The organism is Pseudomonas sp. BF-R-01 (genome assembly GCF_019946615.1).
GTDB lineage: Bacteria > Pseudomonadota > Gammaproteobacteria > Pseudomonadales > Pseudomonadaceae > Aquipseudomonas > Aquipseudomonas migulae.
Genome location: NZ_JAGYFX010000010.1, coordinates 57,672 through 103,345 on the forward strand (window position 1 = coordinate 57,672; position 45,674 = coordinate 103,345).

General features: G+C 61.1%; 35 protein-coding genes (1 of these 35 only partly in view). 24 read left to right on the forward strand and 11 right to left on the reverse strand.

The window, feature by feature from the left end; genetic code table 11:
* The 6 genes from KGB27_RS06660 to KGB27_RS06685 form a co-directional block, all read left to right on the forward strand.
* Positions 1 to 509: the 3' portion of a vWA domain-containing protein gene (locus KGB27_RS06660; protein WP_223553649.1), read on the forward strand. It extends 484 nt beyond the left edge of the window; 509 of the gene's 993 nt are visible here — the last part of the coding sequence; its start codon lies beyond the left edge, outside the window; its stop codon occupies positions 507 to 509.
* A 1-nt stretch (position 510) separates the two neighbouring features.
* A complete protein-coding gene (locus KGB27_RS06665; RefSeq protein WP_223553651.1) occupies positions 511 to 2,091 on the forward strand; it encodes a VWA domain-containing protein in 1,581 nt (526 codons plus the stop codon).
* A complete protein-coding gene (locus KGB27_RS06670) occupies positions 2,088 to 3,518 on the forward strand; it encodes a hypothetical protein (protein ID WP_223553652.1) in 1,431 nt (476 codons plus the stop codon). The genes KGB27_RS06665 and KGB27_RS06670 overlap by 4 nt, the downstream gene beginning before the upstream one ends.
* Positions 3,515 to 4,540, forward strand: a complete 1,026-nt coding sequence (locus tag KGB27_RS06675) for an HAD family hydrolase (protein ID WP_008030176.1) — start codon at positions 3,515 to 3,517, stop codon at positions 4,538 to 4,540. Before KGB27_RS06670 ends, KGB27_RS06675 begins: the two co-directional genes overlap by 4 nt.
* Before the next feature lie 70 nt (positions 4,541 to 4,610).
* Positions 4,611 to 6,185: an arylsulfatase gene (locus KGB27_RS06680; RefSeq protein WP_008036341.1), complete on the forward strand. Its 1,575-nt coding sequence runs from the start codon at positions 4,611 to 4,613 to the stop codon at positions 6,183 to 6,185.
* Positions 6,186 to 6,382: 197 nt separating this feature from the next.
* Positions 6,383 to 8,896 carry a fused MFS/spermidine synthase gene (locus KGB27_RS06685; RefSeq protein WP_223553654.1) on the forward strand — a complete coding sequence of 838 codons (2,514 nt, stop codon included), beginning with the start codon at positions 6,383 to 6,385 and terminating at the stop codon, positions 8,894 to 8,896.
* A 117-nt stretch (positions 8,897 to 9,013) separates the two neighbouring features.
* Here the strand turns inward: KGB27_RS06685 and KGB27_RS06690 are convergent, their stop codons facing one another.
* Positions 9,014 to 9,685, reverse strand: a complete 672-nt coding sequence (locus KGB27_RS06690; protein ID WP_008036344.1) for a DUF3313 domain-containing protein — start codon at positions 9,683 to 9,685, stop codon at positions 9,014 to 9,016.
* A gap of 213 nt (positions 9,686 to 9,898) precedes the next feature.
* Between KGB27_RS06690 and KGB27_RS06695 the strand changes: the two genes are divergently transcribed.
* Entirely contained in the window at positions 9,899 to 12,250 is a 2,352-nt protein-coding gene (locus KGB27_RS06695; protein WP_223553656.1) for a tetratricopeptide repeat protein, read from the forward strand.
* Between the two features lie 90 nt (positions 12,251 to 12,340).
* On the opposite strand, the gene KGB27_RS06700 is transcribed toward KGB27_RS06695, so the two are convergent.
* The 4 genes from KGB27_RS06700 to KGB27_RS06715 form a co-directional block, all read right to left on the reverse strand.
* Positions 12,341 to 13,309 (reverse strand): hypothetical protein, encoded by a 969-nt coding sequence (locus KGB27_RS06700; protein WP_207284255.1) that lies wholly within the window; start codon positions 13,307 to 13,309, stop codon positions 12,341 to 12,343.
* 89 nt (positions 13,310 to 13,398) lie between these two features.
* A complete protein-coding gene (locus tag KGB27_RS06705) occupies positions 13,399 to 13,878 on the reverse strand; it encodes a DUF934 domain-containing protein (protein WP_223553658.1) in 480 nt (159 codons plus the stop codon).
* Positions 13,875 to 15,548 (reverse strand): nitrite/sulfite reductase, encoded by a 1,674-nt coding sequence (locus tag KGB27_RS06710; protein ID WP_223553661.1) that lies wholly within the window; start codon positions 15,546 to 15,548, stop codon positions 13,875 to 13,877. Before KGB27_RS06710 ends, KGB27_RS06705 begins: the two co-directional genes overlap by 4 nt.
* Positions 15,549 to 15,673: 125 nt before the next feature.
* A complete protein-coding gene (locus KGB27_RS06715) occupies positions 15,674 to 16,681 on the reverse strand; it encodes a glycosyl hydrolase family 18 protein (protein WP_223553663.1) in 1,008 nt (335 codons plus the stop codon).
* 304 nt (positions 16,682 to 16,985) lie between these two features.
* Here KGB27_RS06715 and ccoN point away from each other — a divergent pair, with 304 nt between their 5' ends.
* Both ccoN and KGB27_RS06725 read left to right on the forward strand, forming a co-directional pair.
* On the forward strand, positions 16,986 to 18,413 hold the full coding sequence (gene ccoN / locus KGB27_RS06720; RefSeq protein ID WP_008030155.1) for a cytochrome-c oxidase, cbb3-type subunit I: 1,428 nt from the start codon (positions 16,986 to 16,988) through the stop codon (positions 18,411 to 18,413).
* Positions 18,414 to 18,427: 14 nt separating this feature from the next.
* Positions 18,428 to 18,649 carry a cbb3-type cytochrome c oxidase subunit 3 gene (locus KGB27_RS06725; protein ID WP_192416470.1) on the forward strand — a complete coding sequence of 74 codons (222 nt, stop codon included), beginning with the start codon at positions 18,428 to 18,430 and terminating at the stop codon, positions 18,647 to 18,649.
* 94 nt (positions 18,650 to 18,743) lie between these two features.
* Here the strand turns inward: KGB27_RS06725 and KGB27_RS06730 are convergent, their stop codons facing one another.
* Together KGB27_RS06730 and KGB27_RS06735 are read right to left on the reverse strand one after the other, a co-directional pair.
* Complete coding sequence (locus KGB27_RS06730) at positions 18,744 to 19,238, reverse strand: hypothetical protein (protein ID WP_008042914.1); 495 nt, start codon at positions 19,236 to 19,238, stop codon at positions 18,744 to 18,746.
* Positions 19,239 to 19,307: 69 nt separating this feature from the next.
* Positions 19,308 to 20,075: a helix-turn-helix domain-containing protein gene (locus KGB27_RS06735; RefSeq protein WP_223553665.1), complete on the reverse strand. Its 768-nt coding sequence runs from the start codon at positions 20,073 to 20,075 to the stop codon at positions 19,308 to 19,310.
* A 78-nt stretch (positions 20,076 to 20,153) separates the two neighbouring features.
* On the opposite strand from KGB27_RS06735, the gene KGB27_RS06740 reads away from it, so the two are divergent.
* Complete coding sequence (locus KGB27_RS06740; RefSeq protein WP_008042910.1) at positions 20,154 to 20,846, forward strand: aspartate/glutamate racemase family protein; 693 nt, start codon at positions 20,154 to 20,156, stop codon at positions 20,844 to 20,846.
* A 1-nt stretch (position 20,847) separates the two neighbouring features.
* Here the strand turns inward: KGB27_RS06740 and KGB27_RS06745 are convergent, their stop codons facing one another.
* The 3 genes from KGB27_RS06745 to KGB27_RS06755 all read right to left on the reverse strand — a co-directional run bounded on the left by KGB27_RS06745 (position 20,848) and on the right by KGB27_RS06755 (position 23,039).
* Positions 20,848 to 21,369 (reverse strand): GNAT family N-acetyltransferase, encoded by a 522-nt coding sequence (locus KGB27_RS06745; protein ID WP_223434580.1) that lies wholly within the window; start codon positions 21,367 to 21,369, stop codon positions 20,848 to 20,850.
* A gap of 173 nt (positions 21,370 to 21,542) precedes the next feature.
* Positions 21,543 to 22,523: a LysR family transcriptional regulator gene (locus tag KGB27_RS06750; protein ID WP_223553667.1), complete on the reverse strand. Its 981-nt coding sequence runs from the start codon at positions 22,521 to 22,523 to the stop codon at positions 21,543 to 21,545.
* A gap of 75 nt (positions 22,524 to 22,598) precedes the next feature.
* Positions 22,599 to 23,039 (reverse strand): carboxymuconolactone decarboxylase family protein, encoded by a 441-nt coding sequence (locus KGB27_RS06755; protein WP_008030139.1) that lies wholly within the window; start codon positions 23,037 to 23,039, stop codon positions 22,599 to 22,601.
* Positions 23,040 to 23,240: 201 nt separating this feature from the next.
* Here KGB27_RS06755 and KGB27_RS06760 point away from each other — a divergent pair, with 201 nt between their 5' ends.
* The 4 genes from KGB27_RS06760 (at position 23,241) to KGB27_RS06775 (ending at position 26,797) form a co-directional block, all read left to right on the forward strand.
* Positions 23,241 to 24,674 (forward strand): PLP-dependent aminotransferase family protein, encoded by a 1,434-nt coding sequence (locus tag KGB27_RS06760; RefSeq protein ID WP_223553668.1) that lies wholly within the window; start codon positions 23,241 to 23,243, stop codon positions 24,672 to 24,674.
* Between the two features lie 122 nt (positions 24,675 to 24,796).
* Complete coding sequence (locus tag KGB27_RS06765) at positions 24,797 to 25,090, forward strand: putative quinol monooxygenase (protein ID WP_008042903.1); 294 nt, start codon at positions 24,797 to 24,799, stop codon at positions 25,088 to 25,090.
* A gap of 360 nt (positions 25,091 to 25,450) precedes the next feature.
* Complete coding sequence (locus KGB27_RS06770) at positions 25,451 to 25,861, forward strand: cupin domain-containing protein (RefSeq protein WP_008030133.1); 411 nt, start codon at positions 25,451 to 25,453, stop codon at positions 25,859 to 25,861.
* Positions 25,862 to 26,086: 225 nt separating this feature from the next.
* Positions 26,087 to 26,797, forward strand: a complete 711-nt coding sequence (locus tag KGB27_RS06775; protein WP_223553670.1) for an ATPase — start codon at positions 26,087 to 26,089, stop codon at positions 26,795 to 26,797.
* Between the two features lie 186 nt (positions 26,798 to 26,983).
* On the opposite strand, the gene KGB27_RS06780 is transcribed toward KGB27_RS06775, so the two are convergent.
* Positions 26,984 to 31,888 (reverse strand): NAD-glutamate dehydrogenase, encoded by a 4,905-nt coding sequence (locus tag KGB27_RS06780; RefSeq protein ID WP_207284244.1) that lies wholly within the window; start codon positions 31,886 to 31,888, stop codon positions 26,984 to 26,986.
* Between the two features lie 503 nt (positions 31,889 to 32,391).
* On the opposite strand from KGB27_RS06780, the gene KGB27_RS06785 reads away from it, so the two are divergent.
* The 10 genes from KGB27_RS06785 (at position 32,392) to KGB27_RS06830 (ending at position 45,608) form a co-directional block, all read left to right on the forward strand.
* The gene (locus KGB27_RS06785) at positions 32,392 to 32,745 is read left to right on the forward strand and encodes a hypothetical protein (RefSeq protein ID WP_223451961.1); all 354 of its coding nucleotides are present in this window, start codon (positions 32,392 to 32,394) and stop codon (positions 32,743 to 32,745) included.
* 276 nt (positions 32,746 to 33,021) lie between these two features.
* Complete coding sequence (locus tag KGB27_RS06790) at positions 33,022 to 33,981, forward strand: AAA family ATPase (protein ID WP_008030123.1); 960 nt, start codon at positions 33,022 to 33,024, stop codon at positions 33,979 to 33,981.
* A 5-nt stretch (positions 33,982 to 33,986) separates the two neighbouring features.
* Positions 33,987 to 34,931, forward strand: coding sequence for a DUF58 domain-containing protein (locus tag KGB27_RS06795; RefSeq protein WP_008042897.1), 945 nt, complete (start codon positions 33,987 to 33,989; stop codon positions 34,929 to 34,931).
* Positions 34,928 to 35,422: a DUF4381 domain-containing protein gene (locus KGB27_RS06800; protein ID WP_008030120.1), complete on the forward strand. Its 495-nt coding sequence runs from the start codon at positions 34,928 to 34,930 to the stop codon at positions 35,420 to 35,422. Before KGB27_RS06795 ends, KGB27_RS06800 begins: the two co-directional genes overlap by 4 nt.
* Complete coding sequence (locus tag KGB27_RS06805; RefSeq protein ID WP_008042895.1) at positions 35,415 to 36,494, forward strand: vWA domain-containing protein; 1,080 nt, start codon at positions 35,415 to 35,417, stop codon at positions 36,492 to 36,494. The genes KGB27_RS06800 and KGB27_RS06805 overlap by 8 nt, the downstream gene beginning before the upstream one ends.
* On the forward strand, positions 36,491 to 38,227 hold the full coding sequence (locus KGB27_RS06810; protein WP_223553672.1) for a VWA domain-containing protein: 1,737 nt from the start codon (positions 36,491 to 36,493) through the stop codon (positions 38,225 to 38,227). The genes KGB27_RS06805 and KGB27_RS06810 overlap by 4 nt, the downstream gene beginning before the upstream one ends.
* Entirely contained in the window at positions 38,224 to 39,864 is a 1,641-nt protein-coding gene (locus KGB27_RS06815; protein ID WP_223481580.1) for a BatD family protein, read from the forward strand. Before KGB27_RS06810 ends, KGB27_RS06815 begins: the two co-directional genes overlap by 4 nt.
* A 268-nt stretch (positions 39,865 to 40,132) precedes the next feature.
* Complete coding sequence (locus KGB27_RS06820; protein ID WP_223553675.1) at positions 40,133 to 41,377, forward strand: exonuclease SbcCD subunit D C-terminal domain-containing protein; 1,245 nt, start codon at positions 40,133 to 40,135, stop codon at positions 41,375 to 41,377.
* Complete coding sequence (locus KGB27_RS06825; protein WP_223553677.1) at positions 41,374 to 45,015, forward strand: AAA family ATPase; 3,642 nt, start codon at positions 41,374 to 41,376, stop codon at positions 45,013 to 45,015. Before KGB27_RS06820 ends, KGB27_RS06825 begins: the two co-directional genes overlap by 4 nt.
* The gene (locus tag KGB27_RS06830; RefSeq protein WP_223553679.1) at positions 45,012 to 45,608 is read left to right on the forward strand and encodes a glutathione S-transferase; all 597 of its coding nucleotides are present in this window, start codon (positions 45,012 to 45,014) and stop codon (positions 45,606 to 45,608) included. Before KGB27_RS06825 ends, KGB27_RS06830 begins: the two co-directional genes overlap by 4 nt.
* Positions 45,609 to 45,674: the final 66 nt, after the last annotated feature.

Consider the following 45,674-nt stretch of genomic DNA (forward strand, 5'->3'; position numbering starts at 1 on the left):
CGCTGTTGCTGGACGACACCGGCATCGGCATGGCCGGACCCAACACCGCCATTGGCGATGCGATTGGCCTGAGCCTGAAGTTGCTGGATCAGGCCCATGAACAGGAAAAAGTCCTGATCCTGCTCACCGACGGCAACGACACCAGCAGCGCCATCACCCCGGATCATGCGGCGTCGATGGCCGCCGCCAAAGGTGTGGTGATTCACACCATCGGCATTGGCGACCCGAGCGCCGAAGGCGAAGCCAAGGTCAACCTGCAAGGCTTGCAGCAGATTGCCGACGCCACGGGCGGCAAGTTCTTCCGCGCCGAAGACCGCACGGCGCTGGATCAGGTCTACAGCACCCTCGACACGCTGACCCCGCACCAGGTGAAAACCCTCAGCCACCAACCGAAAAAGGATCTGTTCTGGTGGCCGCTCGGCGCCGCTATCGGTTTGCTCGCGCTCTACCACCTCGGCGCCCTGCTGCGTCCGCACCTGACCCTCGCGCGTCAGCGGCAGGAGGCTTGAGATGGAGATCAACCTCAGCGACTTGCACTTCCTCCGTCCGCTGTGGCTCTTGCTCGTGCCGTTGGGTGCCTTGCTGCCGTGGCTCTGGAGGCGCAGCCGGGATGTGCAGCGGCGTTTGCGCAGCAACATTGCCGAGCACTTGCTGGCGCACTTGCTGATGACCCCGCAGGACCAACAGCGCTTGCGGCCGGTGCATCTGGTGTGTGCGCTGTTGATGTTGGGCGCCCTCGCCGCTGCCGGTCCGACCTGGGAGCAGGACCGGCCGGACTTTCTGGAAAATCGTGCGCCGCTGATCATTGCCATCGACCTCTCGCCCTCGATGGACGCCAGCGACGTGCCGCCCAGTCGCCTGGAAGCGGTCAAACACAAACTGCATGACCTGATCCAGCGCCGCGCCGGTGCCCGCAACGCGCTGATCGCCTACGCCGGCAGCGCGCATCTGGTGCTGCCGCCAACCGACGATCCGGCGTTGCTCGATACGTTTATCCAGGCATTGAGCAGTGACCTGATCGGCAAACCGGGGAAGGATGTCGGCGCGGTTATCGACGAGGCCAAACGCCTGTTGGCGGCGGAGAAAACGCCGGGCACGTTGTTGCTGATCACCGACGGCGCCGACACCTCGCAACTCGCCGGCCTGGGCAAGCAACTGAACGACAGCACGCTGCAAGTGTTGATCCTCGCCGTCGGCAGCGAGGATGGCGGGATCATTCGTGACGCCAATGGCCAGCCGCGCACCGACAGTAATGGCCGCCCGGCCCTTGGCCGTTTCGACCAGGCCGCGCTGAAGCAGTTGGCATCAGCCATGGCGGCGCCGCTGGGCAGCCTGACGCTCAATGACAACGATCTGGACTGGATCGAACTGCACGCCCGTCAACATTTCCAGGTGGCCAGTGACGAGCAGCGTGAGTTGCATTGGAAAGACGCCGGATACTGGCTGTGCTGGCCGCTGCTGCTCATCGCGTTTTTCTGCGTGCGCAAAGGCTGGAGCCTGAACTGGACGGCCGGTTTGCTGCTGGCGCTGGGTATCGGTTTTCAGCCCACCAATGCCCAGGCCAACGCTTTGACCGATGCATTTTTCACCCCCGACCAGCAAGGTCGCTGGGCCTTCGAACATGAGCATTTCCCGAAGGCTGCTGCCCTGTTTGTCGATCCGTACTGGAAGGGCATCGCGGCCTATAACGCGGCGGATTTTGACCTCGCGCTGGCGAGTTTTGCGCGACTGGAAACACCCCAGGCGTATTTCTACCTGGGCAATATTTACGTGCGCCGTTTCAAGTTTGATCAGGCCATCGCGGCCTACACCCAGGCGCTGAAGCTGCAACCACAGTTCCCGGAGGCCACGGCCAATCTGGCGCTGGCCATCGCCCTGGAGAAAGACACCGAGAGCGCCGAACAGAACGCGCCTGAGATCAAACCTGACGAAATCAAGATGGACAAGGCGCCGGGCAAGGGACAAAGCAAAGCCGTGGAGACCGAGCAAGCGACGTCGGACGCGTTGTGGTTGCAGAACCTGACGACATCGCCAGCGAAATTCCTCAAGCAGAAGTTCAGCTTGCAGGATCAGGCGGGGGGCAAGCCATGAATCGAGTGATGGCCATCGCCGGCAAGCCGGCTCCTACAGAGGATTTGTGGCGATCACAAAAATTTGATTTCAATCCAATCAACTGTGGGAGCGAGCCTGCTCGCGATGGCGTCCGCTCACTCACCACAACACTTGCCGCCTTGCTCTGCTGCCTGATCACCACATCCGCCCTCGCCGCCGAACCCGAACTGCGCATCCAGACGCGCCTGCAACCCGCTGACCCGGTCATGGTCGGCGGCCTTCTGGAACTGCAACTCGACGTCCTCACCGACAGTTGGTTCACCGACGCCCCCGCCCTGCCCGACCTGAAACTGCCCGGCGCGCTGGTGCTGCCGCCCGACGGCCACGCCGAGCACATCAACCAGACGCTGGACGGCAAGGCGTTCAACGGCATGCGCTACAGCTACCGGATCAGCCCGAATCAGGCCCGGGGTTTCGATATTCCGGCGCTGACTGTGCAGGCCACGCCGGGCCAGGCCAGAGCCCCGTTGAGTGCGCAAAGCCAGCCGCTGCATTTCACCGCCAAGCAACCACCTGGATTCAAATCCGGCGAACCGGTACTGGTGGCGCAAGGGCTGCGTTTCACGCAAAAAGTCATCGACTCGGCAACGCCTTTGAAGGTCGGCGACAGCCTGACCCGGCAACTGACCTTACAGGCCGACAACGCCATGGCCATGTCGCTGCCTGCGCCGTCATTGGGCGATGTCAGCGGCCTGAGCCGTTACCCGAAAAACCCGCAAATCAGCGGCCTGGACGACGGCCGAGGCAACTTCACCGGCGGCCAACGCATCGACACCGTGACTTACCGTATCGACAGCGAAGGCCATCACAGCCTGCCCGCGATCGAGCTGAAATGGTGGGACGCCAGCAGCCAGCAAACCCGCACCGCGCAAGTGCCGGCAGTGAGCTTCGAGGCCATCGCCAACAGCGCTTACACGCCAGTGTTCTCGATTGCCGAAGACCTGAAACAAATGGGCGAACACAGTCGCGTGCGTTTTTCCAGGCACTGGCTGGTTGTCTTGCTGCTGCCGGCAGTGCTGCTCCTGGGCTGGTTCGCAAGGCCTTTCATGCATCGCGCTTACCTGTCCGTGCGCGACCGACGCCGTGCCCGACACGCCGCGTGGCTGCAATCCGCCGACTACGCCTGGCGGCAGATTCCACGGCAAATCAACGCCACACCGGCGCAACTCAGCGCCCTGTACCTGTGGCTCAAACGCAGTCGCGGGGGCCTGAAATTGAGCGTCCTCGGCCCGCGCCTGCAGGACCTGTTACGCGCCTGTTACAGCCGTCAATCGACCGAAGATCAGGCGCTGCGCCAACTCGGGCAATCCTTGTCTACGCTGCATAGTCAGGCGCGAGGCAGCAACGTCCGGACCGTTTCCGCACTGCGGCCGCTCAACCCCGTCCACGAGAAGGAATTCCCATGACGAACGCGACTTCAAGCCACCATCGTTTCGGGCTGACGCTGCTCTTCACGCTGATCCTGCCGCTGCTGGCGCATGCCAACGAGCCATTGCCGTCGTGGAATGACGGCCCGGCGAAAAAGCACATCATCGAGTTCGTCCAGACGGTCACCGACCAATCCAGCAGGGACTTCGTCAAGCCCGCTGACCGCATCGCCGTGTTCGACAACGACGGCACCTTGTGGAGCGAGCAGCCGATGTACTTCGAGCTGCTGTTTGCCCTGGAAGAGGTCAAGCGCACCGCGCCGCAGCACCCGGAATGGAAAACCACCCAGCCCTTCAAGGCCGTCCTGGAAAACGATCACCAGGCACTCGCCGCCGCCGGCATGGACGGCATCATGAAGATCTTCGGTGCGACCCACACCGGCATGACCACCGAAGCCTTCGACGACTATGCCAAGACCTGGCTGAGCCAGGCCCGGCATCCGAAGACCGGCAAGCCGTACACCGAGATGATCTTCCAGCCGATGCTGGAAATGCTCGACTACCTGCGCGGCCAGGACTTCAAGACCTACATCGTCTCCGGTGGCGACACCGGGTTCATGCGCGCCTTCGCCGAGAAGGTCTACGGCATCCCGCCCGAGCAAGTGATCGGCACCACCTTCGTCACGGCGTTCCAGTTCAAGGACGGCAAGGCTTCGATCGTGCGCACGCCCAAGCTGGCCCATAACGACGACGGTCCGGGCAAACCGGAAAGCATCGACGCGGTGATCGGCAAGCGGCCAATCCTGGCGTTCGGCAATTCCGACGGCGACCTGCAAATGTTGCAGTGGACTGCCGCCGGCCCCGGCAAACGATTCATGGGGTTGGTGCACCACACCGACGCCAAACGCGAATGGGCCTATGACCGAAAGTCCGATATCGGGCGCCTGGACAAAGCCCTGGACGAAGCAAAAACCCGTGGCTGGACTATCGTCGACATGGCGTCCGAATGGCGCCGGATCTATCCGTTCGAGGCAGCCGCCACTCCCGAGCAAGTGCAATAAAAAGCGTGACGCAGGACTGCAATAAACGTTTGTCGCACCACGCGACACTAGCGCAAAAGGAGCAAGTCAGATGACTCGCATACGCAAGTGGCTACCGAAACTCGCCCTGGTGGCAGCCTCGGTGATGGCGATTTCGGCGACTGCCGGGGCCGCCGAAAAACCCAATATCCTGGTGATCTTCGGCGATGACATCGGCCAGACCAACATCAGTGCCTACTCCATGGGCGTGGTCGGGTACAAGACTCCGAACATCGACCGGATTGCCAAGGAAGGCATGCTGTTCACCGACTATTACGCGGAGAACAGCTGCACGGCCGGACGCTCATCGTTCATCACTGGCCAGACGCCGTTGCGTACCGGCCTGTCGAAAGTCGGCGTTCCAGGTGCGCCGGTCGGCATTCAGAAACGCGACATCACCATTGCTCAGGCACTCAAATCGCAAGGCTACGCGACAGGCCAGTTCGGCAAAAATCACTTGGGCGACCGGGATGAATACCTGCCGACAAACCACGGCTTTGACGAATTTTTCGGCAACCTGTACCACCTCAATGCCGAAGAAGAGCCGCAACGACCGTATTGGCCCAAAGATGACCCCGAGTGGGTCAAGGCCAACTCTCCACGCGGCGTGATCCACAGCTTTGCCGATGGCAAGATCGAGGACACCGGCGCCTTGACGACCAAGCGCATGGAAACCATCGACGACGAAACCACCGCCGCTGCGCAAGCGTTCATCGAGAAACAGGCCAAGGCCGATAAGCCGTTCTTCGTCTGGATGAACACCACGCGCATGCACGCCTTCACTCATGTGCGTGAATCGATGGCGGGCCAGAGCGGCATGCCAGGCAACGAGTACGCCGACGGCATGCTCGAGCACGACGGGGATGTCGGCAAACTGCTCAAGACCCTCGATGACCTGAAAATCACCGACAACACCATCGTGGTCTACACCACCGACAACGGCCCGAATCAATGGTCCTGGCCGGACGCGGCGACCACGCCGTTCCGTAACGAGAAGAACTCCAACTGGGAAGGTGCCTACCGCGTTCCGGCCATGGTGCGTTGGCCGGGCAAGATCAAACCGGGCGAGGTTTCCAACGAGCTGTTCTCGGGCCTCGACTGGTTCCCGACCCTGCTGGCGGCTGCTGGCGACGACGGGGTCAAGGACAAGCTGCTCAAGGGCTGGGCGCCGGCTTCAGGCGGCACCAGTTTCAAGGTGCACCTGGACGGGTACAACCAACTACCGTACCTGACCGGCCAATCGCCTAAGAGTGAGCGCACGCAGTTCTTCTACTTCAACGATGATGGCGTGCTCGTGTCCATGCGCTCCGGCAACTGGAAAGCGGTGTTCTGCGAACAACGCAAACCAGGTGGTTTCGAAGTCTGGGCCGAACCGTTCGTCTGCCTGCGCGTACCGAAAATCTTCAACCTGCGCATGGATCCGTATGAACGTGCCGACGTGGTTTCCGACCAGTATTACGACTGGACGGCCAAGAATGCGTACCTCGTATCGCTAGCGTCCACCCAGGCCGCGAGATTCCTGGAAACCTTCGTCGAGTATCCGCCTAGCCAGAAACCGGCGAGCTTCAGCATCGATCAGATCCGCGCGGATGTGGATCGGCGGATTGAAGAAAAAGCCAAGAAATAATGTTTGACCGCCGCTCGCCCTGACCGGGCAAGCGGCCCTATTCCATGGTGCAAACACAAACCCTGTAGGAGCCGGCTTGCCGGCGATGGCGTTTTTTCAGGCGACACTTTTATCGACTGGACGGCCGCTATCGCCGGCAAGCCGGCTCCTACAATGGTTTTGTGTTTAATTCGAAATTTGTACAAGGCAATAGCCCTATGTCCTCACGTGTCGCCAGCAAGTCGTCGGCCATTCCTGTTCCTCATGCCGCCTCCCCCGCGCTGCTGATCCCGGCCCTGTTGCTGTTCGTCTCCGGTGCCGCAGCGCTGGTGTATCAGGTCTTGTGGATCAAGCAACTGTCGCTGGTGGTCGGCGTCGAGGTTTATGCAATCACCACCGGTATCAGCGCTTTTTTTGCCGGGCTGGCCTTGGGTGGATGGCTGTTCGGACGCTGGGCGGATCGATTGCAGCAGCCCGTTCTGCTGTATGCAGGGCTGGAAGTGGTGGTGGCCGTGCTGGGTGTCGGCGCGACCTTTGCCATGAGCCTCGCGGCCAGCCCGTTTGCCTGGCTGGAACAACACATCGGTCTGGCCGCATGGGTATTGCCGTTTGCGTTGGTGGGTATTCCGGCGCTGTTGATGGGCGGCACCTTGCCGGTGCTGGTGCGCTCGCTGGCCACTGACCCGCTAAATCTGGGCAAGGCTGGCGGCCAGCTTTACGCGGCGAACACCGCCGGGGCCATCGCCGGCACCCTGCTGGCCGCGTTCGTGCTGATTGCCACCCTCGGCGTGCGCGGCAGTGCCCTGGCGGCCGCGATGCTGAACCTGCTGGCCGCCGCCGGCGCCTTGTGGTTTCAGCGTCACCGTTCACTGCCGGCCGTTGCGCCGGCGAAACACACGTCGAGCAAAGCGCCCGACCGACTGGCCTTGTGGCTGTACTCGATTGCCGGCGGTGTGGCCCTCGGTTATGAGGTGGTCTGGTCGCAATCGATCGTGCAGTTCATGAGCACCCGCACCTACGCCTTTGCCGTGGTGCTGGCGACGTACCTCACTGGGCTGTTTCTCGGCAGTGTGCTGCTGGCCCGTCGGGTGGAGCGCATTCGTGATCCCTGGGGGGTATTCGGTTTGCTGATCGCCGGCGCCGGGCTGGTCGCGTTGCTGGAAATCGCCCTGCTCGGTCGCTGGTTGGTGGTCGCGCAAAGCCTCGCCGAAGCCTGGGTGTTGTCGCTGGGTGCGAGTGAGTTGCCGGGCATGAGCGCGCGGTTTGCGGTGGCGGCGTTAAGCATCGTGTTTGTGCCGACGCTGTTGTTGGGCGCGGCGTTTCCCCTCGCCCTGCGCCTGAGCGTTGGCCGCGAGCGGGTCGGCCAGGATGTCGGCGCTGTCGTGGCGTTCAATACGCTGGGCGGGATTGTCGGCGTGATGCTCTGCGGGTTTGTGCTGATCCCGTGGCTGGGCCTGGTACGCACATTGGGGCTGTTGGCCATCGTCGCCGCCGGGATCGGGTATTTCGCGGTGCGCAAGGGTCACGGGGTCAAGAAAGGTCGGCGCCAAGCGGTGGTGGCTATCGGCTTGTTGTCGGTGGCGGTGGCGGTATTTACCCCGGTGAACAAACTCGCCAGCCTGCTCCCCGGTGCTCGCAACGCCACGCTGGCCTTCTATGAGGAAGGACGCGGCGGGACCGTGGCGGTGGTCACCCAGGGCAAGGGGCAGAAAGCCTTCCAGCGCTTGTACATTCAAGGCGTGTCCAACACCGGCGACGCCATGCCGTCCCTGCGTTACATGCGCATTCAGGCGCTGCTGCCGCTGCTGATCCACAACGGCGAACCGCGCTCGGCGCTGGTGATCGGTTTTGGCACCGGCATCACCGCCGGCGCATTGACCCGTTATCCGGGGCTGGAACACCGGGTGGTGGCCGAGTTGCTGCCTTCGGTGGTCAAGGCTGCGCCGCTGTTCAAAGGCAACTTCAATGCCGCCGCCGATCCCGGCGTTGACGTACGCCTGCGCGACGGGCGCCAGGAGCTGCTGCGCAACCCGCAGCGCTATGACTTGATCACCCTTGAACCGCCACCGCCCTCCGCGGCCGGCGTGGTCAATCTTTACTCCCGGGACTTCTACCAACTGGCCGCCAGTCGCCTGGAGAAACAGGGGCTGGTCGCGCAGTGGCTGCCGCTGCCCACGCAGAACATCGACGATTCACGCGCCCTGGTGCGCAGCTTTCTCGATGTGTTCCCGTACGCCAACGTGTGGACCAGCGAGTTCCACGAAATGCTGCTGGTGGGTTCGATGGAACCGATTGCGCTGGATGCGGCGAAAATCAGCGAGCGTTTCCAGCAGGACAGCGTGCGCGGCACGTTGCAGGACGTGGGCATCGGTTCCGCCAACGCCTTGCTCGCCACGTGGGTCACCGATCGCACGGGGCTGGAGCGTTTCGCCGCCGATGCCCCGCCGGTGACCGACGACCAGCCGCGTATCGAATATGCGCCGTGGGTGCGGGACAAAGAGATCAGTCGGGTGCTCCCGGCCCTGCTGGACTTGCACGTCGCGCCACCGTTAGTGAATGCCGATGCGGGATTCATCGAGCGGATGAATGCGCACCAGCAGCGCTTGATGCAGTTCTATCGGGCGAGCCTGCATGCCTATGACGGCGACCGTGATGCGTGGGCCAGGGATATTCGCGAGGTGATGCGCGGGGATGGGGGGAATCCGTATTATCGGTGGTTTGTCGGGGAGTGATGCGGCGTGTGTGAGTCCGCCATCGCGAGCAGGCTCGCTCCCACATGGGTTGTGTGTCGATCACAAATCCAATGTGGGAGCGGGCTTGCTCGCGAAGGGGCCCTCAGCCCCGATACATTATTTGGATTTGAGCTTCAGATACGACTGATGCATATCCGCAGCCCAGCCATCGATCACGCTTTTCACGTCATCGGCCTTCATCACCTGCGATTCGTTTTCCAGCGGTTTGCCGGTGCCCTTGCGCACGACCTGGGCCACGACTTTATTGCTGCCGCCGTCGAGGAACACCGCTTCGGTGGCCAGGTCGGTCTGCTGATCACGAATACCGCTGGCAGTACTCACCGCCGCTGCCACCAGCGCAATCGGGATCACTTCATAAGGTTTCAGCCCTTCGGTCTTGCTGCTCACGGCAGTGATCGCGGCGCGCACCACAATCACACCCGGGCCAGGGCCTGAGGCCAGAGGCAGGGATTTGCCGATTTCGCGTTTGAGCGCCTGATCGTAATAACTGGTGATTCCGTTCAGGGTGGTCTGAGGGATTTTTGCCGTCGGCTGAGGCTTGGGATACAGCTGGGTCGGCTCGATGTACACGCTTTGGAATTTCTTGATGTCAACTTTCGGATCGATCCAGCGCATCACTACTGCACCCGAAGGTGATTTGGCTTCCTGGAGTTGGCTGTAATTTTTGAGGAAGCCTGAATACTCGTCTGGCTCGACCTTTTTGCTGGCGCAGCCAACTACGCCGATCGAGGCAATACACAATGTACTCATCATCAATGCAAGCTTCATGCGGTAACTCCTGTAGGGCGGTCGACTACGGTTTGGAAACGGTTTAACAGGTATAGCTAATGCAGCGCGTTTTGTTGTGCAGAATCACAACATTCATCTATCGCCGCGCAGAGGATCACACCTGTCATTTGACAGACGCCCGGCATCCGTCAAAGCTGCATCGAGCTAGAACGCGCGCCTGACGGCAAACGCACCCGGACTATGGAAGTCGCAATGCCGAAACATAAAAATAAAGCAGCCGCCCCAAACCCTGATTCGTCACCGACTTCGTTTTCTCGTTATCTGTTTCCCGTTCTCATCAGCGTGTTGCTCCTGGCGATCGCGGGCATTGGCTGGTTTCTGTTCAGCAGCCAACCGGCCCCGGTGACCTATGCGCCGCCGCTCAGTACACCGGTCATTGCTCCTGAAAAACCCGTGGTCGCCGCGCCGGCGAAGATGGTCGATGAGCAACAGTGCCAGGCTTGCCACAGCGAACAAGTGAAGGACTGGCAAGGCTCGCATCACCAATTGGCGATGCAGGAAGCCAGTGCCGGGACGATGCTCGGCGACTTCAACAACGTCACCTTCAAGGCCGAAAACGAGACGACCCGGTTTTCGCGCAAGAACGACGAATTCTGGGTCAACACGCCGGGCATTGATGGCAACAAAGCTGACTTCAAGGTCGCCTACACCTTTGGCATCGCGCCGTTGCAGCAGTATTTGATTGAGGTCGGTGACGGTCGGTTGCAGGCGTTGGGCGTCGCCTGGGATACCGAGAAACACCGCTGGTTTCACCTCTATCCGAGCCAGGGTGTGAACTTCAAGAACCCGTTGCACTGGAGCAAGCCGAGCCAGAACGCCAATTTCATGTGCGTCGAGTGCCATACCACCGGCTACAAACGCAACTTCGATGCGGCTAAAAACACCTTTGGCAGTCAGTGGAACAGCCTTGGCGTGGGTTGTCAGGCGTGCCACGGTCCGGCGTCCAGCCACCTGGAATGGACCGCGAAAAAGACTGATTTGATCCACGCCGGTTTCGCCGTCGACCTCAAGGACAAGGACGCGACCGTCGAGATCGAAACCTGCGCCCGCTGCCACTCCCGGCGCGCACCGCTGGGTGATGGTTTTACCGTCGGCAAGCGCCTGATGGATGACTATCTGCCCAGCCCCCTGACCCGCGAGTTGTATGCGCTGGATGGCAAGATCAAGGACGAAGTGTTCGAACACGGCTCCTTCGCCCAGAGCAAAATGTTCGACAAGGGCGTGCGCTGCAGCAACTGCCACAACCCCCACAGCAACGAACTCAAGGCACCGGGCAACGGCGTCTGCCTGCAATGCCACAACAACGCCGGCAAAACCTCGGTGGCCGGTGTCGAGGGCAAGGGCTTGCAGGCGAAAAACTATGATTCGGTCGAGCACACCCACCACGCCATGGGGCAACCGGGTTCGCAGTGCGTGGATTGCCACATGCCCGGCAAGTTCTACATGGGCAATGACTTTCGGCATGACCACAGCTTCAGTATTCCCAACCCTGAGCGGGCGAAAAAACTTGGCACGCCGGACGCCTGCCTGACCTGCCATCAGGGCAAGGCCGGTGACAAAATCACTGAACAATTCAAGCTCTGGAACACCGCAGCCGCCCCCCAGGCGCCGCGTTACGACGAAAGCCTGTGGCTGATTCGCAACGGTCAGCCCGGCGCGGCGCAAGCCTTGTACGAACAGCTGCAACGCAGCAACCTGCCGGCGATCCAGCGCGCAACGCTGCTGGCCGAGTTGCCGCTGTACCCCAGCGAACAGGCGTTGAAACTGGCGACTCAGGACTTGCGCAACCCGGCACCGCAAGTGCGTGAAAGCGCCGTTCGGGCGATCAGCGCGTTCCTCCCGCCGCCGGAGCGCGCACCACTGCTGACACCGTTACTGGGTGACCCGGTCAAAGCGGTACGCATCGCTGCCGCCCGGGATCTGCTCAGCGTCGCCCGCGACGGTTTGGGCAGCGCTCAGGCGAACTGGAACGCCGCCATCGCCGAGTATGAGGCTGTGCAAAAGAGCCTGGCCGAACGCGCGGAAGCCAACCTCAACCTCGCCATGCTGTATCAGGCCAGCGGTCGCAGCGCTGAAGTTGAAGCGCTGCTGCGCACGGCGCTCCAGCGCGATCCGGACTTTTACCCGGCGCTGGTGACGCTGGTGCAGTGGCTCGAAGCCAGTGGGCGTAGTCAGGAGGCACAGGCCCTGCTGGAACAGGGCATCAAGGAGCATCCGGACGCCGCTTTGCTGCTGCATACCCAAGGGTTGTCGCTGATACGAGCGGGCAAAACGGCCCAGGCCATGCCGGTGCTGCGCAAAGCCGCTGGCCTGGAACCCCAGAGCGCGCAGTTCGGCTACGTGCTGGCGGTGGCGCTGCATGACAGCGGCAAGGTCGATGAGGCCTGCGAGGAACTGGAACGGTTGTTGAAGGTACAACCGGCGAACCGCAATGCGCGGTTGTCGTTGATCCAGTACTACCTGGAAAACGGACAGGAGCCCAAGGCCCAGGTGCTGTTGCAAGGCTGGAAGAAGATGAACATGGGGGATCCTGCGTTGAAGTGATCCGGGGGCCCCATCGCCGGCAAGCCGGCTCCTACAGAGATCGCATACCCCTGTAGGAGCCAGCTTGCTGGCGATAGCCTCGCCTCGGTATCACCAGGACGAACCACTCTTCAACGCCAACTCCCGCCGACTGTTCGCCCGCATCGCCTTGATCAACGACACCGTGCCCACCAACAGAATCGCGGCGCCGAACAGGAAGTCGATGTTGTACAACTGGAAGTCCTCCAGCGGTCCCACCAACAGCACGCGGATCGCGCCGATACTCACCAGTGTCGCGAGAAAATCGATGCCCGGTTCGTCGCGGTAAAACACGTGCATCAGCGGCAGGCAGATCACCAGCAACAACAGCAGCACGATCACCTTGAACGAGCCTTTGCGCTCGACACTGAAGGCGCACTCATTGGCCGCGTAGGGCTTGTAATCGTCCTCGCGAACCAATGAGTTTTTCTCGTTGATGTATTCGACCCGGTTGTACTTTTGAATCGGCGTGAAGGTGTTGGACATCTCCATGAGGGTGGTGATGCGTTTGAACTTCAGGTCGATCCGTTCATTGCCCTTGAGGATGTACAGCACCGGTTTGTAGCCATAGCGCCAGGTGTCGAACGGAAACGCCGCCGCCCGCCCCTGCACGCCGATGGGCCGGGATTCAAGCTCGGCGTAGGCGCTTTTGTCGAGCGAAGAGAGGTTGCGACTCAGCGGTTTGATCCTGACCTGCTCAAGGAAGATCGGCGTGACGCCGTAGGACCATTGAAGAGGTTCCAGGCGCAGGCGCAACTCGTTGCGGCCCAGGTCATACCGATCGAAAGTGCGCTCGGAGACGATGACCGCACCCGAGAGCATGAAATCGCCCCGTACATTGTTGGTGATGCGCAGGGTCAGGTGATCCTTGCCCAGCGCCGCCGCATCGCTGGCCGGTGGCGTACCGCACCAGGCGGAACTGTCGGCTGACGCCCCGAGTTGCCCGTCACGGTTCTCCTGGAACAGATACACATAACTGCCCCACAGGGCCGCCATCAGCAACACTGCGACCAGCCCTAAAACTTTCTTGCCCGCGCTCAAACCAGACTCCTTTCTTTGACCCGCTTCCTTATGAGGCGCGGACTCTATCAAAACGGGGTCCCCGGCCAAAGCAAAAAGTCGTGTGGTTGTCAGCGCCGCCGAAACAACGGTCGTGGCTCGATCACCGAGCGGCCATACAACACGCTCATGCCCGCGAGCCCCTTGAGCGCGTCCTCGGCGGACTTGTCCACGCGCACCGCAAAGCTGTCGAACCCGCATTGGCGCATGTGGCTGAGTTGATCGCGCAGGACATCGCCGACCGCGCGCAGTTCGCCGGTCCAGCCCAATCGGGTGCGCAGCAAATACGCCTGGCTGTAACCACGACCGTCGCGAAAACTCGGGAAGTCCAGCGCAATCAGCGGCAGTTGGTCGAACCACGGTTTGAGGCTTTCCACCTCATCGTCCGGCCCCAGCCACACGCCCTGCTGCCCGGGTTCCTCCAGCCAGCAGGCCAGCGGCACTATCACCGGACCTGAAGGTAATCCGGTGGCTGGATCCCTGACCAGGGTCCACGGATCGGCGCTATCGATCCGCGCCACACCGGCCTCCAGTCGTAGCAGATTGTTCATGCCGACACCTCCAGCAACTTCGGATAGACCGCCTCTTTGAACGGCTCCAGACCCAGGCGCTGCAACGTGTCGACGAACAGTTCCTCACTCTCGCGGTAACGCACGAACGTGGCGATGATCCGCTCGATCACGTCGGGCACTTCAGCCGCGCTGAAGGATGGGCCGATGACTTTGCCCAACGCGCTGTTCTTGCCCTGAGCGCCGCCGAGGGTGATCTGGTACCACTCGCTGCCGTTCTTGTCGACGCCAAGAATGCCGATATTGCCGATGTGGTGATGACCGCAGGCGTTCATGCAACCGGAAATATTGAGGCTGATGTCGCCCAGATCGTGCAGATAATCCAGGTCGTCAAAACGCGCCTGAATGCCTTGCGCAATGGGGATCGACTTGGCGTTGGCCAATGCACAGAAATCGCCGCCGGGGCACGCGATGATGTCGGTCAGCAAACCGACATTGGCACTGCCCAACCCGTGCTCGCAAGCCACACGCCAGAGCGTGAACAGGTCCGACTTCGGTACGTCCGGCAGGACGATGTTCTGTTCATGGGCAATCCGGATTTCGCCGAAACCGAATTGCTCGGACCACGCGGCCACGGCATCCATTTGTTCGCTGGTGACATCTCCCGGCGGCGAAGCACTGCCCGGTTTGGTCGACAGCACCACACTGGCGTAGCCCGGCACCTTGTGCGGCTGGACGTTGCGCGAGACCCAGCGGGCGAATGCACTGTTTTCGGCCAGGCGGGTGCCGAACTCCAGGTCAGTACTGGACAGCGAACGGTAATCCGGCGGCACGAAGGCACTGGCGACACGCGCATATTCATCGCCGGTCAACTGCGCCGGACCGTCTTTGAGATGCTGCCACTCCTCCTCCACTTCCCTGGCGAAAGCGTCGATCCCGAGTGCCTTGACCAGAATCTTGATCCGCGCCTTGTACTTGTTGTCCCGCCGACCGTGGCGGTTGTAGACCCGCAGCACCGCTTCGACATACGACAGCAAATGCTGCCACGGCAAGCCTTCGCGAATCTGCAGGCCAAGAATCGGCGTGCGTCCCAAACCACCGCCAACGATCACCCGCAGGAGCATTTGTCCGTCGGCGCCGGGGTAAAGATAAAGACCGATGTCGTGCATCATGATCGCCGCGCGGTCCTGTACGGCCGAGCAGATGGCGATCTTGAATTTGCGTGGCAGGAACAGGAACTCCGGGTTGATCGTCGACCATTGGCGCAGGATTTCCGCCAGCGGTCGCGGGTCGATCAACTCGTCCGCCGCAACTCCGGCGAAGGCTTCGGTGGTGATGTTGCGCACGCAGTTGCCGGACGTCTGGATCGCGTGCATTTCTACCTGGGCCAGGCGTTCGAGGATTTCCGGCACCTGGGCCAGCTCGATCCAGTTGAACTGCATGTTCTGCCGGGTGGTGAAGTGGCCGTAGCCACGGTCGTAATCCCGGGCGATGCTCGCCAGCGTACGCATCTGTTGCGCGCTCAGCGTGCCGTAGGGAATGGCCACGCGCAGCATGTACGCGTGCTTTTGCATGTACAGGCCATTCTGCAAGCGCAACGGCAGGAATTCCTCTTCGCTCAACTCGCCTGCCGTGAAGCGTTCGACCTGATCACGAAACTGCGCAACCCGCTCGAAGACCAGCGCCCGGTCATAGTCGTCGTACTGATACATGTGGCTACCTCATCAGGATGGGACGGGCTCTTTGGCTCGTTTTCGATGAGGCGACTATGAGGGGCACCGGAAAAACATTACAGATTCAGGAGACTTCAAAAAAACCATATCAGTTTTATGGATCACTACTGAGGTTGTTTCGACATCTCATCAACGATGGGTGCGTAAATCCTTTTGAAGCGCCAATCGTACGAATCACCGGCCTTGTTGGTGCCACACTCCCAACTGCACGACCACGTCATCAAGCCTCTGATCCCGTTGCCGTCTTTTACCAGTCGTTTGAGTGCATTTTTCACAAAAGCGGGATCCACTACATACCCGTTGGCGGCTGCATCGATACTGCTGGGCAAGCCGATAACAAATTTGTCGGCAGGGATTTTGGTGAACCCATAAGTACCTGTTACCAATGCGGTGGTCAGGTAGTAGAGGAACTCTTCCTTGCGCACGCCATCGTTTTGCGCCAGCCAGGGTGGATTAAGGCCTGGCACATAAAGCCCATCACCGTTCTGGTTGTAGTATTGCGGGGCAATGAAGTCGTAATGGTCCTTCAGCGCAGTCAAATACGGTACGTACTTGCCACTCGTTACCAAGTGCGGAAACTCCGGCGCCATGCTGATGATGAAATGCTTGCCTTCCTTCGCGTAGTGTTCCCTGACCAGTTTAAGCGCCGCCGGAATCACCTTATTGTTATCGGCAAAATCGATAGCAGTCTGCTCCAGATCGATGTCCAACCCATCAAAACCATAGACTTCCGCCAATCGGATAATTTCAGCGGCAAACGCCTGTTCCTGACCATTACGCAGCTCAATGTGGGCATCGGCGCCCCCCAGTGAAATCAGCACCGCGCGACCTTGCTTGTTGAGTACGCCGACCTGACGCCGAAACTCCGCATCGGTTTGATTGTATGGCTTGAATGTCGGGATACCGGCCCCCTTCATGAACGCGACGGCCACAACGTTGTATTCGACGGGGATGTCTTCCAGTTGCACTTCCCCCGTCAATCCGCCTTGATACCCGGCACTCGGCCCCCAGTTATGCCAAAAACCCATGAATATCTTTTTACCGCGAATATCGGGCATCACGGACGCGTCATCGGCAGGCGCCTTGGGGCCTGTATAAGTGAAAGTTGTCATTGGTTCACCCTTGAGTTCAGAACATCCTGTATGAAAGTGCCCCTCCTGATCGCCATGACCGGCAGGGCTGACTTGCCTTGAACGCAACCACTGGAACTCACCACTACCCAATGCGTCAGCGGGTTTATTAAACCGCTGGATTCAATCCACCGATACTGTCAACTCTGACAGGTACGGCGCCTTTATCTGATCCGTATTAATTGCGCTTTCCTGAATCTGTTTTGTTTTCGATGAGGTTTCTACAGTTCACGGCATGCCAGTCCGGGTGGCCTGGCAAGACTTTGCAACCGTGGAAGCATTGACCATGAGCACAGCAACAATCGGACAGGCCTATAACTACAAGGTCGTCCGCCAATTCGTCGTGGCGACCATTTTCTGGGGCGTCGTGGGGATGGCGATGGGGGTGTGGATCGCCTCGCAACTGGTGTGGCCCGAGATGAACCTCGACCTGCCTTGGACCTCGTTCGGGCGTTTGCGTCCGCTGCACACCAGCCTGGTGATTTTCGGCTTTGCCGGCAGCGCGCAGTTCGCCGCCAGTTATTACGCAGTGCAGCGTACCTGCCAGGTGCGGCTGTACTCGGACACCCTCGCCGCCTTCACCTTCTGGGGTTGGCAATCGGTCATCGTGGTGATGCTGATCACCCTTCCGCTGGGCTACACCACTACCAAGGAATACGCCGAGATCGAGTTCTCCGGCGCGGTGTGGATGACCGTGGTCTGGGTGGCGTACGCCGTGGTGTTTTTCACGACGGTAGTGCAACGCAAGACCCATCACATTTACGTCGGCAACTGGTTTTTCGGCGCGTTCATCGTGGTGATCGCCATGCTGCACGTGGTCAATCACCTGTCGATTCCGGTGGACTGGTTCAAGTCCTACCCGGTGTATTCCGGCGCCACCGACGCCATGGTGCAGTGGTGGTACGGGCATAACGCGGTGGGGTTTTTCCTGACGACCGGGTTCCTCGGGATGATGTATTACTTCGTGCCGAAACAGGTCGGGCGGCCGGTGTACTCCTATCGCTTGTCCATCGTGCATTTCTGGGCGTTGATCACCCTGTACATCTGGGCCGGCCCGCACCATTTGCACTACACCGCGTTGCCGGACTGGGCGCAGTCGTTGGGCATGGCCATGTCGCTGATCCTGTTGGCGCCGAGCTGGGGCGGGATGATCAACGGCATGATGACGCTCTCGGGCGCCTGGCATAAATTGCGCACCGATCCGATTTTGCGTTTTCTGGTGCTGTCGCTGGCCTTCTACGGCATGTCGACCTTCGAGGGGCCGATGATGGCGATCAAAACCGTGAACGCCCTCTCCCACTACACCGACTGGACCATCGGCCACGTGCACGCCGGCGCCCTCGGTTGGGTGGCGATGATCACCTTCGGCGCGGTCTACCATATGATTCCGAAAGTCTTCGGCCGCGAGCAGATGTACAGCACGCCGCTGATCAACCTGCACTTCTGGCTGGCGACCATCGGCACTGTGCTGTACATCGCCTCGATGTGGGTCAACGGCATCACCCAGGGCCTGATGTGGCGCGCGATCAACGACGACGGCACGCTGACCTATTCCTTCGTCGAAGCCTTGCAGGCCAGTCATCCGGGATTTGTGGTGCGGTTTGCCGGCGGCGTGTTCTTCCTCAGCGGCATGCTGTTGATGGCGTACAACGCCTGGCGCACGGTACGGGTTTCCGACGTGGCGATGGCTGAACGTGATGCACGGATTGCCTGAGGCGAGGAGCTGAGATGTTCGAGATCGTGTTGAATATCGTGGGTGTTGCGGGGCTTTGGCTGGCGGTCGAGTACTGCCTGAAGCAGCAGACGGCAGAAAGTCTGGAGGAAGCGAGCCTGATCCCGTTTGCCGATGACCCGGAGGTGGCACGACGGGTGGAGTTGGCGACGGGGAAAGTGGTGAAGGCGGTTGCGCCGGAAGTGGCAAAACCGGGATGGGTGAATCTGGATATGTGATTCGAAGCTGATGACCCCATCGCTGGCAAGCCAGCTCCTACAAGTGCGACGCATCCCCTGTAAGAGCTGGCTTGCCAGCGATGGCGGTCTCGGATCAGCCGCGATCTCTAGGGATCAGATTCTGCAACTGCTGCGCCAGAAAATTCGCGTCGAAGGCAAAGGTGTCCGGGTCCTTCAAACCATTGGTCTTGCGCCATTGCCAGTTGTTGGACGGCGGCAGGCACACCAGCGAAATGCTGCCGTACCGCGCGGCGGTCAGGCCCATCACCGCCAGGGAAATCTGCCCACCGGTACCCATCACGTCCGGCACGAACTCCACGGGTTTGCCGGCGATCACGATGCCCAGTTTCTCGGTCTTGAACGTTGACGTCTCGACCGGAACACTCGGCCCCGAAGCGACATACGCCTCACGGCTGACTTCCAGCAGGTTCGGCGCCCGGACCGGTTCCAGCCATTGCTGGATCTGATCGAACAGCTCGCCAATGCGCGTCGCCCACACGGCCGATTGCGACTCGAACAATTGTTTTTTGTGCGCTTCGCTGTCTGCGTAGTGGCGAAGCATCTCGCCCAGTTGTTGTACGTCGTCCATTGCGGTGTTCCTTTGTTGAAACAGTGCTGCGGACTTTGAGCATGGCAGATGCGCGCGGCGGGCGTACGACTAAAAGCGTGAGCGGTATTGGCTGGGGGTCATGGCGAGGAATTTGCGGAAGGCGCTGCCCATGTGCGACTGGTGGGCGAAACCGGCATCAAGGGCGATGTCAGCCAGGCTCAGCCGGGTGTGTTCGATCATCCGCCGTGCCGCCTGAAGTCGTACTTCAACGAGGTAAGCGTGCGGTGTCAGGCCGATGGCCCGGGTAAAGTCGCGCAGAAAGCGCAGCTCGTTCTGGCCGTAGGCCGCCGCCAGTTGTTGCAGCGTGAGGGGCAGATGGAATTGTCCTGCGATCAGGTCCAGCACTTGGGCGAGTGCGGCTGGCGCGGGCCGATGAACCATTTCGATCTGCGGCTGCGCCAACCCCACAAATCCCAGGGCACATTGCTCCAGTGCCAGAAGGTCGGGTTGTGGCGCCAGCAACAAACGCCGCACTTCACGCGCCAGGCTCAGCGCCTGTCGATTGCCGCAAGACTGTACGCGATGGCCAATGGCGGGCAATTGCTCATCGGCAAATGATTCGTCCAGCTGCATCAGCAAGTATTCGCCACCGCTGGACGATTCGGAAAACACTTCGACGCCCACCGGGGTATACGCCAGAACACCGGGCAACGTATCGAAATCCACCCGCCGATCCGAGTCAATCGCGTGCACACCCTGCTGGCGCTCCAGCGTCACCCCAAGGGTTCGCGACTGCGCCGGATCGCGGGCGCTGTATGCGGCACGGGGCAGAAGTTGCAAGCTGACTTTAGCGCCCGGCAGCCTTTGGCTCAGCATGTGAAATTTCCTGATAGAAAGCCGTGAAACGCCACGGGATACTCCCAGACAAAGGGTTGCCATCAACAGGAGCACGCCATGCGCACCATCGGCCTTATCGGCGGCATGAGCTGGGAGTCCAGCGCCGAGTATTACCGCCTCATCAACCAACAGGTACGCGACCGGCTCGGGCCGTTGCGTTCGGCGAAACTGCTAATGTACAGCGTCGACTTCGGGCCTGTCGAACAGGCCCAGCATGCCGGTCGCTGGGACGATGCGGCGCTGATTCTGGTGGATGCCGCGCGGCGGCTAGAGGCTGGCGGCGCCGATTGCGTGGTGCTGTGCACCAACACCATGCACAAGGTCGCCGGGCAGATTCAGGCGGCGATCAACATTCCGTTCCTGCACATCGCCGACCCGGCCGGACAGGCGGCGGTGGATGCCGGCGCACTGAACGTCGGGTTGCTGGGGACTGCGTTCACCATGGAACAGGACTTTCTCAAGGAACGCCTGACGTCGATGGGGCTGACCGTATTGGTGCCGGACGCCGAGGAGCGTCAAGCCGTGCACCGGATCATCTACGACGAGTTGTGCGTCGGGGTGATCAGCGAGGCGTCACGCCGGATTTATCGGCAGGTGATCGAATCCCTGAGCCAGCGCGGCGCCCAGGTCATCATCCTTGGCTGCACCGAAATCGGCCTGCTGATCAAACCCGAACACAGCACCCTGCCCCTGCTCGACACCACCGAACTGCATGCGCAGGCGGCGGTGGCGTTTGCACTGGGCGAGTGAATCAACCGGCCTTGGGCATGCGGCGCAGACGCGCCATGCTCAAGGTGTCCACCAACACTCCGTCACGCACGGCGTAGTCCCGAAACAGGCCTTCGGTTTCAAAACCAAACTTGCGGTACAAACCGATGGCTGCTTCGTTGTCGGCGTACACCGACAGCTCGACCCGTTGCAGATTCATCCAGTTGTCGGCGATGTCCAGCGCGGTGGCCAGCAGCTTCGAGCCAACACCCTTGCCCTGCCACGCCTCAGAGACACCCATGCCGAAATTGGCAGCATGACTGCGGCGGATGCGCGAAAACTGCTCAAGACCGATGTTGCCGATCACCCTCCCCTGACTCAGCGCCACCAGTTGCACATGCCGTTCGTTGCCCGGATCCAGGCGTTTGCGCCAGACCTCGATGGACTGAAACGGCATTTGCAGCACTTGCCGGGTAATCGCTGGCTCGTTGTAAAGCGCGGTGATGCCTTCGAGGTGGGATTCGTTGAAGCGTTCAAGCGTAATGACAGCGTCAGTGACGGGCATGGGTGATTCATCCTTGATACAGACATGGCCGCCCACTCTACAACGCAATCTTCCAGCATGGCGAATACCAAATGTAGGAGTGAGCCTGCTCGCGATAGGGCCATAACATTCAACATCGATGTTGACTGTCCGGACGCTATCGCGAGCAGGCTCGCTCCTACAGTTGGTATTGGTCAGGCTTCGAACCACTCCCGGCGCTCGTTGAAGGTGTTTTGAACCAGTTCGACGATCATCTGCACCTGCGCCTCATCCTGCGACTGCGCATTGACCGCCATCCATACCTGGCGCTGCATCGGCGGGCCAAACAACCCCGGCAGAGCGATCAGACCACGGTCGAAATGGCTCATGTAACCAGGCAGCAAACCGATACAGGCGCTGCATCGGATCATCTCCAGCATCAGCTCATAGGCATGCAACTGCACCACCCCGGCGAGGCGCTGATCCACCAGCGCATTCCACGGCACAAAGCTTTCGACCTGACGATGAGGCTGCCATTGCACCAGCAAGAAATCAGCGAGGTCATCGAGGTTGTCCGGGCGTGACGCAGTGCGTGAATAACGCTTGGCAATGTGCGGCAGGTAGTCGAGCCGCGCCAGGCGCCGGGGTTCGCTGACGGCAAAACTCGGGCCCGGCAGTGGCGAATCAGTGCCGGCCAGCCACACCACCACATCGGCGCTGACGGCGCGCAGGGCCAGCTCGCTGTCGAGGGAAATGATCTCCAGACGCACACTGGCGTTGCGGCGCAGCAAGGCCACCAGGTCGCGACCGAGGATGTCATGCAGGATCGATTCGGCGACGGCCAGGCGCACCAGGGGCTGTTCGATCACCGGCAAGTCGCGTTCATGGGCCAAGGCAATCAGCTGCGCCTGAAGCTGCAAGCCTTCACGACTGAGGGCGACACCATTGTCGCCATGGCTGAACAGCGAGCACTGCAGTTGCGCTTCGAGTTGCGCCAACTGCTTGCGCAGCAACGTCGCCTTGATGTTGAGACTGCGCGACGCCTGCATGTAACAGCCGCAGCGGGCACTGACCATGAACGCTTGCGCCAGTTGCGGATCAAGCGCGGCGGCCTGCGCATGTATGGATGACGAGGTGTCTACCGGCGAGCGGTATTCGGCAGGGCTTTGGCGCCCAGCGGTTTCCATGAATGACATCAATGACTCCCTGTCGATCTGTCCTTTGAAAACCTCATCCTGCGCAACGTTCATGAACCTGATGTGACAGCGTCATCACGCGCTGGGGGACTGGCGGAAACTCACCGCCAGGCGATTCCAGCTGTTGATGGTGGTGACGGCGATGGTCAGGTCGACCATCTCGCTCTCGCTGAACTGTTCCCGGGCCTGGGCGTAGACATCGTCCGGCACATGGCTTTGCGAGAGCAAGGTGACCGCTTCGGTCCAGGCCAGCGCCGCGCGCTCGCGCGGGTTGAAAAAGCCGCTGTCACGCCAGACCACAATCGAATACAGGCGCCGGTCGGTCTCGCCGAGGCGTCGCGCGTCCACCGAGTGCATGTCGGTGCAGAAGGCGCAGCCATTGAGCTGCGAGGCGCGGATCTTGATCAGGTGCAGCAACGCCGGCTCGATGCTCAAGTTGCTGGTCAACGCCTCCATGGCGATCATCGCTTTCATCGCTTTGGGCGACGCGCTGTAGTAATCCAGACGGGAAGTCATGGCGTGCCTCGTGGATTGATAGATGTTTTCACGGTAAGCGCTGATGCGCCGGTGTTACAGATCCAATTGCGCGAAATACCGGTGGACCACTCCGAGCAGACCAATCCGCGTTTTTTCCCCCACGCAACTTCTGCACGGCGGCGCATGCGCGTAATCTGGCGCGACGCACACGCGCCTCAACCGCCCAGGAGCCCCGCCGGTATGGAACTTCATGTTGTCATCAACGGCCGCAAGGACCTGGCAGGCCAGTTGTACAACCAACTGCGCAGCGCCATCGAATCCGGTCGTCTGGCAGCCGGGACGCAACTGCCGCCCAGCCGTCTGCTGGCCGAACAGCTGGGCATCTCGCGCAAGACCATTTCCGACACGTACGCGCAACTGACCTATGAAAACTTCCTGACCGGGGTGATCGGCAAAGGCACCTACGTCAATGCCCGGACGGCCAAAGCGCAGCCCAAGCAAAGCCATTCGCAGCTGGCGAGCGCCGAGGTCATCGAGTCGTGGCGCAACTTGCCGGTGTTTTTGCGTCACCCGACGCTGGAAGGCTCGCTGCGTTATGACTTCATCGGTGGCGCCACCAGCAAGGGCCAGTTTCCGCAGGACGATTGGCGGCGCTGTACCTCCCACGCGCTGCGTCAGATGTCCGGTTCCAAAGGCTTCTACAGCTTGCCTGAAGGCCTGCCGGCGCTGCGCAATGCGATCGCCCGGCACATCGCGTTTTCCCGTGGGGTGAATTGCCAGGACGAAGACGTGGTGGTGTGCAACGGTGCGCAACAAGCGCTGGACCTGATCTCCCGCGTGATCACGCGCCCCGGCAGCATCGTCGCCATGGAAGACCCCGGTTACCCGCCCGCGCGCCTGCTGTTCGGCAGCCACGGCGCCACGGTGATCGGCGTACCGGTCGACGAAGACGGCATCCAGGTCGACCAAATCCCCCTTGGCACCCGGCTGATTTATGTCACGCCGTCCCACCAGTTTCCGCTCGGCATGCCGATGAGCCAGGCACGTCGCGTGGCGCTGCTGGAGCGCGCCTACGAGTTGGGCGCGATCATCATCGAGGACGATTACGACAGCGAATTCCGCTACGAAGGCCGACCCACCGACTCGCTGCAAAGCATGGATGAGCGCGGGATCGTCGCCTACGTCGGGACCTTTTCGAAAACCCTGCTGCCGGAACTGCGCCTCGGCTACGCGATTTTGCCGCCGGCGATACTCGAAGCGGTGATCCGCGCCAAGCAACTCACCGACCTGCACACCTCCACCCTGCCCCAATGGGCACTGGCCAAATTCATTGCCGAAGGCTGCCTGCTCAAGCACATCCGGCGCTGTCATACGATCTACGCCGGGCGTCGCGAACGCATCCTCACGCGCATCGCCGGTGACCTGTCACCCTGGCTCGAAGCGATCCCGAGCACGGCGGGTTTCCACATGGTGCTTATGTGCAAAGTGCCTATCGATATGCCATTGCTGATCGAACTGGCGAAAAAGGTCGAAGTCGGGCTGTATTCCATCGATACCTTTTACTACCAGCGGGCCCCGCAGGCTGGGCTTCTCATGGGGTTTGGCGCCATCGAAACCCTGGACATCGACACCGCGCTGGACCGCTTGCGTGACATTTTTCAGCAAATCGCCTGAGCGATTGGTCTGGGTTTTTATCCGGCAATTGGCTATTGGCGGTCCGCAAGTGCAGGCCTATCCTCGTAAGCGTTATCCCTCAATGAGCAGGATTCGTCCGGCCTGATTCAGGAGTGTGAGCAATGTCCAACGAAGTGATCAACACCGTAAAGGTGCAGGCCGCAGCCGGCCGCTCGGACGAACTGGGTAAGCAACTGCAAAAGATTGTCGAAACCCTGCGTGAACAACCGGGCTGCGAATCCTATATGGTCGACCGCTGCCCCGAGGACAGCAACCGCTGGAACGTCAGCGCCCGCTGGCAATCGGAAGCGGCCATGCAATCGCATTTCAACACCCCACAGGCGCAAGGTTTCATCGACCTGATCGATTGCCAATTGGCGAACGCCGTGGACTTCAACAGCTTCCCGATCCGTTAAACACCCCCCTGTAGGAGCCGGCTTGCTGGCGATAGCATCACCGCGGTGTACCTGATGCACCGCGGTGATGCTATGGCCGGCAAGCCGGCTCCTACAGGCGATCCATTCACCTCGGTGTGCCTGATGCACCGCGGTGATGCGATCGCCGGCAAGCCGGCTCCTACAAGGCGATCCATTCACTGCGGTGTACCTGATGCACTGCGGTGATGCGATCGCCGGCAAGCCGGCTCCTACAGGTTTTGCATTGCCTTGCGTAAATCCGGATTGGTCCCCTGACCTTCTGCTGAATTGGCTGTTTGATTGCGGTCACTGGCGGACTAACGTTGTTTGCGACAACTAACCCCCCGCAGGTGATGAATCATGAAAGTTTTGCGTTTATTGGCCACCCCGCTTGCCGTCCTCGCCCTGAGCGTTTCTGCCTCGGCATTCGCCCACGACCCTTCGGAAAAAGTCACGATTCTGCAAGATGAAGTACTGAAGAACGTCCCGGGCAAAAAGGCGCTGATGATCGAAGTCGACTACAAGCCGGGCCAGTCCTCCATCGCCCACAAGCATGAAGGCACCGCTATGGCGTATGTGATTTCGGGCTCGATCACTTCCCAGGTGAAAGGCGAGCAACCGAAAACCTACAAGGCTGGCGAGTACTGGTATGAAGCCGCCGGTTCGGAGCATCTGGTCTCGAAAAATGCCAGCGCAACCAAGCCGGCCAAACTCCTGGTGTTCATGGTGTTGTCCCCCGACGAGAAAGTGTTGATCCCATTGGAAAACTGATAGCTGAACGTACAGCCATAAATAAACAGGCCCGATTCGAAAGTTCGGGCCTTTTTATTGCCCGACGCAATTAACCGGTAACTTTTAAACCAAACAATACTATTGGTCACCTGACAAGTTCATGAATTGGCTATTTCATTCAGCCGCCACAGGTTTAGTCTGAAGTCACTGCCGACACCGGCAACTTTAACTTCCGACTCAAGTTGTTTCACTGGAGAGACACCCATGAAACTTGCACTTGTCAGCACCTTGTCGTTTGCCGCTGTTTTAACCGGTTGCTCAATCCCCACTGCACCGACGGCAGTTTCTTCACTCGACGGTATCTTCAGCGCACCCGTCGGCCGCAGCAACGCCACCCATGTCGCCAGCGGCGGTCAGGTCTCGCTGGGTATCGTCTACAGCCGCAACACCCAGACCAACCGCGCCTACCTGCAGGACTATCAGGCCAATGCCGGCACCGGTTTCGGCCAGAGCCTGCTGGTGCAACCGATTCATGATGCCTACGTCGCCACCTCCAAACCCGACCTGGCGGTGGATTGGGTCAAGGCCTCGTTGCAGCGCCAGTTCGGCTCGGTCACGGTGTACCCGGACATGCAAAGCCTCAGGGCGGCGAAACCGGACGTGGTCGCGATTGTCGACACCCGCAGCCAATTGATCACCTCGCGCAGCTCGGATATCAAGGCCGATGTAAGTGCAGACTTTTATGATGCCAACTTCAATTACATCGGGACTGCACAAGGGCATGACGCCAAAGCATTGAGCCCGGTGTGGGCGGACTATAAACGCAGCGAAGAGATCGTGGCGGATATTAATGAACAGCAGAATGTGCAAGTTCGGGCATTGCAGAAGTTTGACCAGTCGCTCAGTAATTTATTGACCGGGCCGACAGATAAAGTGTCGATGATTGATAATAAAGCTGGCTGGAAGTTGTATTGAGGCAGACGGCCCCATCGCCAGCAAGCCGGCTCCTACAGGTTTTGTGTCGAGCACAGAATATGTGGACGACGCGAAACCTGTAGGAGCCGGCTTGCTGGCGATGGGGCCCGCCCAAACACCACAAATCATTCAAACAAAAAAAAGCCCCGCATCTCTCAATGCGGGGCTTTTTCATTCAGCGACTGATCAGGCCGCCGGTTCCAGCTCGGCACTGGCGGTGACAGCAGCGGCAGGCACCACCGCTTGCCCGCTCAACGCCAGGTCCAGCAACTCACGGTTGGCTACCGCATACATCGCGTAGTCAGTACCGCTCGCTGCACGGATTTCCACCAGCATGGCGCGCCAGCGTTCGATCATGCCTTCGTTCTCTTCCATCCACAGCGCCAGGCGTGTTTCCACATCCTGAGTGCCGCCGCCCTGTTGCAGGACAGAGATGGTGATCGCACGTTGCTGCCAGTCGACGTCATCGCGGAACGCTTCACGGGCCAGGGCCTGCCAGTTGTTTTCAACCGGCAGAGCGCTGATCTGTTGCAGGTACCAGGTGACGTCCAGCGCGCTGCCCACGGCGAAGTAGGCCTTGGCCACGTCCGCAGGGTTCTGGCCGGTCACGTCGGAGGCCTCGATGATCGGCAGCAGCGTGTACAGGTGCGAAGTACCAGCCACCATGCGCGCCAGCAACTCCGGCACACCGGCTTCGACGTACGCCTGATAACGGGACTGCCAGTTTTCGTGGATCTCGCCGCTCAGCAGTTCGTCGAGCTTGAGACCCAGCTCCTTCAGGTGCGGACCGAAGTGTGCAACGTCACGGGCAGCGTTCTGCTCGTTGCGGCGGGCACGCAGGAACCAGCGCGTAGCGCGACGGCCCAGACGCATCAGCTCGTCCATCAGCTCCAGTTGTACGTCAGCGGAAACCTGGTAATCCAGGGCTTCGATCTGACGGAACCAGTGCGGGAGGTGGAAGATGTCACGCACGATCACGTACGCACCGGCCACGTTCGCCGGGCTCATGCCGGTCGACTCTTTGAGTCGCTGAACGAAGGTGATGCCCATGTGGTTCACCAGATCGTTGGCGATCTGGGTGCTGACGATCTCGCGCTTCAGACGGTGACGACGCATGGCCTCGGAGAACTTGCTCACCAGTGTTGGCGGGAAAGCGGTTTCCATGTCGCGGGTCAGGTAGTCGTCATCCGGTACACGGGAGTCCAGCAACTGCGCCTTGAGGTCGATCTTGCTGTAGGAGATCAGCACCGACAGCTCGGCACGGGTCAGGCCGTGGCCTTCCGCGAGGCGTTCGTTGATCGCGTCTTCCGACGGCAGGAACTCGATGGCGCGATCCAGCTTGCCACGGCCTTCCAGATCGTTCATCAGGCGCTTGTATTCGGCAATCCGCACGAAGGCACGGCGGGCCGCCAGGGACAGGGCCTGAGTCTGCTTGTAGTTGTTGCCCAGCACCAGGTTGCCGACTTCGTCGGTCATGCTCGCCAGCAACTGGTTACGTTGCTTATCGGTCATGTCACCGGCGTGAACCACTTCGTTCAGCAGGATCTTGATGTTCACTTCGTGGTCGGAGCAATCCACGCCACCGGCGTTGTCGATGAAGTCGGTGTTGGAACCGCCGCCATTGAGGCCGAATTCGACACGACCCAATTGGGTCATACCGAGGTTACCGCCCTCGCCCACGACTTTGCAGCGCAGTTCGTTGCCGTTCACACGCAGTGCATCGTTGGCCTTGTCGCCGACATCGGCGTGGCTTTCGCTGCTGGCTTTGACGTAAGTACCGATACCGCCGTTCCACAACAGGTCTACCGGTGCCTTGAGCAACGCATTCAGCAGTTCGGTCGGGGTCAGCTTGTCGGCCTGAATGTCGAAGCGCTCTTTCATCTGCGGGGAAATCGCGATGCTTTTCGCGCTGCGCGAGAAGATCCCGCCGCCTTCCGACATGATGCTGGTGTCGTAATCCGACCATGCCGAACGTGGCAGATCGAACAGGCGCTGACGCTCGGCGAAGCTGTTCGCAGGCTCTGGGTTCGGGTCGATGAAGATGTGCAGGTGGTTGAACGCTGCGACCAGTTGCAGCTTGTCGGACATCAGCAAGCCGTTACCGAACACGTCACCGGCCATGTCGCCGACGCCCACTACCGTGATGCTGTCTTCCTGGACATTGATGCCGCGCTCGCGGAAGTGACGTTGTACGCCAACCCACGCGCCTTTGGCGGTGATGCCCATTTTCTTGTGGTCATAACCGGCGGAACCACCGGAGGCAAACGCGTCACCCAGCCAGAAGCCGTAGTCGATGGCGATGCCGTTGGCGATGTCGGAGAAGGTTGCAGTGCCCTTGTCCGCAGCGACCACCAGGTACGGGTCATCGTCGTCATGACGCACGACGTTGGCCGGCGGTACCAGTGCGCCGTCTTTCAGGTTGTCGGTGATGTCCAACAGGCCCGAAATGAAGATGCGGTAGCAAGCGATGCCCTCGGCCGCAATCTCGTCACGGCTGCCGCCCAGTGGCAGGCGACGCGGCAGGAAGCCGCCCTTCGCGCCGACTGGCACGATGACCGAGTTCTTCACTTGCTGGGCTTTTACCAGGCCCAGGACTTCGGTACGGAAGTCTTCTTCACGGTCAGACCAGCGCAGACCGCCGCGAGCCACATTGCCGAAGCGCAGGTGCACGCCTTCGACGCGAGGCGAGTAGACGAAGATTTCGAACTTCGGAACCGGCTTCGGCAGCTCTGGAATCTGGTGCGGGTTGAACTTGAAGCTGAAGTAGGACTTGTTCTGACCGTGGGCATCGGTCTGGTAGAAGTTGGTCCGCAGGGTCGCTTTGATCAGGTCGAGGTAGCGACGCAGGATGCGGTCTTCGTTCAACACCTGGACGTCGTCCAGTGCAGCCAGAATCGCGTGTTCCAGACGTTGCTGCTTGTCTTCCAGATCGTCGGTGGCCAGTTTGCGCGCCAGGTAGAAGCGGGTCTTGAACAACCGGGTCAACTCGCGAGCGATGTCGGTGTGGTTGTTCAGGGTGCTGGCGATGTAGCCGAGGTCGAAGCCCAGGCGAATCTGCTTCATGTAGCGTGCGTAGGCACGCAGCAGCGCAACATCGCGCCATGGCAGGCCGGCGGTCAGTACCAGACGGTTGAACGCATCGTTCTCGGCATCGCCACGCACGATGTGGACGAAGGCGTCCTGCAAGGTGTCGTTGAGTTGCTGGATGTCGAGTTCCAGGCCTTCGGCAGCGGTAAACGCGAAGTCGTGAATCCAGAACTCGCGGCCATTGTTGTGACGCAGGCGATACGGGAACTCACCCAGCACACGCAGGCCGAGGTTTTCCAGAATCGGCAACACGTCGGACAGGGCCAGCGGGGTATCGGCGTGATACAGCTTGCAGTGCAGCTCGCGCTGGCCGGAGACCTGACCCAGTGGCTGATAGAAGCTCATCACCAATGGATTTTTTTCGTTCAGGCTCAGCAGGTGCTGCATGTCGACCACAGCCGAATGCGCAGCGAAACGCTCGCGGTAACCGGCCGGGAAGCCTTTCGGGAAGTCCGCCAGCACGTTGGTGCCGTGGGCTTCGCCGAAGCTTTCCACCACCAGGCTGGCGTAGTCGTCCTGCCAGCTGCGGCAGGCCTGGATCACTTCGTTTTCCAGCTGCAGCGGGTCGATGTCCAGACGGTTCTTCGGATCGACGCGCAGAATCAGTTGCACGCGGGCCAGTACGGACTCGGAGAAGAAGGTCCAGAACTCGCAGTCCGAGGCTTTCAGGCGATCCATCAGCACTTGCTGGATCTTCTGGCGCACTTCGGTGGAGTAGATGTCACGCGGCACGTAGGCCAGGCAGTAGCAGAAACGGCCGTACGGGTCTTTACGCAGGAACACGCGAATCTTGTTGCGTTCCTGGATCTGCACGATCGACATCACGGTGCTGAACAGCTCGTCGACCGGGGTCTGGAACAGGTCATCACGCGGCAGCACTTCGACCACCTGCGCCAGTTCCTTGCCCAGGTGAGCCTTGGCCTGGAAGCCGGAACGGCGTTCGATCTCTTCGACCTTGCGGCGGATGTACGGAATGACCCGCACGCTCTCGCCATACACCGACGAGGTGTACAGGCCCATGAAACGGCATTCCTTGATGACCTTGCCGTCGGCGTCGATCTCGCGGATCGACACGTAGTCCGGGTAAGCCGGACGGTGTACACGGCTTGGGTGCGCAGCCTTGGCGAACGACAGCAGGGTCGGTTCGCGCAGGTAGTTCACGGCGTAGTCTTCGATGCGCAGGTCATCGTAGGTCAGGCCGGTGCGCAGCAGTTTGGTCAGGCCGAGGAAGGAATTCTGGTCGTAAACGATGTGGCCGCCATCGGCTTCATCCTGAACCACGAACTCTTCGTAGCCGAGGAAGGTGAAGTGGTTGCCCACCAGCCATTCCAGGAAGCTTTTGATTTCAGCTTTTTCTTCGCCGTCGACCGCAAATTTGCTGTTGTCGAGGCCGGTCAGGATTTCCTGGACCTTGGCTTTCATCGGCTCGAAATCGGCAACCGCGACACGGACTTCACCGAGAACCTGTTCCAGCTCTTTGCTCAGGACATTCAGCTCTGCGGTGTTCGCGCAACGGTCGATTTCCAGGTACATCAGGGATTCTTGCAGGATCCCTTCGCCCTGAGTGCCTTTAGGCAGGATTTCCAGCAACTCGCCTTTGCTGCCGCGACGCACGCTCAGCACAGTGGTTTGCAGGGTATGAATGCTGTAGCCGCGACGGTTCAGCTCGGTGCGCACCGAGTCCACCAGGAAAGGCAGGTCGTGGTGCAGCACTTCGACCGCGGTGTGGGTCGACTGCCAGCCGTGGCGTTCGTAATCAGGGTTGAAGACGCGAACCTGCGGTTGCGCGTGATCGAAGCGCTCAAGCAGGCGCCACGCAGAAAGGGTGCAGCCGGCGAGGTCGGACAGCCGACGCTGGGTCAGCTCGTCAAGGGAAATGATGCCGAAGAATTGTTCAGCGAACAGCGCCACTTGTGGCAGTGCCTGTTCACTGATGTGCTGCGCCAGTGCCGCTTGCAGTTGGTGCTGGAAGTCGGCTTTGCTGGCTGCGGTGAAGAACGCCATCTGTGGTACTCCGCTTGGGCTTGTTATTGATGGAAGCGTCGCGTGCAAAACCCCTTTCGGGGCGATCCGTCACCCGGTTCCTGATTCTCGGGCAGAGGAAACAGGGTGACAGGTGGGTGAAGCTGGACGAGACACTCAGGTCACATTCACCTTCCATGAATGGGCATCTGCAAAAACGACTGGCAGATCGACAGCGCAATGTCTTTACAGGTGCTCATCCGTTGCGCAGCTTAACCAGTGCGGCAAGGCCCGTGCTTGCAGCGCTGCGACATATTCGGTCATCGGCACGCAGCCAACGCCCTGCGTATCGGACAACACTAGCAGCCGTGTAGGAAATTGGGCGTTTTATGCCCGGTTTTACAGCACCTTCGTGCCAGAAATGACCAACAGCGCCCCGAATGTTCACGTCACATTCTCTGACAGTCAGCCGAGCAGAAATTCCCGAGGGCTGGCAGAATTGCCTTTTGTTGTGTTCACAACGCTCGCCGAGCCAGGAAATACCCATGAAAATGACCACCGCCCTGTTGATCGTCAACCCGTGTGACGAGGAAGAAGACAACATGGCCATGCTCGCCTGCCACAGCGATCAGGGTGAAATGTTCCTGATGAGCCGCTACCCGGACGAGGACGAGCTGGAGATCACCCTTGATGGCGAACCTTCGACGCTGGACGGCGTGAAAGTGACGCTGAGCCCTACCCGCTTGCTGATCGAAATCGCTGCGGCGGATGCGGATGCGTTGAATGGGGATGATTCGCTGGAGATTACGCACAGCACGAGTGCGAGTGATCTGGCGGAAGTGGAAGAAACCTTGCAGAACATCCTTAAGGGGACCGGGACTTACATCAGCGAGATTTGATGTTGCCTGGACGAGCCTCTTCGCGGGCAAGCCTCGCTCCTACAGGTTTAGGCCGGCCGCAATATCGCGGCTGCCCTGATCCTGTAGGAGCGAGGCTTGCCCGCGAAGGCGTCCGCAAGATCGCCACATTCTCCGAAACAACATCGATAACCCACCTCCTGCGCACATTTGCACAAAATGCCGTTAGTCGCCGCCCCCCGCGATAGATTAAAGTAACGCCCCCAGCCCTGGCGTTATTCGAACGTCTTCGGTCACCCTTTCCAGGAACAGTCATCGATGGAACATCGTGAAGCGCTGCTCGCGCTGCGAACCTTTCTTTCAACGCAGATTCTCGGCCAGGAAAAACTCATCGAGCGCTTGCTCATCGCCCTGCTTGCCGACGGCCACATGCTGGTCGAGGGCGCTCCCGGCCTGGCCAAGACCAAGGCCATCAAAGAACTCGCCGAAGGCATCGAAGCCCAGTTCCATCGCATCCAGTTCACCCCTGACCTGTTGCCTGCCGACATCACCGGCACGGAAATCTATCGCCCGGAAACCGGCAGTTTCGTGTTCCAGCAAGGCCCGATCTTCCACAACCTGGTATTGGCGGACGAAATCAACCGTGCTCCGGCCAAGGTTCAGTCGGCTTTGCTTGAAGCCATGGGCGAGCGTCAGGTCAGCGTCGGGCGCAGCACCTACGAGCTGTCGCCGCTGTTCCTGGTGATGGCCACGCAAAACCCGATCGAGCAGGAAGGCACATACCCGCTGCCCGAAGCGCAGCTGGACCGCTTCCTGATGCACGTGAAAATCGGCTTCCCGGACGCCACTGTCGAACGCCGTATCCTGCAACAGGCCCGTGGCGAAGCCCTGAACGGTGAAACCAAACCGGAGCGCCGGGTCAGCCAGCAAGCCATTTTCGCCGCCCGCAAGGAAATCCTCGGTCTGTACATGGCCGACGCCGTGGAGGAATACCTGGTGCAACTGGTCATGGCCACGCGCACACCGGCCAAGTTCGACCCGGAAATGGCCGAGTGGATCGCCTACGGCGCCAGCCCGCGCGGTTCGATCGCCCTCGACCGCTGTGCCCGCGCCCACGCCTGGCTGGCCGGTCGCGACTTCGTTAGCCCGGAAGATATTCAAGCGGTGCTGTTCGACGTCTTGCGTCACCGCATCATTCTGTCCTTTGAAGCCGAAGCCGCTGGCATCGACCAGGACCGGGTGGTCCAGCGGATTCTCGACGTCGTAGCCGTCGCTTGACCCCGATGAACGTCATTCTGCCGCCCGAGCCGGGCATCCGCGTCAGCCTCGCCGAGCTGATCGAGATGCGCCATCGCGTGCGTGAAGTGCAGCTGTTCTCCACGCCGAGCCAGCGCAGCCCGCTGATCGGCCTGCACCACTCCAAGCTGCGTGGCCGTGGTGTCGATTTCGATCAGGTGCGGGTCTATCAGGCCGGCGACGACGTGCGCAGCATCGACTGGCGCGTCACCGCCCGAACCCAGGAACCGCACACCAAGCTGTTCCACGAAGAACGCGAGCGGCCGATTTTCATCATGGTCGAACAGAGCCGACGGCTGTTTTTCGGTTCGGGGCTGATGTTCAAATCGGTGCTCGCTGCCCAGGCCGCCAGCCTGATCGGCTGGGCCGCGCTCGGCCATAACGATCGGGTTGGCGGGCTGGTGTTCGGCGATAACGAACACTACGAAATCAAGCCCCGGCGCAGCAAACAAAGCCTGCTGCAATTTCTCAACCGGCTGGTACGCGTCAATCAGTCATTGCACACCGAAAGCGAGCAGAACCGCGATGCCCTCAACCTGGCCCTGCGTCGTGCCCGTGAGGTGCTGCGCCCCGGCAGCCTGGTGATCGTGATCTGCGACGAGCGCGCGCTGACTGAGGGCTCCGAGCAGCAACTGAGCCTGCTGTCGCGCCATTGCGACCTGTTGCTGCTGCCACTGTCCGACCCTCTGGACCACGCCCTGCCCGCTGCCGGCCTTTTGCGCTTTGCCGAACGTGGCGCGCAACTGGAACTCGACACGCTGAATTTCGACCTGCGCCAGACCTACCGCGCCCAGGCCGAAGCGCGCATCGCCCATTGGGAATTGCTCGCGCAAAAACTGCGGGTGTTGTTGATGCCCCTGAGCACTCAGAGCGAGATGGTCGAACAACTGCGCGAGTACCTGAACCCGCAAAAACCGGGGAAATATCGATGAGCAGCCTCGATCAACTGCAACCGCTGATTTCCCCGCCGCCGATTGGCTTCTGGCCACCGGCACCGGGCTGGTGGTTTTTGCTGTTGTTACTGCCGCTGATCGGCTTCGGCCTGTGGAAGGCCCGGCGTTTCCTGCCGAACAAGCGCCCCATCGTGCGCGCCGAACAACCGCTGGACCCGGTGCGCATCGCCGCACTGGCCGAACTGGCGCTGATGCCCAAGCCCTACGACGGCGCACCGGCCGGTGCCTGGCTGCAGCAACTCAATGGCTTGCTCAAACGCCTGTGCCGCAACCATTACCCCTACAGCCAGAGCCACACCCTCAACGGGCGCAAATGGCTGGCGTTTCTCGACAACCGTTGCCCGGCCGCCGGCCTGACGCGCTGGATGGTACTGGTCGAAGGCGCCTACAAACCCGAATGCAAACTCGACGACAAGGCCATCGCCGGCCTGACCCAAGCCGTCGACACGTGGATTCGCAAACATGTTTGAGTTCGCCTGGCCGTGGATCTTCGCCCTGCTGCCGCTGCCGTGGTTGATGCGCATCGTGCTGCCGGTGGCCGACAGCGGCGAACCGGCGCTAAAAGTCAGTTTCCTCAGTGACCTCGAAGGCCTGGCCCGACGCCGTGCCCGGGCCAACTTGCCAGCCTGGCGGCAACAAGCGCCGTTCATCCTGCTGTGGCTGTTTTTGCTGATCGCTGCAGCGCGCCCGCAATGGCTCGGCGAACCGTTGCCGATTGCCGCCAGCGGCCGTGATCTGCTGGTGGCGGTGGACGTTTCCGGCTCCATGGATTTCCCTGACATGCAGTGGCAGGACGATGAGGTCAGTCGCCTTACGCTGGTGCAACATTTGCTCGGTGATTTTCTCGAGCGACGCGAAGGCGACCGTGTCGGCCTGATCCTGTTCGGCAGCAGAGCGTACCTGCAAGCACCGCTGACGTTTGACCGGCGCACCGTGCGGGTCTGGCTCGACGAAGCGCGCATCGGCATCGCCGGCAAGAACACCGCCATCGGCGACGCCATCGGTCTCGCGCTCAAACGCCTGCGCCTGCGTCCGGCGCAAAGTCGTGTGCTGATTCTGGTCACCGATGGTGCTAACAACGGCGGCGAAATCGACCCGTTGACCGCAGCGCGGCTGGCGGCCAAGGAAGGCGTGAAAATCTACCCGATCGGCATCGGCGCCGATCCCGAGCAAAGCGGCACCGCAGGATTCCTCGGCATCAACCCGAGCCTGGACCTCGACGAGCCTGCGCTGAAGGCCATTGCCGCCGCCACGGGCGGCCAGTATTTCCGCGCTCGCGACGGCAAGGAACTGCAAACGATCAAGGAAACCCTCGATCAACTGGAACCCGTGACCCAGCAACCGACCCAGGCCCGCCCGGCGCAAGCGTTGTATCACTGGCCGTTGGCGATGGCGCTGCTGTTGAGCCTGCTGCTGGTGGCGCGCGAACGCTGGCCGGATAACCCGTTGCAGCGCCTGTTTACCAAGGATCTGTTCTTGCAAACGCAACTGCCTGACTGGCGTCAGCGACTCAAGCGCCTGCGCCTGCGGAGGCGCCGATGAGTGCGCTGTGGCCTTACTGGTTCCGCCCCTGGTGGCTGCTGCTGTTGCCGCTGCTCGGCTGGTTGCTCTGGCAACTCTGGCATCGACAGAAGCGCGCCGGGCGCTGGCAGATGATTCTGCCGCCGGCCTTTCATTCCGCGCTGCTCAGTGGCGGCAACGGTCGCGACAGCAAATTGCCGTGGGTCGCCCTCGGTGTGGCGTGGCTGCTGACGATCCTGGCGCTGTTGGGGCCGAGCTGGGAGCGCGTCGAGCAAGCCAGTCAGAAACCGGCCGACCCTTTGGTGGTGATCCTTGAGCTGACCCCGGAGATGCTCGCCACCGACGTGACGCCAAACCGGCTGGAACAGGCCCGGCGCAAACTGTTCGACCTGCTGCAAAACCGCAGCGACGCCCAGACCGCCATCGTCGTCTACGCCGGCAGCGCGCACACGCTGGTGCCGCTGTCGGATGACCTGTCTACCAGCCGCAATCTGCTGGAGGCGCTCAAGCCGTCGTTGATGCCCCAGACCGGCCATCGCGCCGATCTCGCGGTGACCAAGGCCCTTGCGCTGCTGAGTCAAGGCGCGCTGGGTGACGGCCGGATTCTGCTGATCGGCTCGTCCCTGACCGAACTGGAACGCGAAGGCATTCAACAGGCATTGGACGGCAAGTCGACCCGGTTTTTGATGCTCGGCATCGGCACCGCCGAAGGCGCGCCGATCACTCAGGAGGACGGCAGTTTCCTCAAGGATGATCAGGGCGCGATTCTGGTGCCGCACCTCGACGAGCCGAACCTGAAAGCGTTCGTCAACGGCCTCGATGGGCGCTATCGCCACGCGCGCCTGGACGATGCCGACCTGCGCGCCCTCGGCTTGCTCGATGGCCCGCGCAACTTGCGCAATGACGGCCAGACCCTGCGTCTCGATAGCTGGGCCGATCAGGGTTATTGGCTGTTGTTGCCGCTGTTGCTGTTGGCGGCCTGCGCTGGGCGACGCGGCTGGTTGCTCTGCCTGCCGCTGCTGTTCCTGTTGCCGCAGCCGAGCTATGCCTTCGACTTCGAAGACTTGTGGTTGCGCCCTGACCAGCAAGGCCTGCATCTGTTGAAAAAGAAGCGTCCGGCCGAGGCCGCGCAGCATTTCCAGGATCGGCAATGGCAAGGCGTGGCGCTCTACGAGGCCGGCGACTACAGTGGCGCCGCCCAGCGGTTCGCCGAAGGCAATGATGCCCACGCCCACTACAATCGTGGCAACGCCCTGGCCAAAGGCGGTGAGTTGGAAGCCGCGCTGGATGCTTACGATCAGGCACTGGAGCGGCAACCGGATCTGCGCCCGGCGCAGACCAACAAGGCTTTGGTGGAAAGCTTGATCAAGCAGAAAAACACGCCGGCACCCGTTGAACCGGACAAAACTGAAGGCGACGAGACCGGGACCCCGCAGGAACCACCGCCGGGCGCAGCCACCCAACAGTCGAACAGTGGCGAACCGAAGTCCGATGCCCAGACCACGGCACCCGATGCAGAACAGTCGGATACGACACCGGCGCGCCCCGGCACCAATGAGGTGCCCGGCAGCGAGTTGGGCGACGAACAAAGCACCACCCCGCCGTTGCGCCCTGCCAGCGATACCATCGATGGCGAACAGCGCCAGGCGCTGGAACAATGGCTGCGCAAGATCCCGGACGACCCGGGCGAATTGCTCAGGCGCAAATTCTGGTACGAACAGCAGCAACATCAGGATCAGGAAAAAACCCGATGACCCGCTTCACCGCTTTCATGCTTGCTCTGTTTATCTGGACCGTTCAGGCCCAGGCTGCGCAACTGGTCGCCAGTGTCGACCGCAGTCGCCTGAACTCCGGCGAAACGGTCGAGCTGACCCTGGAGTCCAACGATGTCACCCAATTCGGCAAGCCCGACCTGACGGCGCTGGAGCCTCTGTTTGAAGTGCGCGGCACCCGCCAGGTCAACCAGTTGACGACCCTTAACGGCGGCAACGGCGCCACCACCCGCTGGATCATCACCCTGCTACCTCGCCAGAACGGCAGCGTGGTGATTCCGTCGCTGCAACTGGGCGATGTGCAGAGCCAGCCGATCACCTTGCAAGTGGTCGAGAGCGAAACCCAGGACAGCACACAAAAACTGGCCCCGGTATTCATCGACGCCAGCCTCGATCAAAACAGCGTGTACGTGCAGGCCCAGGCGCTCCTGACCTTGCGCATCTACCATTCCGTGTCGCTGTATGACGACAGCAGCCTGACTCCGTTGCAGATTCCCGATGCGCGCATCGAGCAGTTGGGCGAGTCGCGCACTTACGAAAAAGACATCAACGGCCTGCGCCATGGCGTGATCGAATTGCGCTACGCGATCTACCCGCAACACAGCGGCCAGTTGACCATTCCGGCGCAGGTTTTCAGCGCCACGCTGGTGGACGCGCAGCCGGCCAAGGACGTCGAGTCCCAGGTGCCGAAATCCGGCAAATTGATGCGTGTCAGCTCGGTCGAACTGCCGCTGACCGTCAAGCCGAAACCTGCCACTTACCCGGCTGACGTGCCTTGGCTGCCGGCCCGCAGCCTGACCCTGAGCGAGAGCTGGAATCCGGAACCGGATCACACGCAAGTGGGTGACTCGCTGACGCGCAGTCTGATTTTGGAAGCCGAAGGTTTGGCCAGTTCACAACTGCCGCCATTGCCGGCCACCGACGTCAACGGCTTGCGGCGCTATCCGGATCAGCCGGTGCTGGTCAACCAGAATAGCGAGCGCGGCCTGATCGGCAGCCGCGAGGACCGTGAGGCACTGGTGCCTGTCCAGCGGGGGAACGTCGAGTTGCCGGCTGTGGATGTGGTCTGGTGGAACACCTTCGAAGATCATCTGGAACACAGCAGCCTGCCGGCGCGGACGCTGCAAGTGGCCAACAACCCGGGCTTGATGGTTGATACCCCGGCCGGCACGCCGCTGGTCATTTCCCCTGCCGACAATGAAGCGCTCTGGTGGTGGAAACTCAGCACCATCATTCTCGCCTGCACCACCCTGCTGGGCTTCGGCCTCTGGTGGCGTGCCCGCTGGCAACCGGCGATCCTGCGCGCGGCCCAGACAGGCCCGAGCCCGCGTACCGTGCTCGACGACCTCAAGCGCGCCTGTCAGGCCAACGACTCCCACGCCACCCGCCAGGCCCTCGACGCCTGGGCCCGGCAACAACCGGAAACCCTGGCCGACATGGCGGCGCGTTTCGTGCCGTTGTCGGACGCGCTGGATGGTTTGAACGGGGCGCTGTACAGCGAGACCGGCCAGCATTGGCAAGGTGAAGAGCTGTGGCGCGCGATCAAGGCAATCCCGATTGCCGAGCGGGTTCAAGACCCGGTCGGCGACAGCGGCCTGCCACCGCTCTACCCGAAGTAACGCCAATCCTGTAGGAGCCGGCTTGCCGGCGAAGCGATCCCGAGTTCCGCGTCGCGCTCAAGGCCGCCTTCGCGGGCAAGCCTCGCTCCTACAAGGCCGGGGGCGGCGCGAATCCCTGTAGGAGCCAGGCTTGCCGGCGAAGAGGCCCTTGAGGTTGTGGTGGCCAGTTCCTGCAGTAGGTTTGGTGTCGCTTTACCCGTAAACTCTCTCCCCTTTCGCCGCTGTCAATTTCCTCGCGGCCATCACTTTATTTCCTACGGAGCTCGCCTTGCGTCTGTTTCACACCTCCGACTGGCACCTTGGGCAGAACCTGCACGGCCAGGAACGCGATTTCGAGCACGGCTGTTTCCTCGATTGGCTGCTGCATCAACTGAAACTGGACCAGCCCGATGTGCTGTTGATCGCCGGCGATATCTTCGACACGGTCAATCCACCGGTCAAAGCCCAGGAACGCCTCTACGATTTCATCGTCAGCGCCCACGAACAGCAGCCGAAGCTGACCATCGTGATGATCGCCGGCAATCATGATTCCGGTTCGCGCATCGAATTGCCTGCACCGTTGATGCGCCGTTTGCGCACGCATGCGCTGGGTCGTGTGTTGTGGCTGGATGACGGCCAGCTCGACGCCGAGCGCCTGCTGCTGCCACTGCCGGACGCCAAGGGCAAAACCGTCGCCTGGTGCCTGGCGTTGCCATTTTTGCGACCTGCCGAAGTGACCGGCGCGCACCTGGGCGACAACTACCTGCGCGGGATTGGCCAGGTTCACGAATGGCTGATCGAAGCCGCCAACGCCAAGCGCAAGAAAGGTCAGGCGCTGATTGCCATCAGTCATGCGCACATGGCCGGCGGTTCGGTGTCCGAAGATTCCGAGCGCAGCCTGATCATCGGCAACGCCGAAGCGCTGCCCGCCAGTCTCTTCGGCCCGAGCATCAGCTACGTTGCCCTTGGCCACTTGCACAAACCGCAGAAGGTCAACGGTGAAGAGCGCATTCGCTACAGCGGCTCGCCGATTCCATTGTCGTTCTCCGAAATCGGTTATCAGCATCAGATTCTCGACGTCCGGCTCGACGGCGAAACCCTGGTCAGCGTCGAACCGAAACTGATTCCCCGCGCCGTCAACCTGCAACGTATCGGCCCGGCGCCTCTGGCCGACATCCTGCTGCAACTGGGCGACCTGCCGAACATCGACTTGCTCGCCGACGTTCAACGGCAGCCGTGGCTGGAAGTGCGGGTGCGCCTCGACGAGCCACAACCCGACTTGCGCCATCAGGTCGAAACCGCCCTGCAAGGCAAAGCCGTGCGCCTGGTGCGCATCGCCGCTGAGTACGCCGGAAACGGCAGCCGTGATGGCCTCGATGACGGTGCGACCCTGGTTGAACTGGACCAGCTCACGCCCCAGGAATTGTTCAGCCGCGCCTGGCAGGACAACTACGGCAGCGAGGTCGATGAGCAAACGCTGAAGGACTTCGCCGAGCTGTTGCAAGACGTGCAAATGGAGAGCGAACAGCCATGAAAATTCTCGCGATCCGCCTGAAAAACCTCGCCTCCCTGGCCGGGCCATTTGAAATCGACTTCACCGCCGAGCCGTTGGCCAGCGCCGGTTTGTTCGCCATCACCGGGCCGACCGGTGCCGGCAAAAGCACCTTGCTCGATGCCTTGTGCCTGGCGCTGTTCGGCGCCGTGCCGCGGTTGAGCAACGCGCAAGTGTCGGCCAAAGCGCCGGACGCCGACGGTGAAATCAGCACCGGCGACCCGCGCACATTGCTGCGTCGCGGTACGGGCGAAGGCTATGCCGAAGTGGATTTCGTCGGCATCGATGGCCGTCGCTACCGCGCGCGCTGGGAAGCCAATCGCGCCCGGGAAAAGGCCGGCGGCAAGCTGCAACACAGCCGTCAGAGCCTGCGCGACATCGATCTGGATCAACTGCTGGCCAGTCAGAAGGTCGAATTCAAGGTCCAGCTCGAAGCTGTCCTGGGCTTGAACTTCGAACAATTCACCCGTGCCGTGTTGCTGGCCCAGAGCGAATTCAGTGCGTTCCTCAAGGCCAACGACAACGAACGCAGCGAACTGCTGGAAAAACTCACCGACACCGCGCTCTACACGCGTCTCGGCCGTCGCGCCTTCGACAAGGCCAAAGAGGCCCGTGAAGCGCACAAGCTGTTGCAGGATCAGGCCACCGGCGTCACGCCGCTGTCGACCGAAGCCCGCGCAGAACTGGATGAACGCTTCAACGAAGCACAGCAGCAATTGAAGACTCAACAGGCGCAACTCAAACAGTTGGAGTTGCAACACACCTGGCTGAAAGAGCTGCGCCAATTGCAGGACGAGCAGCTCAGCGCCACCGAGCAACTGACCAGCGCCCGGCAGGATTGGGAAAACCTGGCCAGCGACCGCTTGAAGCTGACTCGACTGGAACAACTGGCACCACAACGGCACCAGTTCGCCCGCAAGACCGAACTGACCGCCCAGCTCACGCCGCTGGCCGCGCAGATCCAGCAGCACACCGGGCAAGAACAGGATCTGCAAACCCGTCAGACGCAACTCGAACACAGTCTCAGCGCGGCGCAAACCGCGCTGATCGAGGCGCAAAGCCAACACACTTCAAGCGCGCCACTGCTGCGTCAGGCCTTTGAGGCGCAAAGCACCCTCGCCCGCCTGATCAAGGACACCGGCCTCAGCGCCGACCTCAAGCAGCAAGCGGAACGGGCCTGCTCCGAAGGCCAACAGACGATTCAAGGTTTGCTTGAGCAGCAGAATCGGGTTGCCGAGCGTCTGCAACGGATTGCCGCCGAACTTGAGCAAAGCACCCATCTGGCGCCGCTCAGCGATGCCTGGAACGCCTACCGCGACCGCTTGCAACAATTGATGCTGATCGGCAATCGCCTGAACAAGGGGCAGGCGGAACTGGCCTCTCTGGAGCAGAACGCCACCCACGCCGCCGAGGAATTGGCGGCGCAAAAACAGAATCTGGAAGTGCTCTACAAAGAGGCCGGCGCCGAGCCTGATGCGGTGGCCGAACAGATCCAGCTGCTGGGCACTCTGTTGCAGGACAACCGCAAGCAACTGCGCGCCATTGAAGAGCTGACGCGGCTGTGGACTGGCCAGCAGGAACTGGACAAGCGCATCGCCGAATTGCAGCAACGTCAAACCGTTGCCCAGCAGGAGCGCGACCGCCTGACCCAGGACGGGGTGAAAACCAAAAACGAATTGACCGTGGCCGAACAGACCCTGACGGTGACCCGCGAACTGCTGGAACGTCAGCGTCTGGCACGCAGCGCCAGTGTCGAAGAGCTGCGCGAGCAATTGCAGGACGATCAGCCCTGCCCGGTCTGCGGCAGCCCGGACCATCCTTATCATCAGCCCGAAGCGCTGCTGCAAAGCCTCGGCCGCCATGATGAAAGCGAACAGGCCAACGCGCAAAAAGCGGTGGATTCGCTCAAGGAAAAACTCACCGACCTGCGTACCGAAGTCGGTGGCGTGATTGCGCAACAGAAGGAATTGCTGCAACAGCAGGAGCAACTGCTCGCTCAGCAGCAAAGCCTGGCCCCGAGCCTCGATGCGCACCCGTTATCCGCGCAGCTTTTCACCCAGGACAGCGCCAAACGCGATGCCTGGTTGAACCAGCAAAACAGCCAGTTGAACCAAAGCATCACGCAGGACGAACAGCGCCAGACCGCCCTGCTCACCCTGCAACAGGACGCCACGCGCCTGCAACAGCAACTGCGCAACGCCGAATCCGCGAGTCAGCAGGCGACCCAGCACCTGGCCAACCAGCAACGCGAGTTGAGCAATGACCGTCAGCGCCTGGACGAAGAGCTGATCGCCTTCAGCACCCTGCTCCCGGCCGACACACTGGACGCCTTGCGCAACGAACCGGCTGCGACCTTCATGCAGCTCGACCGGCAGATCGCCCAGCGCCTGGAGCAACTCGACCAGCAACGCGATGAACTGAGCGAACAGCTACAACGCCAGCAGACGCTGGAGAAGGAACAGGATCGTCAACTGACCCGCGTCCAGCAGCTGGAAACCGCTCAGCGCCAGTTCACCACGCTCACCGAGCAGCAACAGGCTTGCCAGCAGCAACTGACGCAACTGCTCGGTTCCCACAGCAGCGCCGAACACTGGCAACAGCAACTGGATCAAGCCGTCGAACAGGCGCGCAATGCCCATGCGACCGTCAGTCAGGAACTGCAATCGGTGCGCACGCACCTGGTGCAATTGGCAGCGGAACTGAAAGCGCAGCAAGACCGCCTGCTTGCCCTTGAAAGCGAAGATCGTGAACTGGGCCTGAAGATTGCCGACTGGCGTGCCTTGCATCCGGAACTGGATGACGGCGGCCTTGAGCAGTTGCTGAGCGTCGACGACCAACAGGTCAGCGAATTGCGTCAACGGTTGCAGCACAACGAAAAAGCCATCGAACAAGCCAAGGTGTTGTTGCAGGAACGCGACAAGCGTCTGGCCAGTCATCAGGCGCAGCACAACGGTAATCTCGATGCCGCGCAACTGGACACCGCCCTGACCGAACTGCAAAACCAGTTTGCCGCCAGCGAACACCGTTGCGCCGAACTGCGCGCCGAACAGGCCGAGGACCAGCGCCGGCAGAACGCCAATCAGGCCCTGGCGCAACAGATCGCCGACGCTTACAGCGAGTATCAACGCTGGGCGCGCTTGAATGCCTTGATCGGCTCCGCGACCGGCGACACCTTCCGCAAGATCGCCCAGGCCTACAACCTCGACCTGCTGGTGCATCATGCCAACGTGCAGTTGCGGCAACTGGTGCGGCGCTATCGCCTCAAACGCGGCGGCAGCATGCTGGGCTTGCTGGTGATGGACACCGAGATGGGCGATGAGCTGCGTTCGGTGCATTCGTTGTCGGGTGGCGAGACGTTCCTGGTGTCGCTGGCCCTGGCATTGGGTCTGGCTTCGATGGCGTCGAGCACGCTGAAAATCGAATCGCTGTTCATCGACGAAGGCTTCGGCAGCCTCGATCCGGAATCCCTGCAACTCGCGATGGACGCCCTCGATGGCTTGCAGGCTCAGGGCCGCAAGGTCGCGGTAATTTCCCACGTCCAGGAAATGCACGAACGGATCCCGGTGCAGATCCAGGTCCATCGCCAGGGCAACGGCCTGAGTACCCTGGAGGTGAAATGACCACGCTGTACTCCTTCCGCCGCTGCCCGTACGCCATGCGGGCGCGGATGGCCCTGCGTTACTCGGACGTTGCGGTGAACATCGTCGAGGTCAGCCTGAAGGCCAAGCCTGCCGAGATGCTCGTGCTATCGAGCAAAGGCACGGTGCCGGTGCTGAGCGTCGACGACCAAGTGATCGATGAGAGTCTGGCGATCATGCACTGGGCATTGGCGCAGAACGATCCGCAGGACTGGTTGCTCAAGGATGATCCTGTGGGGCAAGCGCAGATCGCCGCGTTGATCGAAGAGAACGATCAGGTGTTCAAAGTGCACCTGAATCGTTACAAGTACGCCGAGCGTTATCCCGAGCAGCCAATGGCGTTTTATCGCAGCGAGGGTGAGGTGTTCTTGCGCAGGCTGGAGGCGTTGCTGGAGGGTCGCGATTACTTGCTGGCGGCGCATCCGAGCCTGGCGGATGTGGCGTTGATGCCGTTCGTACGGCAGTTCGCCCATGTCGATCGCGAATGGTTCGGGCAGACGCCTTACGTGCGGTTGCAGGCGTGGCTACAACGATTCCTGGAGTCGGACCTGTTCACATCAATCATGAAGAAATAACCGCCCCCCGTGTAGGAGCGAGGCTTGCCCGCGAAGGGGTCATCAAGACCGCCAAAAGCTTCGCGG

Bases quoted from the DNA above. Each gene is read 5' to 3' on its own strand.
- KGB27_RS06665 (WP_223553651.1), top strand. From the start codon at position 511: ATGGAGATCAACCTCAGCGACTTGCACTTCCTCCGTCCGCTGTGGCTC.
- KGB27_RS06670 (WP_223553652.1), top strand. From the start codon at position 2,088: ATGAATCGAGTGATGGCCATCGCCGGCAAGCCGGCTCCTACAGAGGAT.
- KGB27_RS06675 (WP_008030176.1), top strand. From the start codon at position 3,515: ATGACGAACGCGACTTCAAGCCACCATCGTTTCGGGCTGACGCTGCTC.
- KGB27_RS06680 (WP_008036341.1), top strand. From the start codon at position 4,611: ATGACTCGCATACGCAAGTGGCTACCGAAACTCGCCCTGGTGGCAGCC.
- KGB27_RS06685 (WP_223553654.1), top strand. From the start codon at position 6,383: ATGTCCTCACGTGTCGCCAGCAAGTCGTCGGCCATTCCTGTTCCTCAT.
- KGB27_RS06690 (WP_008036344.1), bottom strand. From the start codon at position 9,685: ATGAAGCTTGCATTGATGATGAGTACATTGTGTATTGCCTCGATCGGC.
- KGB27_RS06695 (WP_223553656.1), top strand. From the start codon at position 9,899: ATGCCGAAACATAAAAATAAAGCAGCCGCCCCAAACCCTGATTCGTCA.
- KGB27_RS06705 (WP_223553658.1), bottom strand. From the start codon at position 13,878: ATGAACAATCTGCTACGACTGGAGGCCGGTGTGGCGCGGATCGATAGC.
- KGB27_RS06710 (WP_223553661.1), bottom strand. From the start codon at position 15,548: ATGTATCAGTACGACGACTATGACCGGGCGCTGGTCTTCGAGCGGGTT.
- KGB27_RS06715 (WP_223553663.1), bottom strand. From the start codon at position 16,681: ATGACAACTTTCACTTATACAGGCCCCAAGGCGCCTGCCGATGACGCG.
- ccoN (WP_008030155.1), top strand. From the start codon at position 16,986: ATGAGCACAGCAACAATCGGACAGGCCTATAACTACAAGGTCGTCCGC.
- KGB27_RS06725 (WP_192416470.1), top strand. From the start codon at position 18,428: ATGTTCGAGATCGTGTTGAATATCGTGGGTGTTGCGGGGCTTTGGCTG.
- KGB27_RS06730 (WP_008042914.1), bottom strand. From the start codon at position 19,238: ATGGACGACGTACAACAACTGGGCGAGATGCTTCGCCACTACGCAGAC.
- KGB27_RS06735 (WP_223553665.1), bottom strand. From the start codon at position 20,075: ATGCTGAGCCAAAGGCTGCCGGGCGCTAAAGTCAGCTTGCAACTTCTG.
- KGB27_RS06740 (WP_008042910.1), top strand. From the start codon at position 20,154: ATGCGCACCATCGGCCTTATCGGCGGCATGAGCTGGGAGTCCAGCGCC.
- KGB27_RS06745 (WP_223434580.1), bottom strand. From the start codon at position 21,369: ATGCCCGTCACTGACGCTGTCATTACGCTTGAACGCTTCAACGAATCC.
- KGB27_RS06750 (WP_223553667.1), bottom strand. From the start codon at position 22,523: ATGTCATTCATGGAAACCGCTGGGCGCCAAAGCCCTGCCGAATACCGC.
- KGB27_RS06755 (WP_008030139.1), bottom strand. From the start codon at position 23,039: ATGACTTCCCGTCTGGATTACTACAGCGCGTCGCCCAAAGCGATGAAA.
- KGB27_RS06760 (WP_223553668.1), top strand. From the start codon at position 23,241: ATGGAACTTCATGTTGTCATCAACGGCCGCAAGGACCTGGCAGGCCAG.
- KGB27_RS06765 (WP_008042903.1), top strand. From the start codon at position 24,797: ATGTCCAACGAAGTGATCAACACCGTAAAGGTGCAGGCCGCAGCCGGC.
- KGB27_RS06770 (WP_008030133.1), top strand. From the start codon at position 25,451: ATGAAAGTTTTGCGTTTATTGGCCACCCCGCTTGCCGTCCTCGCCCTG.
- KGB27_RS06775 (WP_223553670.1), top strand. From the start codon at position 26,087: ATGAAACTTGCACTTGTCAGCACCTTGTCGTTTGCCGCTGTTTTAACC.
- KGB27_RS06780 (WP_207284244.1), bottom strand. From the start codon at position 31,888: ATGGCGTTCTTCACCGCAGCCAGCAAAGCCGACTTCCAGCACCAACTG.
- KGB27_RS06785 (WP_223451961.1), top strand. From the start codon at position 32,392: ATGAAAATGACCACCGCCCTGTTGATCGTCAACCCGTGTGACGAGGAA.
- KGB27_RS06790 (WP_008030123.1), top strand. From the start codon at position 33,022: ATGGAACATCGTGAAGCGCTGCTCGCGCTGCGAACCTTTCTTTCAACG.
- KGB27_RS06795 (WP_008042897.1), top strand. From the start codon at position 33,987: ATGAACGTCATTCTGCCGCCCGAGCCGGGCATCCGCGTCAGCCTCGCC.
- KGB27_RS06800 (WP_008030120.1), top strand. From the start codon at position 34,928: ATGAGCAGCCTCGATCAACTGCAACCGCTGATTTCCCCGCCGCCGATT.
- KGB27_RS06805 (WP_008042895.1), top strand. From the start codon at position 35,415: ATGTTTGAGTTCGCCTGGCCGTGGATCTTCGCCCTGCTGCCGCTGCCG.
- KGB27_RS06810 (WP_223553672.1), top strand. From the start codon at position 36,491: ATGAGTGCGCTGTGGCCTTACTGGTTCCGCCCCTGGTGGCTGCTGCTG.
- KGB27_RS06815 (WP_223481580.1), top strand. From the start codon at position 38,224: ATGACCCGCTTCACCGCTTTCATGCTTGCTCTGTTTATCTGGACCGTT.
- KGB27_RS06825 (WP_223553677.1), top strand. From the start codon at position 41,374: ATGAAAATTCTCGCGATCCGCCTGAAAAACCTCGCCTCCCTGGCCGGG.
- KGB27_RS06830 (WP_223553679.1), top strand. From the start codon at position 45,012: ATGACCACGCTGTACTCCTTCCGCCGCTGCCCGTACGCCATGCGGGCG.